This window comes from Acidobacteriaceae bacterium, from assembly GCA_028283655.1.
GTDB lineage: Bacteria > Acidobacteriota > Terriglobia > Terriglobales > Acidobacteriaceae > Granulicella.
The window spans coordinates 286071-343741 of the sequence record JAPWKE010000001.1; the positions used below are offsets into that span (position 1 = coordinate 286071).

A 57671-nucleotide genomic window follows, 5' to 3' on the forward strand; every position below is an offset into this window, starting at 1 on the left:
GTAAAGCGCTTCGGCAGACTTCGGGCCGTTGGGGTACTGGTCGGCGTACTTCAGGTAGACATTGGTCTCCATCTCGGGGCACTTCGGCAGGCCCTGCCAGTCGCCGCAGAGCTTGTTGTCGATCAGGTCAAACGCAGCACGAGCGGCCTGTGGCGTCTGCGGATACCGCTTCATCACCTTCTTCAGATCGCCGTCGTAGAGCTGGGGCCGCATGTAGTTATTGCCTTCGTGCGCGCTGGGCAGGGAGCCGATGTCTGCCTTCTCCAGCTGCCAGCGGATGTCGGCCGCGCGATACAACGCCTCGGGTGCGAGCGGTGAATCAGGGAAGTACTCGGCCACGCGCTGGTAGAGGAAGTGAGCAGCCGAGGCTGAGCCCTTGGGCGGGTGCGGCTGCATCGCCTGCGACTCAAACTCCAGCGCGGAGCCGTAGAGCAGGGCATCGCCCTTCGGCGTCGTCGGGCTAACGATGCCTTTATCGCGAATCCAGCCGGAGCTGGGGTCAGGATGCGCTCCGGGCTCTTCAATCTCGGGTGCTGAGTCGGGGTTGCGGGTGTCGGCCTCGTCGGTGTTGGCGAAGACGTTTACCCAGGCACCGTTGCGGTCGACGATCACGACCTCGTGGCCCGGAGTCACCTGTGCGTACGGTGGATTGCTGGCATCGGCGGTGACGTACACGTTGGCGGTGTGCAGCACGGTGGCGCGAGCGGCGCGGTCGTAACCCGCGAGCGAGTTCGGGTCTTTCCTATTCTTCTTCTGCGCCCACAGGGGGCTAGTGCACAGCAGCGTTACGACCAGAACGGTTCTCTTCATCACGGGTCACCTTGTGTCTGCGATCACGGTCGCAGGCGTATCCAACAGCATAGACGTGTTGCCCGTAGCGAGCGTTCCTAGCTCTGCAACGCGGGCTCTTCTGCGGCGACTTCTGCTCGCAATGTGGGGTCAATGTTGCCGCCGCTGACGATGGCGACGACGCGCTCGGTCTGCGGCAACTCATTAGCGTGGAAGAGCGCGGCTGCGAGCGTTACAGCTCCGGATGGCTCGGCGACGATGCCGGTCTGCGTAAGGATGCGGCGCAGAGCTTCGCGCAACTCCGCTTCGGTGACGGTGAGGATGCCGTCGGTGAAGCGGAGGATGTGCTCGAAGTTCTGCGGGCCGACGGACTGCGTGCGTAAACCGTCGGCGAGGGTGCGGGTCGTCTTTTCGGCGGGCCACTCGACCAGTGTGCGTGTGCGGAAGCTTTCGCTCGCATCGCCTGCGACCTCGGGCTCGCAGCCCCAGACCGGCGGCGCTGCCCAGCCGTTGGCCTCGCAGAGTAGTTTTACGCCAGCCGAGACGCCCGAGAGCAGGCCTCCGCCGGAGACGGGGGAGAGGATGAGTGCGTTGGCGCAGGAGGCTCCGCCAAGCTGCTCTACGATCTCTACGCCGCACGTTGCCTGCCCGGCGATGATGCGCTCGTCGTCATATGGCGGGACGACGGTGTAGCCGTGCTCAGCGGCAAGTTCTTCCGCCTTCAGCTTGCGTTCGGCGCTGGCATTGCCGACGAAGACGACCTCGGCGCCGAGTGCGCGTGTCGCGTCCACCTTCACCTGGGGTGATGCGCTCGGCATCACGATGACGGACTTTGCACCGAGCGCGCGAGCCGCATACGCGACGCCCTGCGCGTGGTTGCCGCTCGAGTAGGTGATGACGCCGAGCCCAAGCTGCTCCGGCGAAAGCTGCGCGATCATGTTGTACGCGCCGCGAATTTTGAACGCGCCGATGGGCTGCTTCGATTCATCCTTCAACCAGATGCGCTCGTCGAACTGCACGAGAGGCGTTTCAAGGGCGACGCCGTGAATCCTTTTGTGGGCATTCTGAATGTCGTTGATGTTGACCAAGCTAACGTCCCTCCGCATCCTGCAAAATCATTCCAAAGAAGTGAACCAGCTTCAGCCGGTCCAGTGTGCTCGGCCCGTGGCCGTCGAGGTCCAGATGCGAGAGCACGGGCGAGATCAACTCTGCCTGCAGCGTTTCGCTGGGAAGCTCCGCGGCCATCCACTCCGTTTCAGCCGCGGGGATGATGTTGTCGCCTTCGCCATGCAGCAGATAGACCGGCGTGGTGAGCGTCTTCAAATGCCCCTGCGGGCTGACGCCTGCCATCTCGGTGATGTGCCGGGTCTCATCCGCGGCGAGCAGCCTGCGCGTTGCCGGGGAGGTCGTATCGAGCAACTGCCTGGCCTCAGCGCGTTGCGCGTCGGTCATCGCAGCGAGTGTCGCTTTCTCGTCGGGTCCGTTCTCATAAAGATGGGCCCGCAGAAGCGCACGCATCGTGGCTACATCTTGCGCGGGGACAAAGTCTTCGAGGTGTTCGTACTCGAGCACAAGCGCGCCATACTCATGTGGCGGCAGCAACTCTTCGCCGCCGCTGGGGCGGGCGTCTTCTCCGGTGCGGTAGTACTGCGCCACGCGCTGCATCGCGTCCTGCGAGCCGATGGCGACGACGAACTTGATGCTGGCGCGGAACTCGGGATTCGCGGCGGCAAGCAACGAAAGCCCGCCTGCAAAGCTAAGTCCCATCACACCGACCGGATGGCCGCCGTTCTGCTGCGCGAGCCACGTCGCTGTTTCGCCGATGGTGGCGATGGAGTTCGTACCGACGTGATAGTCCTTGATGTCCGGCAGCTCTGGCGTCAGAACGCGTAGTCCGCAGGAGGCCATCGCCGAGGCAAACGCAACGAGCCGGGGCTCGTTCATGCCGAGATGATGCACGCCATGCAGCACCATGAACGCCGGCGCATCGGGTTTGCCTACAGGCTCGTACATCCTTGCCTGCACCGGGCCGGTCGCGGTCTGGATCGTGACTTCACGGGTCTTTACCGGCTCACCCACCACCCGTCGCACCGCAGCAGGCACCGGCTGGTTCGCGACGAGGTCGAGTACGGCCATCGCCTGCAGGTGCGCTCGCGTTGCAGGCCAAACGGCGATGCCGAAGAGCGAAAGCGCGACCACCAGCATCGCCGCGGCGATCAGACGTTGCTGCGTCCGGCTGCGTTCTTTCTTCTGGCGCTGGTTGCGGAGATTGTGAGCAATGCGTTCGACGCCACCTGTTTCACTCGGGTGCTGATTATGCACCTAGTGCCTCACCAGCAGGGCGATCACCAGTGCGATCAGGACAACGTTCAGCACCACTGTGCCGACCAGCAGGCCGCGCAGCGAGCCAACCTTGGCCTCGACGCCTGCCAGACGTGCTGCGCTGGCTTCGACTGCAGCCCGTGCGGAGCGGACTTCGCCAAGTGCTGTGTCGATGCGTTCGCCCTGTTCGTTGATCTGCCGGTAGACGCTCTCCTGCGCAGAGATGGTTCTGCCCAGCTCGGCCTGCAGCTTGTCCATCGACTCGCGCGTGGCATCGTCGTTGCCTGCGCGCGACTGCAGGAAGCGGTCCGCCATGGGAACCAGGCGCGTGACGTGCGGCAGTAGTTCAATCAGTTGAGCAATGACCTTCGGCCACATAGACGATCTCCTCGCTTAGTACGAGACGGCTGCCAGCTTGCGTCGCTCACGCCGCTGCAGCAGGACGCCGAGCAGCGAGAGCACGAGAATCGTGGTGACGATGCCCTGCGACCAGACGCAGTAGATGCACCACTTCTGCATCACGAACGCTTCCAGATAGCTGAGCATCGCGGCGCATCCAAAGCCGATCTCGGCAATCTGCAGCGTGATCCAGAACGGAGCCAGCAGTGCCAGTCCGGCAATAACTGCGTACCCGATGATGCCCGCAGTCGCAACCGGGACGTGAACCTTCTTGGAGCCGGGGGCTTCGTCAAAGCTTTCGGGCGGGAAGACGGCGTAGCGCGAGTGGTTTACGGAGCCGCAGTCCCAATGCTCTGTGACCGCGCAGGGCGGAGCGATGCTCGGGTCCTGGTTGTGAATGCGTAGTGCGAGGAAGGAGTCCACCATGCCGCCCAGGGCAAGCAGCGCAATTACGAACCGCAGAAAACGCAAAGCCGTCATGGCTCCCATTGTAGAGTCGCGACGCGGTGTTTGTGCATCCGTACACTGTGACAGGCAGGAAAGGAATCTCTCTAGCAATGCAGAATACGACCGTCCCCGCTGACCAGCTTCACCTTTGGGCCCACGCCGCAACCGCTGAAGAAGCAACACATTGGGTGGAGCATCATCTCGCCGCTGCGCGCGCTGAAGTCGCCACGCTGCTGGCGGAAGCCTCGGCACGCACCATCGAAAATACGCTCGCGCGTTATGACCGCGCCTGCTGGCATCTGCGCATGGCCGGATCGCAGTCGCATGTGATGTTCATGGTGCATCCTGAGGCGGCAGTTCGCGACGCCGCGCAGAACCTCTCGCAGGCGGTTTCTGCGGAAGGTGTGTCGTTGTCGCTGAACCGTGAGCTCTATGACGCGCTGGCAGCCGTTGATGTCGCTGCTGCCGATGAGGCGACGAAGTATCTGCACGAGCGCACCTTGCTCGGCTACAAGCTCTCCGGCGTGGACCGCGACGATGCAACGCGCGAGAAGATCCGCTCGCTCAGCGAGCAGTCCACCGCGTTGGCAATGCAGTTCAGCCGCGCTGTGCAGGACGATGTTCGCAGCGTGGAGGTCAGCGATCTGGAGCAGCTTCGCGGCCTGCCCGTGGACTTTCTCGCTCGCAAAGGTGTCACCGAAGTCGCTGGCAAGCTGACCGCCACGGGCCCGGTGAGCATCACGACCGATCCGCCGGACATGGCCCCGGTGATGAACTACGCCGTTTCGCGCGATCTGCGCCGCGCAATCTATCTGGCGTATAACGGTCGCGGCTACCCGGCGAACAAGCAGGTACTGCTGGACCTGCTGGCGTTGCGCGAGGAGATGGCCGAGGTGCTCGGCTTCCGCTCCTACGCTGACCTCGCTACGACTGACCAGATGATGGGTTCGGCAGAGAACATGCGCCGCTTCCTCGACGAAGTAGAAGCCGCCTCGCGCCCCACGGCGGTGAAAGAGTTTGCCGCTCTGGAGGCGTTCGTGCGTGAGCATGACGCTTCCGCGCTTCCGCTCACGTTGTCTGATGCGCGCTTCTGGGAAGAGCAGTACCGTCGCGCGAACTACAACTTCGACTCGCAGTCCGTGCGTCCGTACTTTCCGTACCAGGCCGTGCAGCAGGGCATCCTGCGGACAGCCGGAACATTCTTCGGCGTGCGCTTCGAGCGCGATGCGAACGCCGCCGTCTGGGACCCGAGCGTGGAGGCGTACAGCGTCTTCGACACGACGTCCGCTTCCCCTGAAGCGATTGGCCGCATCTACCTCGACATGCACCCACGCGAAGGCAAGAGCAAGTGGTTCTCGGAGTGCTCGCTGGTCGGCGGCGTCAGCGGACACTGCCTGCCCGAAGCCTCGCTGGTCTGCAACTTCCCGCAGCCTGCAGAGGGTGATCCCGGCCTGATGCAGTACTCCGACGTCGTGACCTACTTCCATGAGTTCGGCCACCTGATGCACGAGGTGCTGGGCGGAGCGAAGCAGCGCTGGGGGCTGCAGTCGGGCATAGCGACGGAAGGCGACTTCGTCGAAGTTCCTTCGCAGATGCTGGAAGAGTTCTTCGAAGACCCCGAACTCCTGCGCTCCTTTGCACATCACTACGAAACCGGCGAGCCGATTCCGTACGATATCGTTGCCCGCATGACGCGTGCTGCGGCGCATGGCCGTGGACTGGGTACGCTGACGCAGGTCATGTACGCAACGTACTCGATGGAGACACACGACCGCCGTGCGGCGGCGCTCGATCTCGACACGCTGTTGCGCGAAGGCTACGACCGCTTCTCGCGCTACGAGTTTGTTGATGGCAACCGTATGTACGCGGCGTTCACGCACCTCATCGGCTACACCTCGAACTACTACACCTACCTCTATGACAAGGTGATCGCGCTGGAGTTCTTTGCGCAGTTCCCACAGGGCGAGCTTGCCAGCGAGGTTGCGCAACGCTATCGCCGCGAGGTGCTGGAACCCGGTGGCAGCAAGCCTGCGCGTGAGCTTGTGCAGGCGTTCCTTGGCCGCAAGGCCAGCATGGAGGCGCTGGCGGCTTACATCGAGAAGTCCGTGGCATAACTGCCGTAACAAGCAAACGCGAGAGTGGGGAGGCTATTGGCCTCCCCACTCTTTCTTGCTATCCGCGTTTACGCTGCGGCCATAGTCGCTGCGGCAGCAGGTAAGTGAAACCTGCGAAGCTTTGCCAGCGAGTCGTCGTCGAGGTGAGCCCGCGAGAGAAGCCCGCGTCAAAGACAAGGTTCGGCTTCATCTGATAACTTGCTGCAGCCAGAACGGCCACCATGTGCGCTCGTCCGACGGGGCGTCCGGTGGGATCAGCGTGAACCAGCGGCTGGGTGAAGTGATAGAGCTCGCCGGAGAATTGCACGCTCTGCGAGATCACTGGACGGTCAAAGGAGATCGTCTCTCCCACCTGCGCGCGACGGACCCCATTGTCGTCCACCTGTTCGTTCACGACGAGGTTGCTGTCGTAGTGCGCGTCGATGATCGGGGAGTGGCCTGAGGCGAGCAGCGTGAGTCCCTGCCGCATCGATCCCATGTCAAGATCAGGCGCGCTGCCTTGGTAGACGCGTCCCTGGTAGGACAGCGACACCGTCGGCACGGCTGCTTTCACATAGCTGTGCAGATGGCGGTCCTTCGCCTCTGCCGCACGGTCTTCTTCGCTCTCATGCGGGGAGAAGAGGACGACGGTTGCTCCCAGCAGAACGTCGCCTGCGTCGCGCGTAGGCTGGCCGTCGACCAGGCTGCGTGCAAACGGCTGGCTTGCCATCTGCAGCATCAGGTGTGACTCCACGGCCAGCCGGATCGTCTGCACCACGCTGTACTGTGTATCGGTTTCGGGGGAGCGCAGCGCTCCGTTGTAGCCCTGCTCAAACTGCAGGTAGCCGACCGGTGGCAACGTCGCCGGATTGGTAACGGTTGGACGTGCCGGGTTCGCTTCAGGAACCTGTGCGCACACGGTAGACGCGGCAAACAGTGTTATCGCTGCGAGACCACGCCTCATCGTTTTGTGGTCTTCTTTGCCGCAGCTTTCTTTGCGGGAACGACCTTCTTGGCTACGGGTTTGGCCTTCTTTGCCGGGACCGTCTTTTTCATGGGAGCCGCGACCTTCTTCGCCGGAGCCGCTTTCTTTGCTACGACGCTCTTCTTTACGAGCTTGGCAGGCACGGCTTTCTTCGCGGGGACGACCTTCTTTGAAGAAGACGTTCTTGCTGGGACTGCCACCTTCTTTGCTGGTGGGGCCGCCTTCTTTGCGACCACTGGAACTGCTGCCTTTTTCGCTGGAACGGCAGGTTTTGCGGGCGCAGCCGTTTTCACTGGAGCGACAGGCTTCGCAGGTGCTGCAGGCTTCGCCGGAGCCGCTTTCTTCGCGACGGCTGGCGCTGGCTTTGCGGGTGCTGCTGGAACCACGGGAGCCGCTACCGGAGCCGCTGCGGCTGCCTTCGCTGCTGCGGCTTCCGCTGCCGTCGCGGTCAGCACCTTGCCTGCCGGGGCCGTCGGGTCGATGTTATCTGTAGGCGCTTCCGCACCCTGACGCAGGGCATGGATCACAACTCGCAGCATCTCTTCGATAGGCGCGGGCTTGCCTGTCCAGATCTCAAACTGGCGAGCACCCTGTGTCACGAACATCTCAACGCCGGTGATGACGGGCAGCCCCTTGGCCCGGGCCATCTTTAGCAAGGGCGTTTCGATCGGGTTGTATACCGTGTCGAAGACCAGCCGGGCGTTCAGCTCTTCCGGCTTCAGCACCGCGACGGTCTTGTTGCCGTTCATGCCAGCGGGCGTGCAGTTGATGATGACGTCGAACTGCATCTTCAGTAGTTGTTCGCGTTTGATCGCCTTCGCACCCGCCTGCCGAGCCAGCTTCTGAGCTGTTTCGGGCGTACGGTTCAGGATGGAAACCTCCGCACCCTTGTCTGCGCAGCCAAAGACAGCGGCGCGCGCCGCTCCACCAGCACCCAGCACGAGAACCTTGGCGCCTCGCAGCGACAGCCGCCGCTCCAGCGGGCCGACGATGCCGGCAACGTCCGTGTTGAAGCCGTAGAACTTGCCGTCCGGCATCCGGGCGATCGTGTTCACCGCGCCGATCTTCTGGCTGAGGGCGTCCGTACGCTCCAGGTGCTTGATCACGTCCTGCTTCAGCGGCATCGTCACGCTCAGGCCCTGGATCGGCACCTCACGCACCAGCCGGAAGAGGTCGTCCACATCGGTCGCCTGCAGCGCCAGATAGACGGCGTTCACCGTCTCGCGCCGGAACGCCGTATTGAGCATTAGGGGGGACATCGATGAGCGGATCGGATTGCCTGCGACACCAAAGACCTTGGTCGCCTTATCGATCTGCTCGATGCGGTAGGTTTCGATCAGCGTGCGTGCGGCGATCTGCCCCGGAGCGGTCTCTTCGCCGGCGTTGGCTGCGGCAAAGGTGAAGGCCGAACCCGCGCGAAGGCCAAGAACGCGGGAGATGATGCCCATTTCGCCCATGCAGATACCGACGACCGGCGTCGATCCGCGGTCTTCTGCGCTGGCCAGGAACTTGAGCAGGGAGACGTTGTCGCTGAGCTTCTGCGCGGTGGGTACGACCTTCATGAAGTCGGGCGCGAAGACCGCCATCCTCTTATAGAGGGCATCGAGGTCGGTCGTGCGCTTGAAGTCGTGGTGGCTGATCATCACCGACGCGCCGGTTTCGCGCAGCTTTTCGATGGAGCCCTTCGGCAGCTTCTCGGCCGACTCCAGTTCGAGGTCGATGATCTGAAAACCCGCCTGCGCGGCCTTCAGCAGCACGTCATACGCGGCGCTGATCGAGCCGGTGAACTTGCCGCCGTACTCCTGGCAGCGACAGGTCGCCACGACAACGACGGCACCGTGCGTCTCCAGCCAGTTTTTCAACGCGGGCAGCGCCGCGGCTGGTTTGGCGATGTAGTCCAGCCGGAACTCCAGCAGGCTTGTCTCGTTCAGCACGGCATTGGCCTTGTCGGCCATATCGTTCGCGCTTGTTCCGGTCAGGGCAACGCAGAGTTTGCCGAGCCGCGAACGCAGCAGGTGGGAGGCGATTTGGGTTTCAGTATTCATGCGTGGCTTAGCCGGTGCCTACAATCGCGGTATCCTACCGCCGAATCAGTTGCGATGCAAACAGAACTTACCACGCCGGGCCGCATCCGTCAGCGGGAAGTTGTTGTGGCAGGAGAACTTTCGTGGAATCCGGGGGCAGGGGACGGCGTTTCCGATCGAACGAGACGCCTTTCAAAGCATAGCAACGCAGGGCGATACACTTTTTTGTACTTTATTTTGAGATATTCACAATTCAGTAAAACCATTTGGCGTTTTGTAGCGTCTACTAAGTTAACTGAGAGGCATATCCGTAAAGTCCCACCTTTTGTAATTACCTCTTTTCGTCCCGTCTTGGGGCACATCTAAAAATCCTCAGTTTTTTCCCTCCCCTACATGCCTCTCCGGCCCCGCCCGAAAGCGGGGCCATTCTCTTTAAGTCGCAAATCGCGGCGTACACTAGCCGCTGTGACTGTAAAGCAAGGTCCCAAGCCTCTTGAGTCCCCGGTGGACACCGCCAGGGTTGACTCGCTTCTCGCCTCCATCGGTCTGGAACACGGCCGTCGCGCGACGCGAACCAGTGCCTGGGCTGGTGGTTCGCGCGTTCCATCGCTAAAGCCTGCGTTGACGACACGCCCCAAAAACGACGATTCCCCCGGCCTCGAACGCGTTCCTGGCTGGGAGAAGTATGCGTGGCTGCAGGCTGCTTTTTCCACGCGGCTGAACGGCTCCTCCACGGTCTATAACTCCGAAGGTCGCAAAGAGCTGAATCTGGGCTGGACGAAGGACGACGATCCAGAGGCTGTGCGCGAGAATCGCGACCGCTTTCTCCATGCCGTGACCGGAGGCGCGACGGACAGCGAACTTGTCACGGTGCGGCAGACCCACACTCCCATCGTCCGCCTGGTGAAAGACGGCCACGGGCCGCTGGCTACGGCTGAAGGCAAGGCGCAGCTTCGCGGCGACGCCCTGATGACGAATCTGCCAGGTCTGGTACTCGGTGTGCAGACAGCGGACTGTGTTCCTGTCTTCGTCGTAGACACGGAAAAACGAGTCGTCGCAGCGTTCCATGCAGGCTGGCGCGGCACGGTTGCGCGCATCGTCGAACGCGGCGTCGGCACGATGCAGCTGGAGTACGGCTCGCGGCCCAGGGACCTCATCGCGGCGATAGGGCCGGCGATCGGCTCCTGCTGCTACTCGGTCGGACAAGAGCTTCGCTCCGAGTTCGAATCACAGTTTGGCTACGCACCCTCGCTCTTCCACGAGGCCTACGCCGCAGCCCCGGCTCGTGGCAACTCGCTGCAACTTCATCTCGATTTGCACGAGGCCAACCGTCGCCAGCTTCTGGACGCTGGAGTGCGCGCGAAGAAGATCACCGTACTCGGCCAGTGCACCGCCTGCACGCGTTTGAAGAACGGTCAGCTCAAGTACTTCACGCATCGCGGCGAAGCGGGCTTTACCGGGCGCATGATCAGTGCCATCGGTATTGCAACGTAGATGAAACCACAAAAAGACGGGCAGCGAGTTAAACTCGCTGCCCGTCTTTTGCTTGTGGGGCTCAGGCCTTTTTGCCTAGTTCTTCGAAGAGCGAATCGCGGTGCAGCATGGCGTACTCGTCCATCTTCTCCAGATTGTGCCAGTAGAAGAAAGCCGCCACCGCAGCCATGGCCGCGAGCACCACGGGCAGAATCCACGCCAGCCCGCTGAACTTCGCCAGCATCATCAGCGACCACCCCAGCCCGGCAGAGACGACGAGGATGCCCATGCTCATCAGGGCGCTGGCCTGACTGGCTTGCTTCTGCCCCATCTTCTGCAGGTCGACCTTCTTCGGTGTATTGATCGAGCGGTAGTTGCCGACCGTGAGCTCGACCAGCAGCGTCATCAGCGCCCACAACATGCTGCCGAGCAGCATGCTCACGCTGGGCAGCCCGGCCATGTAGCTGATCATCGCCGTCACGGCAAGCACTTCGATCAGACCCAGGATGCTGTTCAGCACGTTCTTCACCAGCAGCACGTCCCGCAGGCGGATGGGGGCGAGAAAGTAGAACTGCGCTCCCGTTCCATCCAGGCCAAAGGCGTTGTAGCTAATCGGCACAACGCCCAGCAGAGCGTACGCCAACGCAGCAGGGTAGACCCACTCCGAGTGCGACTTCGCCGCCCATCGTCCCGCAAAAAGGAAGACGAAGAAGAGCGGTGCGACCAGGCCATAGATCAACCCCATCGTGCGCCGCAGGTAGAGAAACTCCTTCTGCAGCAACGTCAGATAGAGCTCCCACTGCGACGGGCCGGTGGCAGGTGCCGCAGCCAGAGGAATTGAGGAAGCATGCGTCTCATGCGCTGTCGCCTTTGCCGCAGGCTTGGCCTTCACCCCAATCGCCGCATCGCTCAGGCTTTCGCCGCGGAACTCCGTCCGCATTCGCAGGCCAAAGATGCCAAAGAAGAGCAGGCCGTACGTCGCCACGCCTGCAGTTTCTGCCACGAACCACAGCGGCTTGCCGACAGCACCTTTGGCTATGGCATCAGCGGCAAGCCCTGGAGGCAGGGCCTGCGTGGCAGGCTTCACCACAGCCCACACCTTCATCATGCGCTGCGCGGTCGGGCTGGGTGGCTCCTGCACCTCGGGAGCCTCATCTTCGTCGTCGGACTGATGGTGGTGCCTATGGTGATGGTGGTTGTTCAGGTTGAACTCTACGTTCGCCCATTGAATGCCCATGGAGAAAAGGAAGATCAGGCCCATGAAGACTTCGCGGGCACGCCGTGTGGAAAGCCAGCGGTCGACCCACGCAAAGATCATGCGCGTGAAGATGACGTTCGCCAGCGTAAAGACTCCGAAGCTCACGAAGCCATAGAGCCATAGGGAAGGCCGTCCCACCGTCAGGCCGATCGCTCCAGCCAGCGAAAGTATCGCCATGGTGATGTTGCCCGGCGCCATCATGCCGAAGAAGAGCCGGATGAGCGTGTAGCGGCGGGTGCTGAGTGGAAAGCGGATAAGCTGCGTCGGGTCGAACGTCGTGCCCGCCGAGCCCATGTTGATGTTCACGAGCTGCGAGAGTGCGAAGATGCCCCACGTCGCGATCGTCAGCAGCTCATAGCGCTGCTTGGCCGCGCCCAGGTAGCAGAGAGCGGCGACGCCGAACGCCAGAGCAATTACGACCAGCAGGAAGAGCGGAATGACGATGATCAGGCCGATCAACTCACCCTTGCCGCCTTTGCGGCGAAAGCCGTTGGCAAAGATGCGCCAGCGTAGCCAGACGATCGCGCGGTACTGCTCCCAGGTCTGCGTCTCGGTCCACGCGGCAGAGCCTGAAGTGGAAGAGTCTAGCTCAGCCATGCCAACTCCCCTTCATGTACAGTCTGGTCGACGCCGCTCTTACCCACAACATTCAAGAAGATCTGTTCCAGCGTCAGCCGTTCGGGTGTGGAGCCGTCTTCGGCGTTCGGCAGCTTTGCCTGCACGCCCGCTCGCAGGTCTTCCAGCGAGCCGTTTGCCACAATCTGGCCGCGGTCGATGATGGCGATGTGCGAACACAGGCGCTCGACGATTTCGAGCACATGCGAGGTCAGAAAGATCGTTGCGCCACGCGCGATCATGCCTTGCAGCATGTTCTTCAGGGTTCCGGCCGCAACGGCGTCAACGCCCTCGAACGGCTCGTCCAGGAACAGCACCTTCGGCCCGTGTATCACCGCAGCAGCCAGCGCCAGCTTCTTCCCCATGCCGTGGGAGTAATCCGCGACCAGCTTCTTCGACTCGTCGGCGAGCCCCATAAACTCCAGCAACTCGGCCGCGCGTTTGCGCGTCGTCTGCTGGTCGAGCCCATACATCCGTCCCACAAACTCCAGGTACTCCGGTGCCGTTAGCTTACCGAACAACCCCATGCCCTCCGGCACAACGCCAATGTGACGCTTCACCTCCAGCGGGTTGGCGAAGAGGTCCTGCCCCAGAATCTGGATGGAGCCAGCCGTCGGCGCCAGCAGGCCGGTCAGCATCTTGATCGTCGTCGATTTGCCCGCGCCGTTTGGCCCGAGGAAGCCAAAAAACTGCCCAGGAGCCACTTCCAGGTCAATGCCGTGGACGGCTGTGAAGTTGTCAAACGAACGCACGAGTCCACGGGCAGCAATTGCAGGAGTCATGGCAACACAATACGGCAATTTCCCTCGTTTGGTTCCGCAGGAATGCAAAAGGGCGGCCTCGGCCGCCCTCGTTCTCACGAAATCAAATGGTTCTTGCTTTGCCTATACGGCCGAAGGCTGGTGTTCTTCCACTGCCGCCGCTACCACCGTGCCCTTGGGCAGGGAGCGCTGGCCGCCGGGGTTCACCTGGTCGCGCATGTCCTTGCTTGGCTTGAAGAACGGAACACGCTTCGCCGGTACAGCCACCGAAATGCCCGTCTTCGGGTTGCGGCCTGTTCGCGAGTTGCGACGGCGTGTGCGGAAGCTTCCAAAGCCGCGCACCTCAACCTTGTCATCAGCCTTCAGGGCTTCGGTGATTGAAGAGAACAAGAGGTCCACAATCGTCTCACCATCACGGCGGGTCAAATCGCCCAAAGCAACGACACGGTCAACGAGATCAGCCTTCGTCATCGTCAAAAACTCCCAAACAAGATACGCAGCATGGCTGCGGGGGTGGTTTCACTGTCAGTGTAAGCGAATATGGCGTAATACGACATATTCGCTGGGTTTTTGTACCGCTCGACCAACCCGACATACGACTTTTGACGTCATCAAAGCTGTCAAGTTTCAGATGATTCGCAAGTTTGTGCGTTTTTCAGCGCTGACCCCGAATGCCAAACGGCCTTTCTCGTGTGAGAAAGGCCGTTTGGGATGTGATAGTTAGCTCGGTCTAGTAGGCGGGGTAGGTGCCTGCTAAATTGCTTCCGCTGGTGATTTGGGCTGAGACGGGTGTGATTGTCGGAGCCGCCTGTCCGGGCAGTACCGTCAGGACAAACGATCCTGGGGTGCAGCCGCTCGTGCTGCAGCCAGAGTTCGCCACCCAAAGATTGCCTTCGTTATCGACCGCTATACCTTCGGGACTGGTCAGTGTTCCGCCGTAGGTGCTGTTGTGGTTCAGCACGTAGCTGGTGAACTGGGTGTTCGAGTTCAAGTAGTTCGAATACGCCTTCCCGGTTCCGCTTACCTGCGGTATGGACGCCACGGACGCTGTTTGGTTATAAGCCAGCCAGAGCGTGCCATCACCATCGACGGCAATACCTGCGGGACGGTTGTAGGTCTTCGCCCCACCCATCGAGCCGCAAGTGCCATTCGACTGGAAGCAGAGGCCGTCCACGGCATTGTTGCCACCGCCGTTGTTGTAGGAGCGTACGCCGACGAGATCTCCACCTGTGAACGCGGCCTGGCCTGCCAGATCATTGGCAAAGCCTCGCTGCGTCACCGACGTTGCACCGCTTGCCAGGTAGTAGTCGTAGAAGCGGGGAACCGAGCTGCTGTACTGCGTAAAGAGCAGGTTGCCGCTGGCATCGCTGGCAATGCTCTGCGGGAGATAGGCTGCCTGCAGCCCTGTCGGAGAGTTCGCCGTGGAGTACGTCGAGCGTGTCGCGTCCACAGTTGCCAGCTTGTAGTTGCTGGAAGCCAAAACGCCTACGCGCAGTTGCGAACTGGAGTCCACGCCGAGGGAGTAGCTCGTGGATCCCGCGATGCTCAGCGTGGAGTATGACGTCGGCGTATTGGTATTGAAGCCGCCCAGAACCGCGCCTTGTGTGTCTGTCGCCCAGGCATAGCCGTTGCCGTCGATTGCAACCTGCTCCGGATGCACCAGTCCTGCTCCGTTGTAGGGGCCGTTGAAGGTTGTCGTAGCGGGGTCAAAGTAGGCGACGCCCGTTCCGCCTGAGATCGTCGAAGGGAACCAGACGCGGTTGGAGCTATCGATGTCGATCGTGGAAAGCGTATTCGTGTCCACACCCATGCCCATCGCTGAGTTGGTGAAGCTGATCGCCAGACTCCAGTCATTAGGCTGCGAGCTGAGGCCGGAACCGAAGGCGGGCGTGCTCGGCGACAGGATGTAGAGCCCCGAAACGTTCACGGTCGGATGCAGAGCCATCTGGACCGCGGCCTGAAGGGTATCGGTGGGGCGCCCGGAGGCGGACGTTGACGTGAAGTTGAACAGACGTCCGCAGTTGCTGGAGGTGTCCGACGTGCTGGTCTGTCCCGTCGAGTTCACGCACGAAGCAAGAATATTCGCGATGCCGTAGACTTTGGCGGCTTCCGTCGTCATGTTGCCGGAGGAGACGGTCGCGCTGCCGTCGCTCTTTCTGGCAATCAGCCCCACCGTAACGTTATTGCCCAGCACCAGCCCGCGCGAAAACGTTGTGATGCTGCTAGAGGTCGATGACGGTCCGCCGAAGTTATCGCCCGCTGCTCCACCACCAGCGGCGCTAAGGCTGAGGTTCGTGTTGAAGAAGTGAGCCAAAGCGTACGCCATCGCCACGGTGGTCACTTCATTGATCACGATGTGTGACTGCTTCGCCACCGTGCAGGTTCCCAGGGCAATCGCCTGAACGGCATTCGCGTTCACGCTGCCGGCACCGGGGTCACCGCCGGTGGAGAGCAGGTAGACCGGGGTATCGCTTTGCGGGCAGGTATATGCACTGGAGGCAAAGGCGAAGTTTCCGCCGCTATCGGTTGTCGTGCTCGCAAGCAGCGTCGCGGCTGAACCGTAGCCACCCGTACCGTACGCGTAGACGCCAATCGTGGCGCCGACCAGTGGCTGTTGGCCGCCCATGGAACGGCCGGTGAACGCCGTGGAGGCTACATTCTGCTGAACAGAATCCCCTGCACCCATGCCGCACCCCGTAAGGAGTAGCAGCCCTAAACCCAACACACCTGAGAAAAACCCTTGACGGGAAAAAATCATTATCTTATCTCCTGCTTGATAGAGACACTTCCGTAGCTGGTCGCCAGTCTTTTGCCGCTAGATATAGCTGGCATGGACTAGTCGTTTTTTATCTTGAGAAAACTCTCTACACAGCGTTACTGGAAATGCGCACAAAGAGGCGTAATCCTGCGTTTTCGTCAACGTTAGATCGCTGTTTTCTTTGCCTCACAAGAATGCTCGCAAACTTTTGATTTGGCTATCTATAAATCCACTTTTGCACAAGAAAATGCCTCGATATTCGCTATGCGAAAGTATCGAGGCCTTTATGTGATCGAGTTATTGGTTACTTCACGTTATGTTACTCATGCTTGTTACTTTTTTGAATTACTTCGGTTTCATTACTTCCAAAGATAGAAGAAGCCTGGCGACCGGTTCAGTAGCTGTGACGGTGTGGGGATCAGAGAGTCGACATCGTCACTGCCCGACAGCAGGCCAAGCAGGCCATGCTTTTCCTTGGAAGGCTTGACGACGGATGGCTCACCTTTGATCCCAACAGACTTTGCGGTATCGAGCAGGGCTTCGTGGTATCCGCCTTCGGCGTCGATCAGCCCAAGCGGCAAGGCCTGTTGTCCTGTCCACACCTGGCCGGTCGCCAGCGGGAGAATGCGTGCGTCGGTGGTGTGGCGGCCGATGGCAACATCATGCACAAACTGCCCGTACATGTTGTCGACCAGTCCCTGGAAGTAGGCTTGCTCCTTCGGGGTCAGGTCGCGGGTAGGATCGCCTGCGTCCTTCAGTTCGCCCTTGCTGATGGTGACGTTCTTCATCTTGGCCCAGCGCATCAGGTCGCCGTAGTTTGTCCAGGACATGATGACGCCGATGGAGCCGACGACCGAGGCCTGGTTGGCGTAAATCTTGTCGCAGGCGCTGGCGATGTAATACGCGCCAGAAGCGCCGACGCTTTCCACGGAAGCTTCAATGCGCTTGTGCTTCTCGGTGCGGACGCGCATCACCTCGTGGTAGATCTCCTGCGAGGCTGCTGCGCCGCCACCGGGGGAGTTGATGCGAAGCAGAATCGCCTTCACGTCGCTGTCATTGCCATACTTTTCCAACTGCTTGTCGATCTTGTCCGCGTCCAGGATCACGCCGTTGATTTCGATGACAGCGATCGAGTTGGAGCTGAAGGTCGAGGACGACACATTACCGTCGCCGGACTTCACAATGCTCTTGAGCGCCGACGCCCAGATGGCCGCCACGATGATCATCACAACGCCCACGATGGCGATGGCAACCAGAGCCCAGATCCAGCCGGAGCGTTTGCCGCCTGGAGGAGGTGGTGGGTAGCCATATCCGTAGGCTGGGTAGTTGGCTGGAGGTACGTTGTAGGGTGGCGGAGGGGGCATCGTCGACATGTGCCGGAGTGTACCAGCACTCCTCGGACAACGCCGCAGATTTCCCGAGTCCTTTCGCGTTCTGCATCGTCTAGTCAAGAGAGCAACCGTGTATGATGAAGCGGCGTGTAGACGCCCTGACCCATTGCAAAATGGGGCATATGCGCTCCCTTTCCACATGGATACCGAACGAACAGAATCGACGTCTCCTGCCTGCCCGCCGCGGCTGAGTATCGTTATTCCTGCGTATAACGAAGCGCAGCGAATTGAGGACACTCTCGAGCGTGTTGTGCTGGCTGTGGCCCAGCGCCAGTGGGATGCCGAAGTGCTGGTCGTCGATGACGGGTCGACCGATGAAACGATCGACATCATCCACCGCTGGATGGATCGCTACCAGTACATCAAGCTCGTGCAGAACCCCGGCAACCGTGGCAAGGGTTTCTCTGTCCGTAACGGCCTGTTGCAGGCCGCTGGCGAGATCGTCATGTTTACGGACGCCGACCTCTCGGCCCCGATCGAGGAAGCCGAACGGCTCTTCAAGGCGTTGGAAGCGGGTGCTGATGTTGCCATTGGCTCGCGCTGGCTCGACAAGCAGCGCCAGATCGTTCATCAGCCGCTGTACCGCCGCTTTTTCGGCCGTTGCTTCAACTACGTCACGCGAAAGTTCATTGGTCTGCCGTACAAGGACACGCAGTGCGGCTTCAAAGCGTTTAAGCACGATGCCGCGCAGGTGATCTTCCGTCTGCAAACCATTGAACGCTGGGGCTTTGACCCTGAAATTCTATTCATTGCCCGCCGTCTGCGGTTCAAGATTGTGGAAGTACCCGTGACCTGGGGCCATGATGAGCGCTCGCGCATCTCGTATCTCAAGGACGGCATGAAGATGCTCGAAGAGATGGCACAGATCCGCACCAACAGCGTGCGTGGACGCTACGACGAGGCGATTGCGGAGTTCAAAAACACCGCCGCGATGGTGACCCCGCAGGTGACCCGTCGCTCCGGGACGCTGGAGCAATCCAGCCAGCGGCCGGAAGTCTCTCACTAGCACGCAGAAGGCTTGCATGGCGTTTCTTCTGGCAGGGAGAAGGGCGCTGGGTTCCACCGCAGCCGAATGCAACTTGCCTGAAACAATATTTGTCATATCCTGTGAACCAGCGATCAAATGCTCCGTTCACTTTTCATTTCTTTATCCACGAATCCGGGTCTTCGCACGTTCTCTGAGAGCTCGACGCTTGGCCGCCGCGTCTCGCGACGCTTTGTCGCGGGCACAACGGTAGAGGAAGCCGCGGCTGCCGCTGAGGCGATGAACCGCGAAGGCATTGACGTTACGCTGGATTCGCTGGGCGAAAGCGTCCTCCACGTCTCGCAGGCGGAGGAGTCAGCAGCGGTCTACCAGCGCACGCTGCATGAGATTGCGATGCGCGGCCTGCGCGCGAACGTTTCGCTCAAATTGACACAAATGGGTATGGACATCGGCGGCCACGGCGCCGGGCCGGAGCTGGCCGAGGGCATCGTCCGCAACCTGGTCGCTCAGGCCGCTTCTACGGGCAACTTCGTTCGCATCGACATGGAAGGCTCCGATTACACGGAAGCCACTGTGCAGATGACGGAGCACCTGAACGCGGAGTACCCCGGCGCGGTGGGCACGGTGCTGCAGGCGTACCTGTACCGCACCGAAGCCGACATGGAGCGCCTGCTGGCACAGGGCATTCGCATCCGCCTCTGCAAGGGCGCGTACAAAGAGCCGGCCGACCGTGCATTTCCTGACAAAGCACACGTCGACGCGAACTACATACGCCTGATGAAGCGCGCAGCGACCTCCGGAGTCTTCTGCGGCATCGCAACCCACGACGAAGCGATCATCGACCAGATGTGCCGCTTTGTGGAGGCGGGTGGCGCGGACAAACAGGCGTTTGAATTCCAGATGCTCTACGGCATCCGTCGCGATCTGCAGCGCAAGCTCGTCGAGCAGGGCTACCGGATGCGCGTCTACGTGCCGTTCGGCACCGAGTGGTACCCCTACTTCATGCGCCGCCTAGCCGAGCGCCCAGCGAACGTCCTGTTCCTGGCGAAGAACTTCTTCAAGAGCTAACAACAGAAACGCCCCACCGAAAGTATTGGCGGGCGTTTCTGTGCGTTTTTGAAGAGCTATCGTCCCTGCGGAGGCAGCAAAGGCTCAATCGCCATCAGGTGGTCGAGCGTGACGCGCTGCTGCTGGTTCAGGTAATTGAGCCTGCCGCCCAGCAGGATCTCGTTTCGCTGAGCGATCGGTACGCTGCGCAACTCGCGGAACTCATGGGAGACCATACGGCGCTGGTCAGGCGGCAACGCGCTCAGTTGCAGCATGGCGCTTCGAACATCGGCACGCTGGTTCGGGTCCAGCCGCTCCATCTGTTCGGCATGGCTCATCATGCGCTGCCGCTGGTCAGGAGACATCGCCTCCAGTTGGCTCAGGCGGTCGCGAATGTGCTGCTGCGTCTCAGATGGCAGATCGCGAAAGCCGGGCTCGCGCGATAACGCCTCCTGCTTCTGCTGCGGAGTCAGATTGCTGTGCGAGTTCATCCACTCGGTCAGGTGTTGACCGCGAAGCTGGCCTCCCCCACCATTGCCGTGAGAAAAACCCTGGCCACCATTCGGATGTCCACCCGGAAAGCGTCGCTCGATCGGAGCGGGAGCATGGCGTTCAATCGGTGCAGGCTGCTGGTGCTGCGCCACGGCGACTGCGGAAAACCCCAGCGGAAGCAACGCCGCAGCGGCGAAAACCTTCTTCACACGCACAGCCTTCCTCCGAATTGGCCTTCCGAAAATCATTCTTTCGCCTTCCGATGCAATGGCCCCATCCTATTCTGGACGGAGCCATCACAACAACCGTTCCGCTCGCTTCTGTGTCTTGTTCTTAGGTCGTGGGCGAGTCGCTTGAGCCATCGTCCGAGCTATCCAGCAACTGGTCCATCTGCTGCAGCGCCTGGGCGTTGTTGTCCATAATCTTCAAATCGTTCACCGCTGCCGATTGTGCATGAACCTGTGCGACATGGGGGGAGTGCATCTCCATCATCAGCACACCACCGCCGCCAGCGACCATTACCACAGCCAGCGCAGCAGCCACTGCCGGGCGGAACGAGCGATTCGTGGAGAACATCAGCCACGACTTCGTACGAGCCCACAGACCTTCCGGCGCTTCTGCGGCAGCTTCACGCAGGCGCGCCTTCAGGCGGGTGTCGAAGTACGGCGTCGGTTCCGGCGCGGTCCACGCGTCCATCATCGCCATCGTCTCGCGCATTTCACGCAGTTCCTGTCCACATTCGTTGCACCCGACCGCGTGCGCCTCCATCTCGGGATGCGCTTCGGCGAAGCCGGGGTCAAGCAGCAGATCGGCCAGGTTTGAGCGGTACTCTTTGCAATCAACCATCGTGTTCATTATGTCCCTCCCGTCATCGTGCGGGGTGGTCTTCAATTTCTCTAGACGAGGCAGACCAGCTATCGGTCCACCCAGTCTCTTTTGCAACCTAAACAAAGTCCTTCAGCTTCTCTCGCAACGTCTGGTAAGCCCGGAACAGCAGGCTCTTGGTGGCGGACTCGGACAGCTTCAGCACCTCGCCGATCTGCTTGTAGTCCAACCCCTCATACTTGTGCATCAGCACGGCGGTCCGCTGGCGTTCCGGCAGAGCCAGTACGTGATTGCGAATCGCCTGCATCCGTTCATCCTGCAGAATCTCGCTCTCCACGTTTGGTGTGCTGTCGGCCACGTCCGGCTTCGTACCCGTCTCTGGGTCTGGATCGTCGAGGTACACGGTCTGCGCCGAGCGCTCGTAACGCGTGTCGCGAGCGTGGTTTACGCCGAGGTTCGTAGCGATGCGATACAGCCACGTCGAGAACCGGGCCTCCGCGCGATACGTCTCCCGCGAGCGGTAGACGCGCAGAAACACTTCCTGGGCAAGCTCTTCGGCGATGGCCTGGTTGTGCACCATGCGGAACATGAAGTGCACAATCTGTCGGCGATACTTGGCCAGCAGAACGTCGAACGCCTGAAGGTTGCCGGTCTTTAGCTCCAGCATGACTTCGGCGTCAGAGAGTTCGCGGAAGTCGCCTCGCGCGGCAGCTTCGCGGCGTTTGGCCGCCTGCTCCGGCGTCAGTTCGGCAATGACACTCCCGACCCGTTCGCCTGCCTCGTAGCCCGTTGGTTGAATCGCCAGCGTACCCATGTCTTCCTCAACCCCGGAATCCTCCTGAGGTTGCGCTTCCGGATCGAAATCCTCTTCGGATTTGTCCTTTGGCTCGACTTGGCGGTGCTTTTCAACCATCTCGGCAGATTGTATCGTCCCGCCACTCGCTTCAGCCTCTCTGCGGGTGTGCATTGGAAGCGGGAGGGTATTGTCCTGACAAAAAGCGACACGGCTATCAAAAGATAGCTTTTCGCCTGAGATTTTTGGCGGCTTCGGGGCTTTTGGGAGCATCCTAAGCAGAAAGCCGCCGCCGAGCCCAATCCTTTTCGCTCCCCGGAACCTGTTTGCTGCCAGCACCGAAGGCCACAGCCCAACGAAGGCCACAGCCCAGCCCAGAGAGGACCATTCCTTCCGCATGACCCTTCCCACACAGCCCAAGCACCTGCCGTTTTCGCTTTCTGAACGCAACGTCGCCTACTTCAGCATGGAGATCGCCCTCGACAAGGCGCTGCCGACCTACTCCGGTGGTCTGGGAATGCTCGCAGGAGACACCTTGCGCTCTGCTGCCGACACCGGCGCGCCCATGGTTGCGGTCTCGCTCTGCCACCGTCGCGGCTACTTCCAGCAGCACCTCGACCTCGACGGCCAGCAGACGGAGTCTGATGTCGTCTGGCAGCCTGAAAATCTCCCCGCCGCCGAGCACCAGATCACCATCCAGCTTCAGGGCCGGGAACTGACCGTCCGCGCGTGGCGCTACGATGTCGTCGGCTGCACCGGCCACATTATCCCCGTCTTCCTGCTCGACACCGATGTCGACGGCAACGCCGACTGGGACCGTCACCTCACCGACAAGCTCTACGGCGGCGACACCTACTACCGGCTCTGCCAGGAGGGCATTCTCGGCCTCGCAGGTCTGCATCTGCTGCATGCGCTGGGGATGCAGCCCACCGTCTGCCACATGAACGAAGGCCACGCCTCATTGCTGACGATTGCGCTGCTGGAGGACCGCATCGCTGGCGGCCCGCTGCATACCGCCACGGACGCCGACGCCGAGGCCGTGCGCCAGATGTGCGTCTTCACCACGCACACGCCCGTGCCCGCAGGCCACGACCACTTTTCGCTCGATCAGGCAGGGCAGATCCTCGGGCATGATCGGCTCTCCGTCATCGACCGCTTCGGCGCGCTGCACAACGGAATGTTGAACATGACGTATCTGGCGCTGCGCTTCTCGCGCTACGTCAACGGCGTCGCCATGCAGCACGGCAAGGTCTCGCAGCAGATGTTCCCCGAGTACAACGTGCATGCGATTACCAACGGCGTTCATGCCGCAACGTGGCTCTCCAAGCCGTTTACTCAGCTCTTCGACAAGGAGATCCCCGAGTGGAGGCATGACAACGAGTACCTGCGCTCGGTCTACGGCATTGAGCCGACGGTGATTAATGCGACGCACGAGATCGGCAAGCAGCGCCTCTTCGACACCGTGAAGCAGCGTACCGGCCTCTCGCTCGACCCCATGGTGCTCACGCTCGGCTTCGCTCGCCGCGTGGCCACGTACAAGCGCGCACACCTGCTCTTCCAGGACCCCGATCGTCTTGAGGCGCTGGCGCAGAAGCTGGGCGGCCTGCAGGTTCTCTACGCCGGCAAGGCTCACCCTGCGGACGGCGGCGGCAAGCAGTTGATTCGCGATGTCTTCACCGCGGCGAAGAAACTCAATAACTCCAAGCTGACGATCATTTATCTCGAGAACTACGACTGGGACCTGGGCGAACAGCTTACCGGCGGCGTGGACATCTGGCTGAACACGCCGATGCGGCCCTACGAGGCCTCTGGCACAAGCGGCATGAAGGCCGCGCTGAACGGTGTGCCTTCGCTCTCTGTGCTCGACGGCTGGTGGATCGAAGGCTGTGCGGAAGGCGTTACCGGCTGGGCCGTGAATGACGCCACCGACGACTCTAACGAGGCGCAGAACCTCTACAGCAAACTGGAGGAGGCGGTCATTCCGCTCTGGCAGGACAAGAAAGCGCTCGCCCGCCTGCGCCAGCACTGCATCGCGATGAACGGCACCTTCTTCAATACGCATCGGATGCTCGGCCAGTATGTCAGCAACGCCTACTTCCCGCTGGCGTCGTCCGTCGCCAGCACGGATCAGATCATCATCGACGATGAGGCGCACGAAACCGTATCCGCCTGACGCTACTTTTTATCCGGCCTTTCGCAGAACTTCCTGCGAAAGGCCATTCTTCTGCGCAAGTGTTACTGCGAGACGCGTGGCGAAACGTCGCGACCGTTGTGTCGTGGTATTTTCTTTTTTGCGTGACGCACGATAGGCACGCAGAAACTTTCACTCTTCGGAAACCAACCCGCGCGAACTCCCGTCCTCTCTAGCAATGAGTTCGATAACCCACTCGCGCCGCCGCTTTCTCCGCAATGCTGCTCTCGCTTCGAGCGTTTCTGTCTTTCCTGCCCACTGTCTGTTTGCAGAAAACGCCGACTCGCGCACCGCTGAGATCGTCCGCAAGACCTTCGGCATCGATACGCACAACCACATTGATGTCCCGCTGACGTCTGCCGAAATGCCCGGCCCTGCCATCGACCTGAGCGGCGAGTTGAAGCGCTCCGGTCTCGCTGCTATCTGCATGACCTTCGCCACGGACTATCAGCCCGGCGACCCCTATCAATGCTTCAAGAACGGTCTCACCTCCATGGACCGCGCGCTCGAACTCAACCACATGAAGCGCGCGCTCAGCGCGAAGGACGTTCGCGCCGCCCATGAGCATGGCCATCCCATCGTCATCCAGGCGCTTGAAGGCTCGCACTTCCTCGAAGGCCATGTCGAGCGCGTGGAGGAGGCTTACAGTCGCGGCCTGCGCGTCCTCGGCCTGCTGCACGACAGCGATGCCAGCACCCCGCTCGGCGACGTCTACACCAATCCTCCGCGCTTCGGCGGCCTCACCACCTTCGGTGCGGAGGTGGTCAAGCGCTGCAACCGTCTCGGCATTCTTGTCGATCTCGCCCACGCCAACACGCAGACCACGGAGATGGCGCTGAAAGCCTCGACACGTCCGGCGGTCATCTCCCACACCGGCCCTGACTGGCGCCTCGGCGAGAACCCCCGCATGGCGCAGATGATGCGACCACGCCTGATCAGCAAGGCTCAGGCAAGGCTGATGGCGGATCACGGCGGCCTTGTAGGCGTCTGGACGCATCTCGCCGACACACCGCTCGCGTACGCGCAGAACCTTCGCGCCATGGCCGACGTCATCGGCGTAGACCACGTCTGCATCGGCACCGACACCAAGCTCACCCAGCCCGCGCCTCGTGGTTTCGGGCCGCCTCCGGGTGGCGGCCCAGGGGGACAGCATCACGAGGGGCCGCCGCCACAAGGCGGTCCCGAAGGCAATGGTTTCCGCCCCGGCCAGCAGCACGCTCGCGTCGGTGAGCGCACGAACGAGGCATGGGAAGGCGAAACCACCGGCTTCTACTACACGGTCGTCGATGCGATGCTCAAGACAGGCTTTACCCCGGACGAGATTGCCAAGATCGGCGGCGGCAACTTCCTCCGCGTCTTCTCGCAGGCCGTGTCCTAACCCAGCCGCCAGCCGCCAGCCGCCTTCCGCGTCAAGGCGTTTTATCTCCGGCACCTTCGCTCCATAAAGGAAAGGCGGCGACACCATTCGGTGCCGCCGCTTTTCACCACCCGTGCTTCTAACGACCGCAGATCTCGTCGCTCAGCCACGCGACCTTAGCCGAAACCCTTAGACCCCAAGCTCCGCGCGAATCTCATCCGCAATCGCCTTTGAGTGACGCTGCATCGCCTCTTCGCTCTCGGCCTCGATCATCACGCGTGCCAGCGCTTCCGTGCCCGAGTAACGAATCACCACGCGGCCGGAGTCGCGCAGCTCCTCTTCTGCTGCGAGGATGGCGGCGGCGATCTTCGGGAAGCCTTCGAGCGGCTTCTTCTCGCGTACCTTCACGTTCACAATCACCTGCGGAAAGTTCTTCAGATCGGCGATCAACTCACCCAGCGTCTTGCCCGAGCGGTGCACGACATCGAGCACCATCAGCGCCGTCATCAAGCCATCGCCCGTCGTCGCCAGGGCAGGGAAGAGAATGTGGCCGGACTGTTCTCCACCAAGCGACGCGCCCGTCTTCTGCATCTCCTCGAGCACGTACTTGTCACCCACCGGGGCCCGCAGCATCGAGATGCCCGAGCGTTTGAACGCAGCTTCCAACCCCATGTTCGACATCGTCGTCGCCACGACCGTGTCCTTGGCCAGCAGCCCGCGAGCCTTCAGATCACGTGCGCAGACCAGCATCACGGCATCGCCGTTCACGACGTTGCCGTGCTCGTCCGCAAACATCGCGCGGTCAGCATCGCCATCGAAGGTGAAGCCCATCGACGCTCCACGCGCAGTCACTTCCGCCGCCACAACATGCGGCTTCGTCGCGCCACAGTTCTCGTTGATGTTGCGGCCGTCCGGCGAAGCGTGGGTGACTTCTACCGTGCCGCGCAACTCGGCAAACAACTGCGGAGCCACAGCGCTCGCCGCGCCGTTCGCGCAGTCGATTACCACATTGTGGTTGTCGAGCGAAATGCCCGGCACTGCAGTCAACAGAAAGTCGATGTACTCGCGGCGGAAAGCCTCGTTGGCTTCCGGCAACGCGTCCGCTTCCGTGGCTTCCACACCCTCGGCGAGCACGCGCTCCATCTCGGCTTCAATCTCCAGCTCAACCGCATCGGCCAGCTTGTAGCCATTGCCGCCGAAGACCTTGATGCCGTTGTCCTGCCACGGGTTATGCGAGGCGGAGATCACGATTCCCGCCGCATAGCCGTGCTTGCGCGCCAGGAAAGCCACCGCAGGCGTTGTAATCACGCCGGCAAACTCAACATCCGCACCACCGGCGCGTAGCCCTGCGCTCAGCGTTGCGGCGATCCACTCGCCGGACTCGCGCGTGTCCATGCCCATCACAACATGCGAGTCTGCGCCAAACTTCCGCGCCAGCGCCACGCCCACGGCATAGACCGTGCGCTTATCCAGCGGAGCCTCGCCCGCCACAGCCCGAATTCCGTCCGTCCCAAAATACTTCCGCATCATCCCTCTTACGTTTTACTGCCTACGCTCTTTACTCCGAATACTCCACACGCGCCCGCACCTTGCCTTCGCGGAAGCGCGCCACAATCCCCTGGCCTGAGTGCAACTGCGCAGCCGATCGCACCAGCGAGCCTTCGTTCGTGTACACCAGCGAGTAGCCGCGGTCGAGCACCTTCAACGGGCTCAACGCCTCCAGCCGCAGCGTCGCACGGTCCAGCTTCGCCTCGCGTCCATCAATCATTGCAGTACGCAGCCGCTCAAGCCTGCCACGCATCTCCTCAAAGTGACGACGATCCTCCGCAACCACCAGCGCTGGATGACGCTGCTGCAGCCGCGCTTGCAGTTGGTCGACGCTCCTCTGCCGCATCCGCAAAAGCCGCTCTGCAGCGTTCTCCGCGCGATACTCCAGCTCATCGACACGTTGCGCCCGGCGATACAGCCCATCCTTGGCCCCGCGCAGAATGTTGTCCGCACTGAGTCGCGCAAAACGCTGCCGTGCTCGCAGCAACTCATAGCGTCCGGCGCGTTCCAGCCTCGCGGCCAGCCGCTCAACGCGCTCTTCGATCCTGTGCTGCGCGGCAGTCAGCAACTCCGCTGCTGCGGAAGGCGTCGGCGCGCAAACGTCTGCAGCCGCATCCGCAATCACCGAATCCGGTGCGTGGCCGATGCCCGTGATGACCGGCACTGCGCACTCCGCAATCGCCCGCGCAATCTCTTCGGCATCGAAGCCGTGCAGATCTTCCCAGCTACCGCCGCCGCGAGCCACCAGCACTACGTCCACCTGCTCCGGGTGCCGCGAGAACCAGCGCACACCTGCGGCAACCTCTCGCGCACAGTTCGGCCCCTGTACTGCAGCCGGATAGATCAACAGGTTTACGCCCGCATGGCGTCGGCGACAGACCTTCACAATGTCGCGCAGGGCCGCACCCTGCAGGCTCGTGACGATGCCGATACACTTCGGAAACGCGGGCAGCGGGCGATGGCGATCAAACAGTCCTTCGCGGCGCAGCTTCTCCTTCAGCTGCCGCACGGCCTCCAGCATGGCTCCCAGCCCGACCTGCTCCATGCGCTGGGCAACCATCTGCATCTGGCCGCGCGCTTCGTAGAGGCTCAGCATGCCGGTCACGCGAACCGCATCGCCATCCTTCGGGGCAAAGCGAAGATGCTGCGCCTCGCGGCGGAACATCACGATCTGCAACTGTGCCCCGCCGTCCTTCAGCGTGAAGTAGCAGTGACCGCTGCCTGCCGGGCGCCAGTTGGAGATCTCTCCCTCCACCGTCACAGCACCCCACTGCCGCTCGACGACACCTCGAACGCGGCGCACTAGCTCGCTGACCGAAAGCACCGCTGGCTCAACCGCTGCAGGCGCGACTTCGCGACCCCGCGCAGCCGGAGGAGGCGCGTCTACTTGCGTTGTCGCTCGTGGTGTTGGAGCAGGAGCTTTGCCTGTGGGTGTTGCTACAGACTCAGCCGCAGGCTCCGATGAAAACAGCCATCCGCTGGCTTCCGGAGAGGCCACGGGCGCAGCGACACGGGCACGTCGCGACCCGCGACCGCCAGCGCGTAACTCCGCCAGTGTCGGTACTTTCTCGTTGTCGTTAGAATCCCCGGCCATCGCGTTCCAGTGTACGCGCGCTGCCCGTGCGGAAAGCCCGTTCAGGCGCTCTTGCGCTGCAGCATGTCATACGTCTCGCGCAGAAGCTCTGCAGGAGGGCAGGGCTTCGCGAGCAGTCTCAGCTCGCGCTTCAACCGCAGCGATTGCAGATGGACCTGCGAGACGTTCGACGCAAAGGCCGTAAACATCAGCACCTGGCAGAGCGGCATCTCGTTGTTCAAGCGCTCGGCCAGCACCAGCCCACTCTCTTCAGGCATCGTGACATCGCAAACCACCAGAGCAGGCCGGTGTTTGCGCGCAGCCTCAAGACCTTCTCTTGCGGAGTAACAAGCCACGCTGTCGAAGCCGTTGACCTCGTAAATCTGGCTCAGCGTATCGGCAACAAGACGATCGTCATCGACGACAAGGATTCTCTGTTTCATGGGCCCTCACGCTTGCGGTGTGTTGCGCGGGCTGGAGGTGCGTAAGCTTACTGAAGCGATCGGTGTCCAGGGCGGCCACGTCGCAATTTGGTACTGCTGAGTAGACTCCGTCAGAGGGGAAAAAGCTACAGCTATTCGCAGCTTTTACAAAACTTTCGCGGTACGAAAGTTTGCCTACCCGGCAAAGCAGAAGGGCCGCCCAGCTGGGCGGCCCTTCTGCTTCAGTGACTTGTCAGACTACTTCTGCGGAGCGAGCTTCTGCGTCGCTACCTGGCCAGCTGGTCCGGGGTTGCCCTTGGCATCCTTGTCCGAATCCTTCACCTGAGCATAGATCTTCTTGGCCTCAGCGCTCTTGCCTTCAGACTCATACAGAGCGGCGAGTTGAATCTGCGCCAGTCCCGGGGGAACCGTTGCGGCCTTGCCCTTGCCGAGCTCCTGATACAGGGTCACAGCTTCGGGATCGCGGCCCGTCTGCTGATAAAGCTGTGCGAGTGCGAGCTTGGCCAGCGCAGATACATTGCCGTTCCAGCTTCCTGCCACGTCCTTCAGCGTCGTCTCTGCAGAAGCGTTCTGTCCCTGCTCGATCAACGTAAGACCCTGGAAGTAGCGAGCCAGACGGCCCGGCTGCGTCATGCCGTACTGGTCGGCAACAGAGGCAAACTGCTTTGCTGCTTCTGCCGCGCGGGTCTTCGCGTCCGGGAAGGTCTTGACGCCCGGAGGCACCGGCTGACCAGCCTGCACCAACGGCGTCTGATACGTCTGCATCGCTTCGCCAAAGGCGGTTTCAGCAGAGCTCGTGCGGTGCTGATAGATCGTGTATCCACTAGCGACCACGATCAAGAGAACGACCACGCCGACGAACAGGCCGATCAGTGCATTGCGGTTGGAGGTCGTCAGGGGAAGGGATGTGTTCTGAATGTCCACTATTTCTGTAGCTCTCAATCGTCGTACTGCAGAAGTCTTCGTCCGAAGCACGCTTCACGGAAAGCTCCGCGGCGGCCGCACTTCAACGTCCGTCCAGTGTAGCAGCCGCCTTCAGGAGCCTTGGAACGTTTCATCGGTATTTCATTTCGGGACAACCTGTTAGACCGCTTCTTGCGCTTCGAAAATCGCACTTGCAAATCGTTCTGCGACGGGCATAGTATCTGGCTCGCAATAGGGTTTTGCACTGTGTCCTGGTGCGATTCATTTTTTTGTTCGACCGCTCACAGATTTGTCGTGCGGGGCCAGAAGTAGCAATGTTTTTCATTATTTGTCCGCATGGGCGATGTACCCAGCGGCGGTAGAAATCAGGAGCGATTCGACACCATGGCGTGGTATGCCTACTGCATTGCTGAACGTAACGCGTTTCACGAACTTGCACGTCACCGCCGACCGATGCCGCTGACCGGAGTGACAGGACTTTTCGGAAACCAGACCTTCCTCTTCCCAGCCGCAGACCTCACCGTCATTGTGAGCGAACATCTTCCGGAGGACACCGCCAGACTGACCGGCATTGAGGCCGCAAACGCCGCCCGCGAACATGCCCGCGTCATCTCCGGTGCCTTTGGCCGCAGCACCGTGCTGCCCTTCCGCTTCGGCACAACCTTTGAGGATGACGATGCTCTGCGCCGTTCTGTGCGCTCGAATCAGCGTCACTTTCTGGCAAACGTAGAGCGTCTGCGCGGCAAGGCCGAGATGCACCTCAAGGTGCTCGTCGACGACGTCTCGCCGGAGTCCCGTGGAATGGCGCCTGGCATTCACGCCGCAGGTCAGGAGTATCTGGCTCATCTGCGTGAGTCGGCGACCCATCAGCGTGAACGTCAATCCCGCGCCCGCGCTCTTTCGTTGCAGATGAACCGCATGTTCCTGCCCATTGAGGAAGAGATCACCTGCAAGCGCATGGAGTCGGGCAAAATGCTCATCGACATCGCTCATCTCGTCGACAAGAACACCGTCGAGCGCTACCAGAACAAGTACTCCACCGCGACCCGCGAGTTGAAGGACTGCGCCATGCAGCTCTCCGGCCCGTGGCCGCCGTACCACTTTGTCCAGAAGGACTCGCGCGCCCAGGCGTAGCGGCAGACAGTAGAGCGTAGACAGTAGACATTAGAGCGAGGCACGTGGAAGAAGCTGACCTCTACGAGCGCTTTCTCAAGTCGCGAAGAAATAGAAAAGCGCCCCGTCGGGGCGCTTTTTCTTGTCGTTGGCATAACAGAATCTTCCCAGCAGGTTTTCTACTGTCCACTGTCCACACTCTACTGTCTACGCTCTACTATCTGCCTTCTTCTTCCGGCTAAGCAGCTTGGGCCTGCGCTTGCGACGCGTATCGCTCGCGTGGTCGACCTTCTTCCAGAAGGCGACGAAGTAGTCCACGGCCGAGAGCATCGAGACGAACGCCATCCAATACGTCGCGGTCACGGCGATCAGGTGAACGCCGATCGGGAAGCCCCACCAGTTCCAGGTATCCCAGCGGTGGTTCAGGATGGCGGCCACAACCGCCACAATCTGAATCACTGTCTTCAGCTTGCCGACTTCGCTGGCGTCGATGGTGAAACCTTCGCTCGCGGCGATCGACCGCAAGCCGGTTACCAGGAACTCTCGTCCGATTACCAGCACGGCGATCCATGGCACCATCACGCGCGGGTTGTAGGCCACCAGGATGATGAACGCTGCGGTGACCATCAGCTTGTCCGCCAGAGGATCCAGCAACATACCGAGCGTCGTAATCTGTCCGCGTTTTCGTGCCAGGTAGCCGTCCACACCGTCTGTGATGGAGGCAAGGATGAATAACCCGGCGGCAATAAACTCCTGCTCGCCGCCCACATGGTGCAGCGGAAACTTCGAGCTCAGCACCCAGATCAGTACGGGCACGGCTGCGATACGGGTCAGCGTAATGGAGTTCGGCAGATTCACAATGCGTGAGTTCCACACACCGGAGCGCGCGTGTGGAAGTACAGCCATTCTGCCACAGTAGGCAGAGCGGAATCTTTGCCGGCTGTACTCGCGCGGACGAAACTCCCGTCTTTACATGGTACGAACCCGCCCGTATCCTACTCTGGCTCACCTTTGAAAACTCAGATGCCCTGCGCCCCTCGTCTCCGCACCCTGCTCCGTCGGTCTCTTGCCGTTCTGTCTCTGGCAATTATGTCTGCTGCTGTTCCTGCGCTCGCTCAAACCTGCACAGGATCGACCACCACGACCATCTCCGGCACGGTCTACACGCCCAACGGCGTTGACCCTCTGCCGAACGTGCTGGTCTACGTGCCCACGCCCGGCACGACGCTGCCCACGCTCACCGACGGAGTCGACACCGTAAACGGCTGTTCTGCCACGACGAGCCTCGTGCCATCCACGCTGGTCGTTAGTACGACGACGGACGCCTACGGCAACTTCACGTTGACGAACGCGAACCTCGCCGGAGCGCAGACGCTGGTGATCCAGGCCGGCAAGTGGCGTCGTTCGTACTCGTTGAACGTCACCGCCTGCCAGACCACTACCGGGATCAAAGCGGTGATGCCTTCGACCAGCGCCGACGGCAACATCCCAAAGATCGCTGTCATCACGGGCGCTGTTGATGCTGCCGAGTGCGTGCTGCGCCACGTTGGTGTCGATGACAGCATGTTCACGGATCCCACCGGCAACGGGCGCATCAATTTTTACCAGGGCACCGGCTCTGGGACGAGCACAGGTGCTGGAGCTCGCATCAGCTCCGCTACGCCCAGTGAAAGCACGCTTATGTCGACGGCTTCCACGCTGGACGGGTATGACATGCTCATGATGCCTTGCCAGGGCACCAGTTCTGACACAACAGAAACGACCGCAGCCAATCGCCTGAATTTCTTAAATTATGCCAACAGCGGCGGTCGCGTTTTCGCTACCCATTACGGCTACATCTGGCTCGACCAGGCCGACACGTTTCAGAGCGTCGCAACTGGCTGGACCAATACAACCATCAGCAGCAATTCCACTCCGCTGGTGTACTACACGGCAAGTATCGATACCACCTCGAACCCTGTCGGAACGGTTCTCGCCAATTGGCTGTATTACGTGGGTGCCTCCACTACGCTCGGCCAGATCTCGATCTACGATCTGAAGAAGAACGTGACATCGGTCAATGCTCCTACCCAGGTCTGGGCAACATTGAACGATACAAGAGTTGGTACGAACAACGGCGCCATCATGCAGTTCACGTTTGATACGCCGGTGGGGTCAACCACCTCTCCAACCCTGTCTACGACGTTTACCAACACGCCAACGACAATGGCGTTGGGTTCGACAGCGAATAGCGTGCTCTTGAATGTGGCAAACACCGGAAGCGGCAACGCAGATGCCACGTTGACGCTCACTCTTACGGCCGCTGCAGGCATCAACGTTACGGCAATCACGCCAACGGCTGGTGCCTCCTCCGGCTGGGTCTGCAACGTCTCTACTCTTAGCTGCAGCCGCCTGACTGCGCTGGCCGCAGGAAGTGCCGACTCCGTCACCGTAACGCTGGACGTCGCTTCAACCGCCGCCGTCGGCAACACAAACATCCTTGTCGCGGCACTCTCTGGCGGCAATATCTTTAACGTTTCGCAGTGCGGACGCGTTCTCTTCAACGACTACCACGTCGAAGAACCAGCTTCCGGCAGCTACAACAAGAACATCACCTTCCCGAATGAGTGCTCTTCCTCCAGCACCATGACGGCGCAGGAGAAGTTCCTCGAGTTCTCGCTCTTCAACCTCTCCAACTTCGTCGCTCCCACAACCACGGACTCGGTTCTCATCCAGGGGCAATCCTCCATCACCTGGACTCCGGCGGCCTCGCTGTACTATGGCCATCCGCTCGACTCCACCGTGCTGAACGCAACCTCGAGCGTCGCGGGTACGTTCACCTACTCGCCGGTTGCAGGCACCATTGAGCACGTCGTAAATAGCCCAGTCACCATCACGGCTACCTTCACGCCGACCGATACCAACTACATCGGCGCGACCTCCACCAAGACCATCACCATCCTGCCCGACCCAACCGCGTCCTCCATCACGCAGCTTGATCAGGACATTCACTACGGCGAAGAGATCGGTTATAACAACGGCGTCGACGCGCAACTCAACGTTCTCGTTGCCGCGCCCGGATACCTCCCCGGCAACGCCGCAGACTCTGGTCCTTTCTACGTCACGATCGACGGGAACACCGTCTGCACCGGAACCCGCGGCGTTGCGCTCAGCGGCCCGCGCGGTAACTGCCCCGACGCGGCCTTCCTGGGCTTCAACGCCGGGACGCACTACATGCAGCTCGCTTACACCGGAGACACGGATTACCTGTCGTCGCTCTCCAGTTCTTACCCGGTCGTCGTAGAGCCCGACCACACCACGACAACCTCTGCGCTCGGTGCATCCACGGCTGTTGTTGGCCAGAGCACCACCCTTACCGCTCAGGTCGCGAACACCGACATCACCACTGTTCCCGCAGTCGGCACGGTCATCTTCTATGACAGCGCGCAGCCCACTGCAGCTTCCATCACGAACACTCCGAATACCTCGCTTGCAACCGCAGCCATGTCGGCTGTTGGCTCTGCAACCGTTGACGGTACAGGCAAGGCCACACTGCAACTCGCGAGCCTCACGATCGGCACGCACAATATCTCGGCCTGCTTTGTTTCGAGCATCAACAGCTCCAGCACCTACAACTTCCTCAACTCCTGCTCGGCCTCTGCCGTGCAGACGATCACCATCCCGACAACGTCGTTGCCGGGTACGGCGACGACTATCCTCTCCAGCTCAAACCCCTCCGTCGTTGGCCAGTCGGTCACCTTCACCGCGCAGGTCGACACCACCGGCGCGATCACCGCCATCCCGGCAGGTTCAGTAGCCTTTACGGACAACGGCGCCGCCCTCGCTAACGTTGCGCTCGATAGCACCGGCAAGGCGCTTTACACCACGTCCGCGCTCGCTCTTGGTACGCATCCCATCGTCGCCACGTACGCCGGCAGCACGACGCTCGCGGCCAGCACCTCGCTTACGTTGAACCAGATCGTCAGCTCGTCGATCACACCCGCTGGCGGCGGGTACCAACTCATCGTCAGCCCGCTTACCGTGCCGGTATACGTCGGCTCCACGGGCGTTGCCAGCGTGCAGGTCCTTGCACTTACCGGCTTCACCTCTGCGGTGAAGCTGAGTTGCGCCGGGCTGCCCGCACAGGCCACCTGCACCTTCGCCGACCCCATCATCGCAACCGGCGGAGGAACCACCAACCTTCTGCTCAGCTCCGCTGCGCCGCATGACTGCAACAGCAGCACGCCGTACTTCTCCTCGCTAGGCTCACGCCTTGGCCTGCCGATTCTCGGCCTGTCGACGCTGATGCTCTGCTTCACGCGCCGCCGCAAACATCTGCAGCGTCTCGCCCTTCTGGTTTTGCTTGCTTCGCTCTCCACCGTCATCACGGGCTGCGGCACAGGCAACTGCACCGACTTCGGCGTAAAGCCCGGCGATTACAATTTCACGATCACCGCAACGCCGGTGGACACGTCGTACGCGCCGAAGACGCAGTTGATGCTGATGCATGTGCATCTGTAGATGCCAGGAACATAAGGAAAAACAAGGGGAGTAGGAAGTAGGAAGGGGGCTAGCTGCCTCCGCCTACTTCCTACTCCCTAGCCTTTCCTGCTCTCTAGCCTTTACGCGTAGATCCCGCGCTGCTTCGTCGTATACGCCACACGATCAATCGCCAGCATGTATGCCGCGATGCGGTTATTCACGCCATGCTGCACGGCGTACTGCAATACATCGTTGAAGCTGTCGATCATGATGCGTTCCAGCCGCTGGTTCACTTCGCTCTCGGTCCAGAAGTAGCCCATGCGGTCCTGCACCCACTCGAAGTAGCTCGTCGTCACACCACCGGCGTTCGCCAGAATGTCCGGCACGATGAAGACGCCTTTGTCGGCAAGAATCTCGTCGGCAACGGTCGTCGTCGGGCCGTTCGCTCCCTCTACCAGGATGCGGCACTGCAGGCGTTCGGCGTTCTGGCTCGTGATGACGTTCTCCGTCGCTGCGGGGATCAGCACATCGCAAGCCTGCGTCAGCAACTCGTGCTGGTCGAAGGGCTGCGCACCAGGGAAGCCGTGGATCGCGCCTCGCTTGGCCTTCCACTCCATCAACTCGCTCACGTCGATGCCGTCCGGGTTGTAGAGCGCACCGTCATACTCGCCAATGCCGATCACCTTGTAACCGCGGTCCCACAGCAGCCGCGCAGAGTGCGAGCCGACATTGCCGAAGCCCTGCACGATCACCGTCGTCTCTGCAGGCTCCATCCCCATGTACTTCAGCGCCTGGTCGGTCACCGTCGCCACACCGCGGCCGGTCGCTTCGCGCCGCCCACGCGAGCCGCCAATGTTCACCGGCTTGCCCGTCACCACGCTCGTAATCGTCTGTCCCATGTGCATCGAGTACGTGTCCATAATCCACGCCATTGTCTGCTCATTGGTATTCATGTCCGGAGCGGGAACGTCCTTCTCCGGGCCAAGAAACTCGATCAGCGCCGCGGTATAGCGGCGCGTCATGCGCTCCAACTCGCCCTGGCTCATCTGCTTCGGGTTGCAGATCACTCCACCCTTCGCTCCGCCGAAGGGAATGTTTACCACGGCGCACTTCCACGTCATCCAGCTTGCCAGCGCGCGTACTTCGTCCAGCGTTACGTCAGGAGCGTAGCGAATACCACCCTTACCTGGGCCACGCGCAATGGAGTGCTGCACACGGTAACCCGTAAACACCTCAATCGAGCCATCATCCATCGCGACCGGAATGTGCACGATGATCTCGCGCGTGGGCTGGCGCAGTACCTTCCAGATGCCTTCATCCAGCTTCAGCCGCCGCGCCGCTTCGTCAAAGCGGGCCGCCTGCGCTTCCCAGGGGTTTGTTTCTTGCTCCAGAGTCAATGTGCCCTGGTTCGTTCTTCCCGTAATGCCTTCCATCGCAGCTTTCTTCGGTACCATCGTCTCTTCTTTCATCGGTCTGGTTACACCTTTCCGTTCTCAAAAAACATGGCCAGCAGGGGATTGGACTCAGCATCGCCGAAAAACGCCATGGCGGCTAGGGAAATCTCCTCTGTCCGGGCTCTTATTGAGCCAAACGGCAGCGAGTCTACGCCCGGCCACAAACACCCTGCAATGCACCTTGTGCGTTATACGCACACCTGTGCGGTGCGTTTCTTCGCCTGTTCCGTTGCTTTGCCACGGGAGTTCCGGTGCCACCCTTTCCGGCGCAATCTGCATCAGAAACGCAAGGGAGAACAAGTCGTATGAAGATTCAGAAAACACTTGCCGCCGCCGCGCTCAGCTCTATGCTGATGCTCGTGCTCACAGGCTGCCCGCACCGTCATCACGATCACGGTTACCCGCCGCCACCTCCGCCGCACCACGACCACGACGGCGGTCCGCCTCCTCCTCCGCACGATCACTAAGCCAACAGGCGCTGGCATCGCTATCATGGATAGCGATGCCTCGCGCCGCTACTACCATCCCGAACGCTACCCCGTCCTCTCGCGAATTCTCTTCGCTCGCTCGCCAGTACCAGCTCGTGCCTGTCACGCGCACGGTGGTCGCCGACCTCGAAACGCCCGTCTCTGCGTTCCTGCGCGTCGCCGCAGAGGAGCCGGAGGCGTTTCTGCTTGAGTCGGTCGAAGGTGGCGAACGCATTGGCCGCTACACCTTCATCGGCATCCGCCCGTATCGCCGCATCACGGCCCGCGGTACAGAGCTGACCCTCCGCGAAGGCCGCAAGCGTCGCGTCTTCCAGGGCGATATCTTCGACGAGCTCAAGCAGGCGCTTGAAAGCACATCGCTCGCCAAGCTTCCGGGCCTGCCGCCGTTTGTTGCCGGAGCCGTTGGCTTCTTCGCCTACGATGTCGTCCGCCAGATTGAGACCCTGCCCTCGCACGCCAAGGACGAACTCGGCGCACCGGACGCACACCTCATGTTCTTTGACGAGGTGCTTGCCTTCGACCACGTGAAGAAGGCTATCCACCTCATGGTCACCGCTGGCGCTCGCAAGCCCATCGACAAAACCAGCTACGCCGATGCTCTTCGCCGTCTCGACCGCCTGGAGCGTACGCTGACCACGGCCGAGATCGTGAAGCCGAAGAAGTCGCGCAAGCCGTTGCCGCCGCTAAAGCTCAACGCCCGTACCAAGCCCGCGCAGTTCATGAAGTCTGTCGATGCGGTGAAGGAGTACATCCGCGCCGGAGACATCTTCCAGTGCGTCCTCTCGCAGCGCTTTGACTGCACCCCCGGCGTCGATCCGTTCTCGATCTACCGTTCACTTCGCATCGTCAACCCTTCGCCCTACATGTACTTCCTGCGCTTTCCGAATGACAGGGCGCAGGAGTCTACGGCCAGCCCGAAGCGTAGGAAGTCTTCTGGCCCCTCGGCCGTGGGTCCTGATCCCTCGTCTCTCTGCCATATCGTCGGCTCTTCGCCGGAACTCCTCGTCCGCGTGCACAACGGCCGCGTGGAATACCGCCCCATCGCCGGCACTCGTCCCCGAGGAGCCGATGAATCCTCCGACCTCGCGCACGAAGCCTCTCTCCGCGCCGACGCCAAGGAAGTCGCCGAGCACGTCATGCTGGTCGACCTCGGTCGTAACGACGTCGGCCGTGTCTCCGAGTACGGCTCGGTGAAGGTCACCGACCTCATGTTCGTCGAGCGTTACTCGCACGTCATGCATCTCGTCTCGAGCCTCGAAGGCACGCTGCGCGAAGGCCTCTCGCCGCTCGACGCCTTCAAATCCTGCTTCCCGGCGGGCACACTCTCCGGAGCTCCGAAGATTCGCGCTATGGAGATCATCGACGAGCTAGAGCCCGCGCGTCGTGGCGTCTACGGCGGCTCCATCGTCTACGCCGACTTCTCCGGCAACTTCGATAGCTGCATCGCCATCCGCACACTCTTCATGGACGGGGATCAGGGCCACATCCAAAGCGGCGCAGGCATCGTCGCCGACTCTGTTCCTGAGAAGGAGCACGAAGAGTGCAAGAACAAGGCCGCCGCTGTCGTCCGCGCCATTGAGCGAGCACGCACCATCTAGCGAAAGCTGAAAAGGAAACGGCAACCATCGCAAAGATGGTTGCCGTTTTTTTGTTCGGCGAAAAGAGCAGGCTTCTGACTAGAAGCTGTACTTGGCTCCAAACTCGATGCGGCGTCCCGTGTCCGCCGCCACCGGAGCAAGGAACTGCGGCGTACCCAGCACGCTGCCTTCGCTCGTCACGTTGGTGTGGTTCAGGAAGTTTGCCGAGCGCACATTCAGCGTCACCGTCTGCTGGTGTACGGCTTTTTTATCGCGGTTCAGCACAAACGCACGCTGCAGGTTGGCATCGAGGTGGAAGTTCCAGGGCAGCTTACCCATATTGCGTTCGGTCGGGCGCACAGGTGTGCCGTTTACGTAGTCTCCGTCGTTCGTCAGCAACCCAAACGGCGTCTCGAAGTTCGTCGTCCCATTTGCCACTGCCCCCGGCGCTGCATACTGTGGACGATCGTTGAAGTTGCCGTCACCGTTATTGTCCGAACCCGTCAGCAGGTTGTAGGGCGAGCCGCCCTGCATGAAGCCGTTGTAGGAAAGCGAAAGCTTCCATGGCAGGTTCACATTCACGTTGCTGAAGATCTGCCACGATCCCTGTCCCACCCGCCGAACCTCTTCTCCCGCGTCGCTCGTCGAGCTCTCCGGCTGGAAGAACGTGTCGTCATTGGTGGTATCGCGGATGTTCAGGTGAACGAACCCAACCACGCCACCAGCCACTTTGTGGCTGAAGTTGCTCAGCACCACGACCTCACCATGCCCAATGCCAGTGCCGCTGTTCTGCACCTGCAGAATGTTCTGGTTCGCACCGTACGGACGCGCGCCGTACGGGTTCGAGTCCAAGGGTTGGTTGATGTTCAACGTGCGGACATAGTTCAGAAAGCGCGCCTGAATCTCTTCCACGTTCAGGTTGAATCCCTTGCCGAGGTCGCGAGAAACCCCAAGCTCGCCCATCATGAACGTGCCCGGTCCTGTGCCCGGCGCAAACGTACGCTTCGTCGTGATCGGCGTCGCGCCAGAGAACGGCGCACCATACACCGGGTTGTAGATCAGGCTGCTGACGCGCTGTACGCCGTCGAGGCGCTGCAACTCCTGCACCTCATCAGCAGAGTACTGCCCCTGGAAGATACCGAAGTGGCTTGTGACGTTCCACTTCTTCTTCGCATCGGGCGACCACACCAGGCCGATACGCGGCTGAAAGTTCTTGTACGTTGCGGGCGAGCTTTCCAGGAAGTAGCGCACTCCCATGGCAAACGTCAGGTTCGGCTTCAGCTTCATGTTGTCCTGCGCAAAACCCACGAAACGTACCTGGTGGAATTCGATGTTGGGATTGCCGCTGACGTTGTTGAAGACCTCCGGTGTCTTCGCGGCATACTCCGCCGCCGTGCCGAAGGTGTAGTTGCCGTTGAAGTTCGTCGGCACATTGCTGTTGCGGTGCAGCCAGAAGACCTGGTAGCCAGCCTTTAGTGTGTGCTGCTTAGTGGTCAGTACAAAGTCGTCGTCGTACTCCACGCGTGTGCGGAACTGCTGGCTGTTGCCCGTGCTCACGCCACCGCCGGTGAAGTAGCCCGAGACCTGCACGCTCGGCGCTGTGCTGTTGGCAACGTCCGTTTCGCGATACCACTCGATAGCCACACGAGCCTCATGCATCAGCATCGGGCTGAACATGGTGACGTCGCTGAAGCGTACCGTCTGGTCGTTCGTTCCAACGTTGTATCCGGCTTCCTGCAGCACCGTGCCGCCGACGCCGTTGTTCTGCTGCGAGTTCACGTTCGACGAGTACGACACGAAGAAGATGTTCTTCGGGCCAAGCTGCCAGTCCACACGCGCCTGTCCTTCCCACAGTGACTGCGGCGTCGGTGCGTTGTAGATCGTTGCCTGCTGCTTGCCCGTGTTATCAAAGGTGATCGCGTTTACGACGGCAAGGGAATCAATCTGGCGGTGCTCCAGCGACAGCGAAAAGTTGGAACCTTTCTTCTGAATCGGCCCGGAGAGATCGAAGCCATAGCGCTGCTTGCCCAGCTTGCCCGTAGACGGTGCAAACGGGTCAGCCGCGTTCATCCACGAGCTTGAGTTCGTGGTGTAGAGCGCGCCGTGGTACGCCTTCGCGCCCGGCTTCGTGTAGACCTCCACGCGCCCTCCACCGAACGGTGGCTCGCGATACTCCGCAGAGAAAAGATCGGGGCTCACGTTAATGAACGCAATCGAATCCTTCGGCGGCAGCTTCGCATCATCCTGAAAGCCATCTACCGAAACCGTCGTCTTCGAAGGATTACCGCCAGCCATCGCTCCAAGCTGCTGCAACTGACGCAGCAAATCATCAGGATCATCGGCGAGTGCCTGCAACTGACGCCCGGCTACCACCAGTCCATTCGACGCTCCCGGAGGCGCAACCTGCATGTCGCTGTCTTCTGCATTCACGGTCACGCTGGCTTCGGTGGAAGGCACCATGCGCAGCCGCAACTCGGCTTCATGCGGAGCAGAGAAGCGGACCGTATATCCGGCAAATCCTTCAGCGCTGGCGGTGAGCGCATGCTTGCCTTCGCTCAGACAGGCAAAGTCGAAGCGCCCTGCGGCGTCGCTCCGGTGCTCGGTCTTGCCGTCGAGCGTTACGTTGGCTCCCGGAATCAGCGCGCCGGTGGAGTCCATCACCACGCCGTCAAGGCGCGTACATGAGGATTGAGCGAGTGCTGGCGATACCATCGCCACCAGCAGCGGAAGAGCAGCAAAACCAAAGTTCAAGCGCACGAAGGCAGCCTCCTGTTTCAGGAAGAAAAGCGGCGACAGCTTGTAAGGGGCGTGTCGTTCTCAGACAGCTATACGCAGCGGTTCACGTAGCGGTTCCGTGAATTGAGTTTTCGTTGTGGGAAACTCTTCTGGCCTTGCTTTTCCTTTGCAATGAGCAGTTTCCAGCAGCAAAAGTTGAGCCACGCTATCGGATAGCGAGGCTCAACGGTCTTCCCAGGGGGTTACTGCAGAGGTACGTCGCGTGTCTCGCCAGCCTTCATCACCACGCTCTTCTCCACGCCGTTTGCAAGCAGCTTGAACGTCCCGCCCTTCGCTGCATGAACTCGCAGCGAGCTCACCTTGCCGACCTTCCACGCCATGTCGAGCGAAGCTCCGCCGCGCACATGCAGCCCGCGCACCTCGCCCTCGCTCCACTCCTTCGGCAGAGCAGGCAGCAGCGTAACCTCTGCGCCGTTCGACTCCCAGCGCGACTGCACCAGCGCCTCCAGCATCCCATTGGCTGCCCCCAGGTTGCCGTCGATCTGGAAGACTCCCGGCGGATGCGTGTCCATCAAATTCGGGAACGTCGACTGCCGGAACATCACCTGCATGCTCTTGTACGCTTCCTCGCCTTCGTGCAGATGGTCCCAGTAATTGATCACCCACGCCCGCGACCACCCTGTCTGCCCGCCACCGTTTTCCAGCCTTCGCTCCAGCGTCACGCGCGCCGCTTTTGCCAGCTCAGGCGTCTTATTCACATCAATCTGCGTGCCCGGGTACAGAGCCCACAGGTGCGAAATATGCCGGTGTCCCGGAGCGTTCTCCGTGTAGTCGAGCTGCCACTCCTGCAACTGGCCAAGCTTGCCGATCTTGAACGGCGGCAGCTTCGCGCGGGCGGCTTCGAGCTTTGTCAGGAACGCCGGATCTTCTCCCAGCAGGCGCCCGGCATCGAGCGTGCGCGTCAGCAGTTCGCGAACAATTTCGACATCCATCGTCGGCGCCATCGTCAGCGAATGCACCGAGCCGTCGGCGAGTTTGTAGCGGTTCTCCGGCGAAAGCGATGGCCCTGTCACCAGGTGCCCGCTGCCATCGTCGGTCATGTAATCGAGGAAGAACAGCGACGCATCATGCAGAATCGGCCACGCTCGCGCACGTAGGAACTGCTTGTCGCCAGTGAACGCATAGTGCTCCCACGCCTGCAACGAAAGCCACGCTCCGCCCATCGGCCAGATGCCCGCGGGGATACCATCAATCGGCTCCGCATCGCCCCACAGGTCCGTGTTGTGGTGGATCACGAAACCACGCGCACCGTAGTACTTCTGCGCCACCTGCATCCCGGTCCCACTCGTGGGCGTGCGCACCATGTCGATCAGGTTGATCAGCGGCAGCGTCGTCTCGCTCAACCCCGCAGGCTCGGCCAGCCAGTAGTTCATCTCCGTGTTCACGTTGATCGTCCACTTCGACCCCCACGGATTGCTGATGCCCGCTGCCCAGATCCCCTGCAGGTTCGCAGGCAGCCCATCCGGCCGCGACGACGCTATCAGCAGATAGCGCGCAAAGTCGAAGTACATCTGCTGCAGTCCAAGGTCTTCTTCGCCCCCGCTCACACGCTTTACGCGCTCATCCGTTGGCATCGCATCCAGCGTTGCGTCCGCTCCGCCAAGCCGCAGAGACATATCCCCAAACACCGGCTGATACACCGCAAGCTGCGCTTTCAGCAGATCGCCAAAGCTCTTCTTCGACGCTGTCATCAGCACGCGATCGCACTGCACCTGAGGGTCGCCGCCCGCAAACGGCCCACCTTTGAAGTCGGTCGCGGCAGCTACCAGCACGACAACCTCGTCGGCATTGGTTACGACAATTTCTTTACCCTCGGTCGCCACGGTGCCGCCCTGCGCCAACACCTTTGCTTCGCCTGCAAAGTGAATCTGCCCCTGGTGCTCCGGGCCTTCATGCAGAACCAGCGCATCGTTACCGTGTGCTTCTACGGCAAAGTCCTCCGGACGATCCATGCTCATCCGGAAGCTGATTGCACCCTTATGATTCGCGCGAAAGCGAACGGCGATCACTTCATCCGGCCGGGAGGCAAAGACTTCGCGTGTGTACTGCACGCCGTTCGCCGTATACCTTGTGCTGGCCACACCGGTACGAAGATCCAGATCGCGGCGATATCCGCTCACGGCCTCTTCTTTGGGCGTCCGAAAGTACAGGTCGCCCAGCGTGCTGTACCCCGGCATCCTGCGCGGAATCGCGAGCATCTTCTCCGCTGCCAGCTTCTCGGCTTCGGCGATCATCGCGCCGTCCGTCCCCTTTGACTCCAGCAGCAGCTTCCGCACCTGCTCGAAGCCCTCATACCCTTGCGGGTTCAGGCGATTCATCCGCTCGCCCTGCCACAGCGAAGACTCGTTCAACTGCAGATGCTCATCCGCGCCCGAGCTCTGGCTGCCATCCATCAGAGCAGCGTTTTTCTTCTCGTCCTGCAGATCGCCGTTGTTGGCCCCATTGTTCGCGCCGGTGTTGGCTCCGCCAAAGACCATCGCCCCCAGGCGTCCATTGCCCACCGGCAGAGCATGGTCCCAGATCGGGGCAGGCGCGCGATACCACAGCACATCCTGCGTCGCTACTACTTGCAACGGTTTCGCATTCTTCTGCTGCGCCAGCAACGCTGCTCCGCAGAGCATGCACAGGCTGATATACGAGGAAATATGTCGCGTGGGGCGCTTGATCATAGTTTTTATCCGCGATAACGCTATATCACTGGCAATAGGCATGACAACCGCAAGCTCTCTCGCTCGAACAATTCCTCTTAGGCAAAACGACCACCCGTAAAATAGGGAAGAGTCTGCCGCGCAGAACTTTTACCGCCATGTATACCGTTGCCGCCTACTACCGCTTCTTCGCACTCCCCAACCCCGCAGCCCTGCGTGAGGAGCTTCATGCCACCTTCGCCGGCACGGACCTTCTGGGCACAACGCTGCTTGCCCCCGAAGGCATCAACGGCACGATGGCCGCCTCGGCGGAAACCATCGACAGGCTGCTGACCTTCCTCAGCGAGCGCACCGGCCTCGACCGCGCCGAGGTCAAGTTCTCCACCTCGGACGCCGCGCCCTTCCGCCGCCTCAAGTTCAAGCTCAAGCGCGAGATCATCACCTTCCGCGCCGACGCGCCTGTCGATCCCAACCGCCCCGGCACCTACGTCGAGCCGCAGCAGTGGAACGACCTGCTCGCCGACCCGGAAGTGCTTCTGCTCGACACGCGCAACACCTACGAGACCGAGATCGGCACCTTCTCCGGCGCGACCGCACCGCCGCTCGACACCTTCTCCGACTTCGCTGCCTACGTGCGCGAAAATCTCGACCCCGAAAAGCACCGCAAGGTCGCCATGTTCTGCACCGGCGGCATCCGCTGCGAAAAGGCTTCGGCATTCATGCTCCAGCAGGGGTTCCCGGAGGTCTTTCATCTCCGCGGCGGCATCCTGCGCTACCTCGAGCAGGTGCCGGAAGAGCAGAGCCAATGGCTCGGCGAGTGCTACATCTTTGACGAGCGCGTCTCCGTCGGCTCCCGGGACCTCCGTCCCGACTCCGACGCTGAGGGCAACGTAAAATAAACGAGACTCCATCAGCTTCTGGCTGATACACGAAGGACAAACACCATCATGTCGGTGATTCTTGAACACCTGCCCGCGGGCCAAAAAGTCGGCATCGCGTTTTCCGGCGGCCTCGATACCTCTGCTGCGCTGCACTGGATGAAGCAGAAGGGCGCCATGCCCTACGCCTACACCGCGAACCTCGGCCAGCCCGACGAAACCGACTACCAGGCGATCCCACGCAAGGCCCTCGAGTACGGTGCCGAAAAGGCCCGCCTCATCGACTGCCGCGAGCAACTCGTGCGTGAAGGTATCGCCGCGCTGCAGGCCGGTGCTTTCCACATCACCACCGCTGGCGTCACGTACTTCAACACCACCCCCATCGGTCGCGCCGTTACAGGCACCATGCTCGTCACCGCCATGAAGGAAGACGACGTCAACATCTGGGGCGACGGTTCCACCTTCAAGGGCAACGACATCGAGCGCTTCTACCGCTACGGTCTGCTCGTGAACCCCGAGCTCAAGGTCTACAAGCCGTGGCTCGACTCGACCTTCATCGAAGAGCTCGGTGGCCGCAAGGAGATGAGTGAGTTCCTCATCAGCTCCGGCTTCGACTACAAGATGTCGACCGAGAAGGCCTACTCGACCGACTCCAACATCCTCGGCGCGACGCACGAAGCCAAGGACCTCGAACTCCTGACCTCGTCCATGAAGATCGTGCAGCCCATCATGGGTGTCGCCTTCTGGCGCGACGACGTCACCGTCAAGGCGGAAGAAGTCACCGTCACCTTCGAAGAAGGTTTCCCCGTTGCTCTCAACGGCAAGCGCTTTGACTCGCCCGTCGACCTGCTGCTGGAGGCCAACACCATCGGCGGCCGCCACGGCCTCGGCATGAGCGACCAGATCGAGAACCGCATCATCGAAGCCAAGTCGCGCGGCATCTACGAAGCCCCAGGCCTCGCTCTGCTCTTCGCTGCCTACGAGCGCCTGCTCACCGGCATCCACAACGAGGACACCATCGAGCAGTACCGCGACAACGGTCGCAAGCTCGGCCGCCTGCTCTACCAGGGCCGCTGGTTCGACTCTCAGGCCCTCATGCTCCGCGAAGCCGCTACCCGCTGGGTCGCCAAGCCCATCACCGGCTCGGTCACACTTGAGCTTCGCCGTGGCAACGACTACTCGGTGCTCAACACCGAAAGCCCGAACCTCACCTTTCACCCCGAGCGCCTCAGCATGGAAAAGACCGCCAGCTCCTTCTCGCCGAAGGACCGCATCGGCCAGCTCACCATGCGCAACCTCGACATCACCGACACACGCGACAAACTCCGCACCTACGCGGCTTCTGGTCTGCTAACTCTCAGCAAAGGCAATGAGATGCCGAAGCTGAGCTCCGGCGACAAGGAGTAGTTTGCTCCGCATCAGCATCAAGACGGTCAGCTTCGGCTGACCGTTTTTTTGTCATGAGCTGCATTCCTTTTCCTCTGGACAACGTTTGTCTGGTAGAACCGAAATAACTTCCTGAGGCTGAGATCTACGTGAATCGGAAAAGTACGATCGCTGGAGCTGTCATTCTGGCTGTTTTGGCCGCGGTGTTGCCGCTTTCTGTCAGCTACTACATCAGCCGCACGCACTCCATCGAAGCCGAACAACGTCACCTCACCGAGTACGGCAGTTGGACCATCGAGCGTTCCAGCATCGCTGTCAGCGACGCCATCAGCGCCCTGCATGAGATCGATGCCGCAGGCTTCAGTGACTGCTCGGAGCAGCACATCGACGCGATGCGCCTCACGGTGATGAACCACCGCGCCATCGAAGAAGTTGGCTTCTATAAGAATGGCCTCCTCGGCTGCACCTCCTGGGGGCCCGTCACCAAGGTGATCGCCCAACGGCCCGCTGATTACCAGACCGCCGACGGCATCCGCGTCAACATGCGCATTCACCCGGCTGTCAGCAAAGGCCATCCGGTCATCGCGTTTGAGTATAAGAATCACAACGTTCTCGTCGACCCCAGCCGTCTCGTCGATGTACTCGTCGACAACAACATGTCGCTCGCGCTTGCCAACGACCGCGGCGACGTTCTGGCAACCCTCAACAACCCCGACCCCGCCTTGCTGAAGAAGGCTCTTAGTACAAACGGCAGCGGCTCTACACGCGACTATCTCTACGCCACCTACCGTGTTCCCGGCTGGGTCGCGATTGCTGCCGAGCGCCAAGACTACGCATTTGCCGGCTTCCGTCGCCAGCGGAACTACATGCTGCCGATCGCTATTCTTCTTGCTTGCATCATGATTGCGGCCATCGTTCTGGTCCTTCGCCGTCGGCTTTCACCTCTTGCCGAACTCGAAATCGCGGTTCGCAAGCGGGAGTTCATCAACCACTACCAGCCGATTATGGAGCTCGCCACCGGCCGTTGCATCGGCGCAGAAGCCCTCGTGCGCTGGCGTCGCCCCGACGGCAGTCTCACGCCGCCGAACTTCTTCATCCCGCTCGCCGAAGAGAGCGGCCTCATCCGTGAGATCACCGACCAGCTGATCCAACTGGCCATCGACGAGATGCACGCCGCTCTTTCGGCAGACCCCGAGATGCACATCGCCATCAATCTCTGCGCCGCAGACATCGAAACCGGCCGCCCGCTGGAAAGCCTGGCGCTGGCGCTCGCGGCAAGAAGATTGCCCACAAGCTCCATCTGGCTCGAAGCCACCGAGCGCGGTTTTATCCACGCAGACGAAGCTCGTGAATCGCTTGGCCGCGCGCAGAAGGCTGGCCATCCTATCGCCATCGACGACTTCGGAACCGGCTACTCGAGCCTGGGCCTACTGCACTCGCTTCCACTCGACGTGCTGAAGATCGACAAATCCTTCGTCGACGCCATTGGCACAGACTCCGCCTCCAGCACCGTGACCGGGCATATCATCGACATCGCTCGCCAGCTCGATCTTGAAGTCGTAGCCGAAGGCATCGAGCAACAGCAGCAGGCAGACTACCTGCGCTCCCACGGTGTTCGCTACGGACAGGGCTGGCTCTTTGCCAAAGCCATGCCTCGTGACGAGTTCCTGGCCTTCTACGGCAAGCACCGCCGGGCGTCTGCGGCATAAAGTTGCAAGTCTGCTACTCGCGTTCCTGTTGCAGCGCCCACCACACGCCCGCAGCAATTTGCCCTGCGCCGATCGCGCGAGTCAACCCCGGCCGTTTCGCAAGCCACTTCATGGAACGCCGCCAAACCTGCGGACCCTTGTTCCATGCCGTCGCGTCCGTCTCCGGATGGATCAGCGCCATCACGCCATCGCCGATCAGTACCATCGCCGCAAAATGTTTCGTTCGTTTTGGATCAGTCAGCCACATGCTTAGGTAGGACTCTGGCTTGGCCTGCGTCGTTGCCCTGCGCGATTCACATCGCCGCGCATACAATCAAAACTGCGATGGTCTTTGTTCTCGATAATTACGACAGCTTCACCTACAACCTCGTGCAGTACATCGGCGAACTTGCGCCCGGCGAAGAGATCGTCGTCAAACGCAACGATGAGCTCACGCCCGACGAAGTCATCGCTCTGCACCCGGACCGCATCCTGCTTTCGCCCGGCCCCTGCACCCCGCAGGACGCAGGCATCCTGATCCCTCTGCTCCAGCGCCTCGCAGAGCTGCCAAAGAAGCAGCAGATCCCCACGCTCGGCGTCTGCCTTGGCCACCAGGCCATCGGCGCAGCCTTCGGCGGAGACGTCGTCCGCGCCCCGAACCTCATGCACGGCAAGGTCTCGCAGGTAGAGCACAACAAGAAGGGCGTCTTCGCGGGCATCCCTCAGCCCATGACCTGCACGCGTTACCACTCCCTCATCGTGCGTGAAGATACGCTGCCGGACGTGCTCGAAGTCACCGCTCGCGTCGCCGCCGACGGCACAGCCGCCGACCCCGGCACGATCATGGCTCTCCGCCACAAAACGCTGCCGATCGAAGGCGTCCAGTTTCACCCGGAGTCCGTCCTCACGGACCACGGCAAGCAGCTCATCGCCAACTTCCTCAAGCAGAAGTAACCTAAGCAGGGCAAGCCGAACGATTCGGCAGCGAGGGTAGTCAAAGTGGCCCGCAATTCTATGGACACTTCGAGAAGATCCTCACCCTCTATCCAAAGCTCTCGCTGGATGCGGGTTCCTCTGAAGTCGTTTTTCACCGCCAGATCTTTCCGTAGCTATTAGCCAGGGAAGTCCCTTTCCTCCAGCGGAAGCCATCTGCTTCCACCATCAACCACACCTATCCATATCTCGGCTTCACGACATGTGGTAGCCGGATGCTTCTGCGAGCCAGCGTCCTCGTGGCGAAACGTGGCGCCCTTGGCGTCGTGGCGTCTTCTTTTCTTCTCCTCGCCACAAATCATGAGCTTCAGCCCGGTGAGGCCTCCGTTCTACACTTCTTTCATGGCCGTCGCTGCTCGAATCCTTTCTTTCTGCCTCTTCACCTGCGTGACTGCCTCGGCCCAGCAACCCATGGGAACCATGAAACTTTCGGACGCCACACTCACCGGCTCCATGCAGGTACAGGGCACGCGCGCCGTTCTTCTTTCCAGCACCAACATCACCGCGCTTGACCACACCGCTCCCATCACGCTCTCGCGCGGAGGTCAGTTGCTTGTATGCACCACCTCGCAGCTTCATCTCTTCCATAGCGGAGCAGGGCTTGGTCTCCTCTTTGGTCTTGATCGCGGCGCACTCGAACTACGGACGTTTTCGAACCCGAAGGACGTCGTCTTCACGCCCGATATTCGCTTCACCACCGTCTCTCCCGGTAGCCTCGACCTCCGCCTGCGCGTCACGCGCTCCGGCGATACCTGCGTCGACAACCACGGAGCCACCTCGCCCACCCTGCTCCTCACCTCGACGTTTGGCAACGCCACCTACCGCGTCCTTCCCGGCCAACATGTCCTCTTCGAACACGGAGATCTGCACCAGGTCGTCGACCGCGAACGCTCCAACTGTGGCTGCCCGGAGACCGCGCCTTCCCGCCCGTTGCCACCAAACGCCACCGCGGCCGAACGTGCTGCGGCTGAGCACCCGTTCCCCGAGGCCGAAAGCCAGGACCTTACCGCCTCCCCTCAGAACCCCGCGGCCTACAGCCGGGCCCCGAACACCGCCATTCTCAGTTACGACGCCAACGATCCGTTCACCGGCAAAGCCGTGCAGCCCGATGCGCCAGCGACCGCCGCGCCAGCGCCAGCCCCGGCGGCACCCCCACCCCCGCCCCCTTCGTACAATTTCTTCCACGTCGTCGGCCGCTTCTTCAAGCGCCTCTTCAGCCAGGACTAGACCGCTCTCGCCATTCCGCGCAACATCCTCACCGCACTTGCATCTACACTCCAAGAGACAGTTAGGAGTCGCCCCAAACATATGTGCGGAATCGTCGGATACATCGGTCCCAAGGCTTGCGTCCCCGTAATCATGGAAGGCCTCGCGCGCCTCGAATACCGCGGCTATGACTCCGCAGGTATCGCCGTCGCTGGCGGCGGCCACCCGCTGCAGCTTCGCCGCGCTCCCGGCAAACTCCGCAACCTCGACGCCATCCTCGCCAAGGACCCCGTCGAAGGCACCTATGGCATCGGCCACACCCGTTGGGCCACGCACGGCCGCCCCACTGAAGAGAACGCCCACCCGCACCGCGACGGCACCGGCACCCTCGTCGTCGTGCACAACGGCATCGTCGAAAACTACCTGAAGCTCAAGAACGAACTCATCGCCAAGGGCCACAAGTTCACGTCGGAAACCGACACCGAGATTATCGCCCACGTCATCCAGGACGAACTCGAACTCGCTGCGGGTATGCCGCCGCGTCTCACCAACACCGACGCTGCTGACTCCAACACCTCGCAGGCCGTCATCATGGGCCAGCTTCCCCAGAGCCTCTCGCTCGAAGAAGCCGTTCGCCGCGCCGTCAAGCGCCTCACCGGAGCCTTCGCCATCGGCGTCCTCTCCGCCGCCGAGCCAGACAAGATGGTCGCCGCCCGCATGGGCCCGCCCGCAGTCCTCGGCCTCGGCGATGGTGAGTACTTCCTCGCCTCCGACGTCCCCGGCATCCTCCACCACACCCGCGACATTTACTTCCTGCAGGACGGCGAAGTCGCCGTCCTCACCAAGCAGGGCATCACCCTCACCGACTTCGACGCCCAGCCCAAGCCCCTCACCCCGCAGCGCATCACCTGGGACCCCATCCAGGCCGAAAAAGCTGGCTACAAGCACTTCATGCTCAAGGAGATCAACGAGCAGCCGCGTGCCGTCCGCGACACCACCCTCGGCCGCGTCTCGCTCGACACCGGCAAGGTCTTCCTGCCCGACATGAAGATCACCGACGACGAGTTCCGCTCTGCCACCGGCATCACCATCGCAGCCTGCGGCACCTCGTGGCACGCCGGCCTCGCCGGCAAGTTCATGATCGAACGACTCGCTCGAATGCCCGTGGATGTTGACTATGCGAGTGAGTATCGGTATCGGGATCCGATTCCAGATGCTACGAATCTGGGCTTGCTGATTACGCAGTCGGGAGAGACGGCGGATACCATTGCGGCGCAGCTGGAGCTGATTGCCAAGGGCTCTAAGACGCTTGCTATCTGCAATGTAGTCGGTTCGGCGGTGACGCGGCTGGCGGCTGGAGTGATCACGACGAACGCTGGTCCGGAGATCGGAGTGGCGTCAACGAAAGCTTTCACCGGGCAGCTTACGGCGCTGTTTACGCTCGCTTTGCACCTCGCACAGGTGCGAAATACGGTCAATTCTGCAGAAAGCCTGCATCTGGTAACCGAACTTTCGCACGTTCCTGGCAAGATTGAAACGATTTTACGCACGGTTGACGATCAGTGCTGCGAGCTGGCCAAGCACTTTTCCAACGCCCGGGACTTCCTCTTTCTGGGCCGTGGCATCCACTACCCGATCGCCCTTGAGGGGGCGCTCAAGCTGAAGGAAATCTCCTACATCCACGCCGAAGGCTACCCCGCCGGCGAAATGAAACACGGCCCCAACGCCCTGATCGATGAATCCCTGCCTGTCGTGTGTATTGCGACTCAGGACCCGAACGACGCCAGCTCCGTCCTCAAGTACGAAAAGACCCTCTCGAACATCCAGGAAGTCACGGCCCGCTCCGGCCGCGTCATCGCAATCGCGATCGAGGGTGACGACCACATCTCCCAGCTAGTCGAACACGTCATCTACATCCCCCAGAGCCACGAGCTGCTACTCCCGATTTTGGAGGTCGTCCCGCTTCAGTTGCTGGCATATCACATCGCTGTGCGTAGAGGCTGCGATGTTGACCAGCCGAGGAATCTGGCGAAGAGTGTGACGGTGGAGTAGGCTTAATTCGTTATGGCGAATATTATTGAGCGGTGCCAGCTGAATGAGTGGGGAGTTTCGAGCCGCATACGACGCAGAGGGCCAGAGAAGGATCTCGTGGATTGGTTCCTCGATGTGATGCCAATCGACGTTCCGGAGGGGTGTCGCCTGAGCATCTTCGAGGAGCCCAGAATTGAATCTGGTTTCCCGGATTTGGTGCTTGTTATCTGGGATGAGAGTGTTACCGAGGCGTGGCATCATTCTCGAAAGGCGCTAAAAGCTGTCGATTTATCTGTTCTTCATTGTCTCTATCAGATGAAACGAGCTACTGGTTTTGAGATAGAGAAGCTTTTGGCATGTTCAGTTGACGAAAGCCTCGAACGCTTGGCAGCTGCTGACATGATCGACATCAGGAAGGGTAGTTGCTCGGTGAAGCCGCTGCGCGAAATTTTTGCTGTCCGCAGAATCATCGCTATCGAGGCGAAAGTTTCTGCCGTCTCTTCTGGAATGCATCAAGCCGCGTTGAACACTTGGTTCGCACACGACTCAATCCTTCTCCTACCAGAGGAGCCGCAACATCTACAGACGGGAAGCCGAGCGGAAGATATGGGCATCAGTATCTTTGCCAGAGCAGTCGGTAATGTGCTAAAACCAGCATCATCCTTCGAAAAACCCGTTTCATATGCCTCATGGCTATTTAACGAGTGGGCCTGGAAAGCGACTTTGTAGTTAGGAAGGTTTAGACTGCTCGCGATATGCCATTTGATGTAGCTTGGGTTTCGAGTTATTTCCCTGAGCTTTCCCTAGTCGAGTTGATCGGCGCGGGGGGACAGAAGATAGTATTCAAAGCCCAGCATCCTACGGATGGATGGGTGGTGCTGAAGATCATCGATCAACGGCAAGACCCTGTTGAAACTGAGCGGGAAATTCTGGCCGTTTCAACTATAAATTCTCCACGTGTACCCTCGATTCACGAGCATGACACGGTTACGACGCCGCTAGGACATAGTGTCTGGATACGCGAGCATTACGTATCTGGAACGACTGTTGCCGACGTCATAAACGGCGCGCCACTAACCCTAGATGAATGCTTGAGGATGATGAGGCACCTTCTAGAAGCTTTGAAGGGTGCCGAGTCAGCAAACATCGTTCATAGGGACGTGAAGCCCGCCAATATTGTTCGCGACTTGAATGGAGACTTCTGGTTACTCGACTTTGGTATTGCAAGGCACTTGTCCTTGGCGTCCATAACGGCAACTGCCAGTATCTTCGGGAAGTTAACTCTGGGCTACGCTCCGCCCGAGCAAATGCGAAACAACAAGCCGTTCATCGATGTTAGATCGGATTTGTTTGCTCTTGGCATCACGGTCGTGGAATGTATTACTGGGGAGCATCCATTCTGGGTGCCGGCGCCTGCCAGCAATCTAGAGGTCGTGAAGCGTGTCGAAACCCAAGCGGTAGTGCTGGACTTTGGGCCTTCGCCAAAAGCGAAGGCGTTCGAGCAACTCATAAGCACTTGCATCCAAAAAAGACGAGACCTAAGGCCCCGCTGTGTAGATGATGCGTTAGCTTGGTTGGACTCTGTGGAAGCTACGGTCTAGCCCAAAATGGATGTGTACCTTCACGATGGCATGTGGCTCCGCCGCAGAACGCTCAGTACCTCGAAAGTGCTTGGGAAATATCTTATGAATCTAAAACTTCAATTCGGTTTCGGGATGATGGATCATTCCCGTAATTTGATCGATAGCTGGGGTGGCGGGAATGTCATTTTGTCACCTCGAGACCTGACCTGTGAACAGTTGGAGCGATTCAGTTCTGACATTCGTGGATTGAGAGGCGGGAGCGTTTGGCTTGATCCACAGTTTTATGTGCCACGAGCGGACCACGAGAGATTGTGCTCGCATGATTACTGGCCATCAGATTTCGAGACAGGCATTTTTTGGCAGGGAGCTAATCTGCAACGGCTAATTCAAAAGCTCGACGAGCTAAATACGAAGCTCAAATCGGCTGCTTTCGTCTTGCCGGGTATGCTGGCTAAACCAATCGATGAAGATTGGTTTGTAGCCCAAGAGGCGGTAATAGAAGAGGCTCGTACGATCAAGTCCGGACGGCCTTTGATCTGCACTATAGCGCTTTCGGACGATGCGGTGAAAGATGTTAGCCAAGTAGGTGAATTACTTGAACGAGCAGAAACGTGGAAGGTTGATGGCTTTTACGTCGTTGCCCAACACCCGAGTGACGCGTACTTAGTTAGTGATCCGATTTGGCTCGCGAACTTGATTGATTTATGTGCTGGTCTGAGGCTTCTTCGAAAGTCAGTCACGTTGGGATATTGCAATCATCAAATGCTTATCGCTTCGGTAGCTAAAGTTTCAGCGATTTCTTCTGGCACTTGGATGAACGTGAGAACCTTTCCGCCTGATAAATTCATTGTTCCCGTTGATGATGAAATACGTCAGCGAACGAAATGGTATTACTGTCCGCAAGCCTTGTCGGAGTATAAGATCCCGTTTCTTGACGTTGCACAGCGGCAGGGTATTTTGGAATCGATGAAGCCTGATCCCGCGTTGGGGAGTCAGTATGCAGATATTCTCTTTACGGGAGTGCAGCCCACCACAGTAAAGGCCTTTTCTGAGCAGTCAGCGTTCCGTCATTATTTGCACTGCCTTCATTCTCAATCGCGCGGATCAAGCAAGAGCACATTCCAAGAGACGGTCGACTCTCAGCGCTTCTCTCTTGATGCTGCAGAGAAGTTACTCGCTACTCTCCGATCAAAAGGCGTCTTTGGTGGAATGCGAGATTATAGTGATGCATTGGACGCAAGTCGCTCCGCCATTCAGGTAATTATTAGCCTCCGCGGACCGGTCTTATCGAGAGCGTGGTCGACTCTCTAGATCGCATTGGTTGGTGGTGAGGCATCCATAAATTCGGGCTCTCACTCATGGTGGCATGGGTAGATGAGATTCCCTCAGTCCTAAGATCATTCCGCTGCGCCACCTGAGAAAACTCTGGACTCGTCGACATGGCGCCATCCTGCTCGTTCGCAGAAACCGGGCTCAGTGCAGGGGAACCCAGCGAGGGCACCCCTGCGCAATCCGGTAGCTTCTCGCTCGCGGCATCGCTAGAATCGGCCTCAGACTCATGTGGGGAAAGCCTAAGAAATTCTCGAAACGCAATAGCTTCTCGCTCTCCAACATTGAGCCAGTGGTGGAGGTGCTGCTGCTGCTTTGCGGTATCGGCGCGGTGGTGGGGGTGTTTTTCTCGTCCACGGTGCGGCACTGGATTCCGCTGGCGCCGGATTTTGCGGCGAAGCTGGGTGAGTTCTCCTCGGGGTTCTTTGGGCCGATCTTTTCGCTGATCAGCGTGGTGCTGCTGGTGTTTACGCTGCGTCAGCAGCGCGCGTCGGTGGTGCAGCAGGGGTTTGCGAACAAGTACTTCGTCATGCTGGAGATTCATCGCGAGAACGCGAACCAGATTTCCTGGCGCAAGACGACCGGGCGTCGCGTGTTTGTGCTGATGGTGCGGGAGCTGCGGTGTGCGATTCCGTACATTCGCGAGGTGGCGCGGGTGCAGGGGCGGTTGCTGACGCAGCGGCAGGTGATCCACATTGCGTATTACTGCTTCTTCTATGGGGTGGGGCCGAGTTCGGCGCGCACGCTGACGATGGCGCTGAAGCGGGACTTTGATCTGCCGCTGATTGAAGAGGTGGCGCGGGTGTTGGGGCATCCGGCGACGAAGCAGGAAGTGAAGGAGCTGCGGGACTTTGACTTTGAGCCGTTCAATGGCCACCAGTCGCGGCTGGGGCACTACTACCGCCACCTGTACCAGTTGGTGAGCTATGTGGACGAGCAGGAGTCGGACCTGAACAAGTACGACTATGTGCGGACGGTTCGGGCGCAGTTTTCGACGCATGAACAGGCGCTGCTGCTGCTGAACAGCTTGTGTCCGCTGGGGCGTAACTGGTGGTCGAAGCGGTTGATTACGAAGTATCGCCTGGCGCGGAACCTGCCGAGGAACTTCTTCGACAAGGAGACGGAGCTCAATGTGGAGACGCTGTTCGAGGGCGACTACTTTGAGTGGCAGGATAACGACTAAGGCTGCGGTGGCGATTTTCTTTCGCGATTTTTCTAGCTAACGGCGCTGGCTTCCGATAGCATCCAGCCACTACGCAGTACAGGAGAGTCGCTATGGGGCATGGGATTATTGCCTGGATCATTATTGGCGTTGTGGCAGGCTGGCTGACCGGCAAGATCATGCGCGGTTCAGGCTTTGGGTTCTTTGTGGACATGATCGTCGGTCTGCTGGGAGCGGTTCTTGGCGGCTGGCTGTTTATGCATCTGGGCGCGGGCGGGGTGAATGAGCATGGGCTCATCATGAGCATCATCATTGCCACGATCGGGGCGGTGATTCTTACCTTGCTGTTCCGGCTGGTGGCGGGGAGTAAAGACTGAGGGCGGGATCTTCGCCTTTTGAGGTATTTGAGAAACCCACTGTCGACGGCGTCGGCGGTGGGTTTTCTGCTGGGTAGGAAGTCCTGGCGACGACGCTTTTGGGCGGCTTCGCATCATAATGATGCATATGAGACGGACGAGCGTGGTTGCGGTGCTGGCGATGGTGGGAGCCCTTTGGGTGGGGCAGGCGTGCGCGCAGGCGCCGAAGGCTACGCTGGAAGAGAAGCGTTTGCTGGCGACGTGGTTTGAAGCCGCGCGGCTGCCGGCGAAGTTTGAGAAGTCGTGTGTGTCGAATCCGGTAAGTCTGATGGCTCGTTCGGATAAGCAGCGACAAATGCGCTGGTTGTGGGTTTGCACGGATAAGGAAGGCAATACCAACACGCATACGATGATGGCGACGGCGAGTAAGGCGATGGATGGGACGTACAAGTCGTCGTTTCTGTTCGTGTTTCACCGGACGTTTCGGGTGGTGGCGATTGCTGACGATAACTCGTGGATGATTCTGGGCACGAAAAACCATAAGAGGCTGTGGCTGTTCACGGCAAAGCCGGTGGTCGATGCAGAGACGTTGGAGCAGATGAAGTCTAGGGCGTCGGCGGCTGGGTTTGACGTGAAGAAGTTGATGAGCCAGCCGCAGACTAATCCGCCACAGTCGCCTCGAAACGAGAACGGCCTGGCAACCGTCTCATAGGTCACAGGGGACGTCACAAGATTCGTTCGTAAGGAGAAGTAGACCGTGAAGACTCGACTGATTCTGGCAACGGCGGCATTGACCGCAATGGCCACCGCTGCATCCTGGGCTCAACAGCCCACCCCTGGCACTCCCGCGGATGGCCCGAAGGGGCCGCCTATGGCTGGACAGCATGGTCCCAGGCCCGGGATGGTGAAGATGCGTGGCCGCATGGATGGCGGTTTCGGCCGGGGAACACACTTCGGTATGGACCGCGCCTGGTGGAAGGACCCGATGCTGGCGGAGAAGATTGGCCTGACGCCTGCGCAGGAGAAGAA

47 protein-coding genes (2 of these 47 cut by a window edge) are annotated in these 57671 nt (G+C 60.5%); 23 read left to right on the forward strand and 24 right to left on the reverse strand.

From position 1 onward, the window contains the following. The 5 genes from bamD to PW792_01320 form a co-directional block, all read right to left on the reverse strand. Positions 1-810, reverse strand: partial view of an outer membrane protein assembly factor BamD gene (gene bamD, locus PW792_01300; protein MDE1160562.1) — the 5' portion only. Its footprint begins 207 nt before the window's first position; only the first 810 of its 1017 coding nucleotides appear in the window; its start codon is at positions 808-810; its stop codon lies off the left edge, out of view. A gap of 77 nt (positions 811-887) precedes the next feature. Continuing rightward, positions 888-1877, reverse strand: coding sequence for a threonine/serine dehydratase (locus PW792_01305; GenBank protein MDE1160563.1), 990 nt, complete (start codon positions 1875-1877; stop codon positions 888-890). A 1-nt stretch (position 1878) separates the two neighbouring features. Continuing rightward, entirely contained in the window at positions 1879-3111 is a 1233-nt protein-coding gene (locus PW792_01310) for an alpha/beta hydrolase (protein ID MDE1160564.1), read from the reverse strand. Beyond that, the gene (locus tag PW792_01315; GenBank protein ID MDE1160565.1) at positions 3112-3489 is read right to left on the reverse strand and encodes a hypothetical protein; all 378 of its coding nucleotides are present in this window, start codon (positions 3487-3489) and stop codon (positions 3112-3114) included. A 15-nt stretch (positions 3490-3504) separates the two neighbouring features. Continuing rightward, positions 3505-3990, reverse strand: a complete 486-nt coding sequence (locus PW792_01320) for a vitamin K epoxide reductase family protein (GenBank protein ID MDE1160566.1) — start codon at positions 3988-3990, stop codon at positions 3505-3507. Between the two features lie 77 nt (positions 3991-4067). Here PW792_01320 and PW792_01325 point away from each other — a divergent pair, with 77 nt between their 5' ends. Next, a complete protein-coding gene (locus tag PW792_01325; GenBank protein ID MDE1160567.1) occupies positions 4068-6071 on the forward strand; it encodes a Zn-dependent oligopeptidase in 2004 nt (667 codons plus the stop codon). 58 nt (positions 6072-6129) lie between these two features. Here PW792_01325 and PW792_01330 read toward each other — a convergent pair whose 3' ends face one another. Together PW792_01330 and aroE are read right to left on the reverse strand one after the other, a co-directional pair. Then, positions 6130-7014, reverse strand: coding sequence for a hypothetical protein (locus tag PW792_01330; protein MDE1160568.1), 885 nt, complete (start codon positions 7012-7014; stop codon positions 6130-6132). Beyond that, on the reverse strand, positions 7011-9080 hold the full coding sequence (gene aroE / locus PW792_01335; GenBank protein ID MDE1160569.1) for a shikimate dehydrogenase: 2070 nt from the start codon (positions 9078-9080) through the stop codon (positions 7011-7013). The genes PW792_01330 and aroE overlap by 4 nt, the downstream gene beginning before the upstream one ends. A 444-nt stretch (positions 9081-9524) precedes the next feature. On the opposite strand from aroE, the gene pgeF reads away from it, so the two are divergent. Further along, entirely contained in the window at positions 9525-10553 is a 1029-nt protein-coding gene (gene pgeF / locus PW792_01340; protein ID MDE1160570.1) for a peptidoglycan editing factor PgeF, read from the forward strand. Positions 10554-10614: 61 nt separating this feature from the next. On the opposite strand, the gene PW792_01345 is transcribed toward pgeF, so the two are convergent. The 5 genes from PW792_01345 to sppA form a co-directional block, all read right to left on the reverse strand. Next, positions 10615-12387: a hypothetical protein gene (locus PW792_01345; GenBank protein MDE1160571.1), complete on the reverse strand. Its 1773-nt coding sequence runs from the start codon at positions 12385-12387 to the stop codon at positions 10615-10617. Then, entirely contained in the window at positions 12375-13187 is an 813-nt protein-coding gene (locus PW792_01350; protein MDE1160572.1) for an ABC transporter ATP-binding protein, read from the reverse strand. Before PW792_01350 ends, PW792_01345 begins: the two co-directional genes overlap by 13 nt. A gap of 102 nt (positions 13188-13289) precedes the next feature. Then, positions 13290-13637 (reverse strand): integration host factor subunit beta, encoded by a 348-nt coding sequence (locus PW792_01355; protein MDE1160573.1) that lies wholly within the window; start codon positions 13635-13637, stop codon positions 13290-13292. Positions 13638-13896: 259 nt separating this feature from the next. After that, positions 13897-15924 carry a hypothetical protein gene (locus PW792_01360; GenBank protein MDE1160574.1) on the reverse strand — a complete coding sequence of 676 codons (2028 nt, stop codon included), beginning with the start codon at positions 15922-15924 and terminating at the stop codon, positions 13897-13899. Between the two features lie 359 nt (positions 15925-16283). After that, entirely contained in the window at positions 16284-17297 is a 1014-nt protein-coding gene (gene sppA / locus PW792_01365; GenBank protein MDE1160575.1) for a signal peptide peptidase SppA, read from the reverse strand. Between the two features lie 157 nt (positions 17298-17454). Here sppA and PW792_01370 point away from each other — a divergent pair, with 157 nt between their 5' ends. Beyond that, positions 17455-18321 (forward strand): glycosyltransferase family 2 protein, encoded by an 867-nt coding sequence (locus tag PW792_01370; protein MDE1160576.1) that lies wholly within the window; start codon positions 17455-17457, stop codon positions 18319-18321. Positions 18322-18438: 117 nt separating this feature from the next. Then, on the forward strand, positions 18439-19368 hold the full coding sequence (locus tag PW792_01375; GenBank protein MDE1160577.1) for a proline dehydrogenase family protein: 930 nt from the start codon (positions 18439-18441) through the stop codon (positions 19366-19368). 56 nt (positions 19369-19424) lie between these two features. Here PW792_01375 and PW792_01380 read toward each other — a convergent pair whose 3' ends face one another. From PW792_01380 to PW792_01390, 3 genes are all read right to left on the reverse strand, one after another. Further along, positions 19425-20048 carry a DUF3106 domain-containing protein gene (locus PW792_01380; GenBank protein ID MDE1160578.1) on the reverse strand — a complete coding sequence of 208 codons (624 nt, stop codon included), beginning with the start codon at positions 20046-20048 and terminating at the stop codon, positions 19425-19427. 124 nt (positions 20049-20172) lie between these two features. Beyond that, positions 20173-20694: a hypothetical protein gene (locus PW792_01385; GenBank protein MDE1160579.1), complete on the reverse strand. Its 522-nt coding sequence runs from the start codon at positions 20692-20694 to the stop codon at positions 20173-20175. An 88-nt stretch (positions 20695-20782) separates the two neighbouring features. Further along, positions 20783-21478 (reverse strand): sigma-70 family RNA polymerase sigma factor, encoded by a 696-nt coding sequence (locus tag PW792_01390; GenBank protein MDE1160580.1) that lies wholly within the window; start codon positions 21476-21478, stop codon positions 20783-20785. Between the two features lie 376 nt (positions 21479-21854). Between PW792_01390 and glgP the strand changes: the two genes are divergently transcribed. After that, complete coding sequence (glgP, locus tag PW792_01395) at positions 21855-23630, forward strand: alpha-glucan family phosphorylase (GenBank protein ID MDE1160581.1); 1776 nt, start codon at positions 21855-21857, stop codon at positions 23628-23630. A gap of 196 nt (positions 23631-23826) precedes the next feature. After that, positions 23827-25026 carry a membrane dipeptidase gene (locus PW792_01400; GenBank protein ID MDE1160582.1) on the forward strand — a complete coding sequence of 400 codons (1200 nt, stop codon included), beginning with the start codon at positions 23827-23829 and terminating at the stop codon, positions 25024-25026. A gap of 168 nt (positions 25027-25194) precedes the next feature. On the opposite strand, the gene glmM is transcribed toward PW792_01400, so the two are convergent. The 4 genes from glmM to PW792_01420 all read right to left on the reverse strand — a co-directional run bounded on the left by glmM (position 25195) and on the right by PW792_01420 (position 29493). Next, positions 25195-26532: a phosphoglucosamine mutase gene (gene glmM / locus PW792_01405; protein MDE1160583.1), complete on the reverse strand. Its 1338-nt coding sequence runs from the start codon at positions 26530-26532 to the stop codon at positions 25195-25197. Positions 26533-26563: 31 nt separating this feature from the next. Beyond that, a complete protein-coding gene (gene xseA, locus PW792_01410; GenBank protein ID MDE1160584.1) occupies positions 26564-28147 on the reverse strand; it encodes an exodeoxyribonuclease VII large subunit in 1584 nt (527 codons plus the stop codon). A gap of 41 nt (positions 28148-28188) precedes the next feature. Continuing rightward, the gene (locus PW792_01415; GenBank protein MDE1160585.1) at positions 28189-28569 is read right to left on the reverse strand and encodes a response regulator; all 381 of its coding nucleotides are present in this window, start codon (positions 28567-28569) and stop codon (positions 28189-28191) included. 237 nt (positions 28570-28806) lie between these two features. Further along, complete coding sequence (locus PW792_01420; protein ID MDE1160586.1) at positions 28807-29493, reverse strand: tetratricopeptide repeat protein; 687 nt, start codon at positions 29491-29493, stop codon at positions 28807-28809. A gap of 384 nt (positions 29494-29877) precedes the next feature. Here PW792_01420 and PW792_01425 point away from each other — a divergent pair, with 384 nt between their 5' ends. Continuing rightward, positions 29878-30627 carry a GvpL/GvpF family gas vesicle protein gene (locus PW792_01425; protein ID MDE1160587.1) on the forward strand — a complete coding sequence of 250 codons (750 nt, stop codon included), beginning with the start codon at positions 29878-29880 and terminating at the stop codon, positions 30625-30627. A 186-nt stretch (positions 30628-30813) separates the two neighbouring features. On the opposite strand, the gene pgsA is transcribed toward PW792_01425, so the two are convergent. Next, complete coding sequence (pgsA, locus tag PW792_01430; GenBank protein ID MDE1160588.1) at positions 30814-31464, reverse strand: CDP-diacylglycerol--glycerol-3-phosphate 3-phosphatidyltransferase; 651 nt, start codon at positions 31462-31464, stop codon at positions 30814-30816. Between the two features lie 231 nt (positions 31465-31695). Here pgsA and PW792_01435 point away from each other — a divergent pair, with 231 nt between their 5' ends. Continuing rightward, positions 31696-35106 carry an Ig-like domain-containing protein gene (locus PW792_01435; GenBank protein ID MDE1160589.1) on the forward strand — a complete coding sequence of 1137 codons (3411 nt, stop codon included), beginning with the start codon at positions 31696-31698 and terminating at the stop codon, positions 35104-35106. 101 nt (positions 35107-35207) lie between these two features. Here the strand turns inward: PW792_01435 and PW792_01440 are convergent, their stop codons facing one another. Next, positions 35208-36521, reverse strand: coding sequence for a Glu/Leu/Phe/Val dehydrogenase (locus tag PW792_01440; GenBank protein ID MDE1160590.1), 1314 nt, complete (start codon positions 36519-36521; stop codon positions 35208-35210). A 305-nt stretch (positions 36522-36826) separates the two neighbouring features. Between PW792_01440 and PW792_01445 the strand changes: the two genes are divergently transcribed. Continuing rightward, positions 36827-36988, forward strand: coding sequence for a hypothetical protein (locus PW792_01445; GenBank protein MDE1160591.1), 162 nt, complete (start codon positions 36827-36829; stop codon positions 36986-36988). A 35-nt stretch (positions 36989-37023) separates the two neighbouring features. Beyond that, positions 37024-38607 (forward strand): anthranilate synthase component I, encoded by a 1584-nt coding sequence (trpE, locus tag PW792_01450; GenBank protein MDE1160592.1) that lies wholly within the window; start codon positions 37024-37026, stop codon positions 38605-38607. Positions 38608-38685: 78 nt separating this feature from the next. On the opposite strand, the gene PW792_01455 is transcribed toward trpE, so the two are convergent. Both PW792_01455 and PW792_01460 read right to left on the reverse strand, forming a co-directional pair. Further along, entirely contained in the window at positions 38686-41343 is a 2658-nt protein-coding gene (locus PW792_01455) for a carboxypeptidase regulatory-like domain-containing protein (GenBank protein MDE1160593.1), read from the reverse strand. A 221-nt stretch (positions 41344-41564) separates the two neighbouring features. Continuing rightward, positions 41565-44051, reverse strand: a complete 2487-nt coding sequence (locus tag PW792_01460; GenBank protein MDE1160594.1) for a glycoside hydrolase family 95 protein — start codon at positions 44049-44051, stop codon at positions 41565-41567. Positions 44052-44188: 137 nt separating this feature from the next. On the opposite strand from PW792_01460, the gene PW792_01465 reads away from it, so the two are divergent. The 3 genes from PW792_01465 to PW792_01475 all read left to right on the forward strand — a co-directional run bounded on the left by PW792_01465 (position 44189) and on the right by PW792_01475 (position 48003). Beyond that, entirely contained in the window at positions 44189-44929 is a 741-nt protein-coding gene (locus tag PW792_01465) for a rhodanese-related sulfurtransferase (GenBank protein MDE1160595.1), read from the forward strand. Between the two features lie 48 nt (positions 44930-44977). Continuing rightward, positions 44978-46315, forward strand: coding sequence for an argininosuccinate synthase (gene argG / locus PW792_01470; protein ID MDE1160596.1), 1338 nt, complete (start codon positions 44978-44980; stop codon positions 46313-46315). Between the two features lie 128 nt (positions 46316-46443). Further along, positions 46444-48003 carry an EAL domain-containing protein gene (locus tag PW792_01475; protein MDE1160597.1) on the forward strand — a complete coding sequence of 520 codons (1560 nt, stop codon included), beginning with the start codon at positions 46444-46446 and terminating at the stop codon, positions 48001-48003. A 13-nt stretch (positions 48004-48016) separates the two neighbouring features. Here the strand turns inward: PW792_01475 and PW792_01480 are convergent, their stop codons facing one another. Further along, positions 48017-48250 carry a hypothetical protein gene (locus tag PW792_01480; GenBank protein MDE1160598.1) on the reverse strand — a complete coding sequence of 78 codons (234 nt, stop codon included), beginning with the start codon at positions 48248-48250 and terminating at the stop codon, positions 48017-48019. 77 nt (positions 48251-48327) lie between these two features. Here PW792_01480 and PW792_01485 point away from each other — a divergent pair, with 77 nt between their 5' ends. From PW792_01485 to PW792_01530, 10 genes are all read left to right on the forward strand, one after another. Next, positions 48328-48936, forward strand: a complete 609-nt coding sequence (locus PW792_01485; GenBank protein MDE1160599.1) for an aminodeoxychorismate/anthranilate synthase component II — start codon at positions 48328-48330, stop codon at positions 48934-48936. 450 nt (positions 48937-49386) lie between these two features. Beyond that, a complete protein-coding gene (locus tag PW792_01490) occupies positions 49387-50202 on the forward strand; it encodes a nuclease (GenBank protein ID MDE1160600.1) in 816 nt (271 codons plus the stop codon). A gap of 81 nt (positions 50203-50283) precedes the next feature. Next, the gene (gene glmS / locus PW792_01495; protein ID MDE1160601.1) at positions 50284-52233 is read left to right on the forward strand and encodes a glutamine--fructose-6-phosphate transaminase (isomerizing); all 1950 of its coding nucleotides are present in this window, start codon (positions 50284-50286) and stop codon (positions 52231-52233) included. A 96-nt stretch (positions 52234-52329) separates the two neighbouring features. Continuing rightward, positions 52330-52941, forward strand: a complete 612-nt coding sequence (locus PW792_01500; GenBank protein MDE1160602.1) for a hypothetical protein — start codon at positions 52330-52332, stop codon at positions 52939-52941. 26 nt (positions 52942-52967) lie between these two features. Further along, positions 52968-53813, forward strand: coding sequence for a serine/threonine-protein kinase (locus PW792_01505; GenBank protein ID MDE1160603.1), 846 nt, complete (start codon positions 52968-52970; stop codon positions 53811-53813). An 84-nt stretch (positions 53814-53897) separates the two neighbouring features. Beyond that, positions 53898-55106 carry a hypothetical protein gene (locus PW792_01510; protein ID MDE1160604.1) on the forward strand — a complete coding sequence of 403 codons (1209 nt, stop codon included), beginning with the start codon at positions 53898-53900 and terminating at the stop codon, positions 55104-55106. 247 nt (positions 55107-55353) lie between these two features. Then, positions 55354-56307 carry a putative phage abortive infection protein gene (locus PW792_01515; GenBank protein ID MDE1160605.1) on the forward strand — a complete coding sequence of 318 codons (954 nt, stop codon included), beginning with the start codon at positions 55354-55356 and terminating at the stop codon, positions 56305-56307. Positions 56308-56399: 92 nt separating this feature from the next. Further along, positions 56400-56663, forward strand: a complete 264-nt coding sequence (locus PW792_01520) for a GlsB/YeaQ/YmgE family stress response membrane protein (protein MDE1160606.1) — start codon at positions 56400-56402, stop codon at positions 56661-56663. A gap of 127 nt (positions 56664-56790) precedes the next feature. After that, positions 56791-57354 (forward strand): lipocalin family protein, encoded by a 564-nt coding sequence (locus tag PW792_01525; protein MDE1160607.1) that lies wholly within the window; start codon positions 56791-56793, stop codon positions 57352-57354. A gap of 45 nt (positions 57355-57399) precedes the next feature. After that, positions 57400-57671, forward strand: partial view of a periplasmic heavy metal sensor gene (locus PW792_01530; GenBank protein MDE1160608.1) — the 5' portion only. The gene runs 349 nt beyond the window's last position; the window shows 272 of its 621 coding nt (coding positions 1-272); its start codon is at positions 57400-57402; its stop codon lies beyond the right edge, outside the window.

Excerpts from the sequence above, each read along its gene's own strand:
- PW792_01355 (MDE1160573.1), bottom strand. The coding sequence starts at position 13,637 with ATGACGAAGGCTGATCTCGTTGACCGTGTCGTTGCTTTGGGCGATTTG.
- glmS (MDE1160601.1), top strand. The coding sequence starts at position 50,284 with ATGTGCGGAATCGTCGGATACATCGGTCCCAAGGCTTGCGTCCCCGTA.
- PW792_01505 (MDE1160603.1), top strand. The coding sequence starts at position 52,968 with ATGCCATTTGATGTAGCTTGGGTTTCGAGTTATTTCCCTGAGCTTTCC.
- PW792_01330 (MDE1160568.1), bottom strand. The coding sequence starts at position 7,014 with ATGAGGCGTGGTCTCGCAGCGATAACACTGTTTGCCGCGTCTACCGTG.
- glgP (MDE1160581.1), top strand. The coding sequence starts at position 21,855 with ATGACCCTTCCCACACAGCCCAAGCACCTGCCGTTTTCGCTTTCTGAA.
- trpE (MDE1160592.1), top strand. The coding sequence starts at position 37,024 with ATGCCTCGCGCCGCTACTACCATCCCGAACGCTACCCCGTCCTCTCGC.
- PW792_01400 (MDE1160582.1), top strand. The coding sequence starts at position 23,827 with ATGAGTTCGATAACCCACTCGCGCCGCCGCTTTCTCCGCAATGCTGCT.
- PW792_01445 (MDE1160591.1), top strand. The coding sequence starts at position 36,827 with ATGAAGATTCAGAAAACACTTGCCGCCGCCGCGCTCAGCTCTATGCTG.
- PW792_01425 (MDE1160587.1), top strand. The coding sequence starts at position 29,878 with ATGGCGTGGTATGCCTACTGCATTGCTGAACGTAACGCGTTTCACGAA.
- PW792_01435 (MDE1160589.1), top strand. The coding sequence starts at position 31,696 with ATGTCTGCTGCTGTTCCTGCGCTCGCTCAAACCTGCACAGGATCGACC.
- PW792_01360 (MDE1160574.1), bottom strand. The coding sequence starts at position 15,924 with ATGATTTTTTCCCGTCAAGGGTTTTTCTCAGGTGTGTTGGGTTTAGGG.
- xseA (MDE1160584.1), bottom strand. The coding sequence starts at position 28,147 with ATGGCCGGGGATTCTAACGACAACGAGAAAGTACCGACACTGGCGGAG.
- aroE (MDE1160569.1), bottom strand. The coding sequence starts at position 9,080 with ATGAATACTGAAACCCAAATCGCCTCCCACCTGCTGCGTTCGCGGCTC.
- PW792_01525 (MDE1160607.1), top strand. The coding sequence starts at position 56,791 with ATGAGACGGACGAGCGTGGTTGCGGTGCTGGCGATGGTGGGAGCCCTT.
- PW792_01515 (MDE1160605.1), top strand. The coding sequence starts at position 55,354 with ATGTGGGGAAAGCCTAAGAAATTCTCGAAACGCAATAGCTTCTCGCTC.
- PW792_01465 (MDE1160595.1), top strand. The coding sequence starts at position 44,189 with ATGTATACCGTTGCCGCCTACTACCGCTTCTTCGCACTCCCCAACCCC.
- glmM (MDE1160583.1), bottom strand. The coding sequence starts at position 26,532 with ATGCGGAAGTATTTTGGGACGGACGGAATTCGGGCTGTGGCGGGCGAG.
- PW792_01510 (MDE1160604.1), top strand. The coding sequence starts at position 53,898 with ATGAATCTAAAACTTCAATTCGGTTTCGGGATGATGGATCATTCCCGT.
- PW792_01370 (MDE1160576.1), top strand. The coding sequence starts at position 17,455 with ATGGATACCGAACGAACAGAATCGACGTCTCCTGCCTGCCCGCCGCGG.
- PW792_01485 (MDE1160599.1), top strand. The coding sequence starts at position 48,328 with ATGGTCTTTGTTCTCGATAATTACGACAGCTTCACCTACAACCTCGTG.
- PW792_01390 (MDE1160580.1), bottom strand. The coding sequence starts at position 21,478 with ATGGGTACGCTGGCGATTCAACCAACGGGCTACGAGGCAGGCGAACGG.
- PW792_01460 (MDE1160594.1), bottom strand. The coding sequence starts at position 44,051 with ATGATCAAGCGCCCCACGCGACATATTTCCTCGTATATCAGCCTGTGC.
- PW792_01490 (MDE1160600.1), top strand. The coding sequence starts at position 49,387 with ATGGGAACCATGAAACTTTCGGACGCCACACTCACCGGCTCCATGCAG.
- sppA (MDE1160575.1), bottom strand. The coding sequence starts at position 17,297 with ATGTCGACGATGCCCCCTCCGCCACCCTACAACGTACCTCCAGCCAAC.
- PW792_01350 (MDE1160572.1), bottom strand. The coding sequence starts at position 13,187 with ATGACTCCTGCAATTGCTGCCCGTGGACTCGTGCGTTCGTTTGACAAC.
- PW792_01315 (MDE1160565.1), bottom strand. The coding sequence starts at position 3,489 with ATGTGGCCGAAGGTCATTGCTCAACTGATTGAACTACTGCCGCACGTC.
- PW792_01415 (MDE1160585.1), bottom strand. The coding sequence starts at position 28,569 with ATGAAACAGAGAATCCTTGTCGTCGATGACGATCGTCTTGTTGCCGAT.
- PW792_01320 (MDE1160566.1), bottom strand. The coding sequence starts at position 3,990 with ATGACGGCTTTGCGTTTTCTGCGGTTCGTAATTGCGCTGCTTGCCCTG.
- PW792_01480 (MDE1160598.1), bottom strand. The coding sequence starts at position 48,250 with ATGTGGCTGACTGATCCAAAACGAACGAAACATTTTGCGGCGATGGTA.
- PW792_01520 (MDE1160606.1), top strand. The coding sequence starts at position 56,400 with ATGGGGCATGGGATTATTGCCTGGATCATTATTGGCGTTGTGGCAGGC.
- PW792_01385 (MDE1160579.1), bottom strand. The coding sequence starts at position 20,694 with ATGAACACGATGGTTGATTGCAAAGAGTACCGCTCAAACCTGGCCGAT.
- PW792_01345 (MDE1160571.1), bottom strand. The coding sequence starts at position 12,387 with ATGGCTGAGCTAGACTCTTCCACTTCAGGCTCTGCCGCGTGGACCGAG.
- PW792_01440 (MDE1160590.1), bottom strand. The coding sequence starts at position 36,521 with ATGGTACCGAAGAAAGCTGCGATGGAAGGCATTACGGGAAGAACGAAC.
- PW792_01325 (MDE1160567.1), top strand. The coding sequence starts at position 4,068 with ATGCAGAATACGACCGTCCCCGCTGACCAGCTTCACCTTTGGGCCCAC.
- argG (MDE1160596.1), top strand. The coding sequence starts at position 44,978 with ATGTCGGTGATTCTTGAACACCTGCCCGCGGGCCAAAAAGTCGGCATC.
- PW792_01375 (MDE1160577.1), top strand. The coding sequence starts at position 18,439 with ATGCTCCGTTCACTTTTCATTTCTTTATCCACGAATCCGGGTCTTCGC.